Consider the following 57,671-nt stretch of genomic DNA (forward strand, 5'->3'; position numbering starts at 1 on the left):
AAACAAGCCAGTGCATTAATCGGTGTTGCCCCCATGAATCGAGAAAGTGGCCGTTATAAAGGCCATCGGAAAATACAAGGTGGTCGCCCTCAAGTACGAACGGTTCTCTACATGGCGATGATGTCTGCGATACAGTCCAATCCTGTATTTAAAGAAACATATCAACGATTATTGGCGGCAGGAAAACCTAAAAAAGTAGCAATTATTGCCTGTATTAGAAAGATGATTGTGATCTTGAATTCAATGCTAAGAGATGGAGTGATGTGGGAAGCGCCAAAAGTATGAAATTAACTATTGACGCCATAGTCTCTTGTTAGGCAAAACCTACAACTGAACTGAAACCTGCCAAGTAGATGATTTAGCCCTGTTAATAATTTCAGATACAGTAGTCATTAATATTTCAGATGTTTTCTTATTATATAAGGCAACCTGATGCCTATTTCCTAATGCTTCTGCAGCTTTGATTTCGTTCTCAGTTAAGGCAAAGAAAAAGCCAGTAAAATCTTCTTTAACACGGTCTTGATTAGCCGACTTAATTTCAATGAAGACTATTTTCGAAAGCGAACCTTTAATAGATTCAAGGTCATTAAAATCTACAGTAACTCCTTTCGGAATTGACAACGCATCGAAACTCGAACGTTTAATCGAAATACCAGTTTCCTCAAGTGCAGATAGCAAAAGCTTTAATTCATTTCCTTTGGGTCTAGGGATCCAATTGTCATTTGACTCAATGGTTACTAACTCACCATTTGAACCATTCTGATTGGCATACCTAGCTAAATGTTGCTTTTTAGAATTGATAACATCTATCGGGTTCAACTGAACATCCTTGTGTTGCCTAACGCCCCATTCAGGGGCTGATAATAGCTTGCTAAAATTGTGAAGCGAAGCGGAACCGAGCAAGCTGTTAGCAGTCCCGTTACTGTAATGGCTTGTTATGTGCCTTTATTTAATGCGTATATTGCCATTAATAATGTTTTTGAGTTAATAGCTTTTTCCAGTTTCTCGGTATCATCTAGACTAGAAGCTACAGAAATATAACCTTTAAAAATGACATTATCACCAACTTCGACGATCTCTTTACCTTGAGGTTTAATAAAGCTTGTTACCCATATATTTTTAATAGGTGGAGTTTTTAAGTCGAGTAAGTACAAGTTCTTATTGTTTACGACAATATGTTTTAAAACAGTACCACCTAAAGCGGTTGCTTCACCTTCATACTTTGCATTTAGTTCACCATTTTCAAATGGATTATCATTTGCTTCACTCGCATACTTGCCAGCTAAAGCTTGAATCGGGATTAAAAAAAATAGAATTGATAAATACTTGAGCATCGATTTCATCCTTGGCACATAACGCTCCCATAAGCCGAGAGCAATGCTGGCGCATTTGTTGCGCCTTTTATTTTTGCAACGAATGTGACCTTATTGCGAATCAGCCTTTATGGGCTTGTTATATTCGCTTTCGAAGCCCCAACCATCACTTTTCCCGCCATATTTTCTTGCTACTTCAGCAAATGTACTCTCAACATATGTGATGTTTTCATGTGTTGGTTCCATATGAACAGAAACGTATACATCAAAGCCTTTTGATACCTCGTTTGAGTAAATAGCAACTTTGAGGTTTTTATATGAATGGTCAACTTCATACGCCATTTTAACAGCTGAATCTTCATCCTTGAAAAGATGAAAAAAATCAATTTCATATTCTCGATTCAGCTTTACGCCTCGCTCATGCATACTTTGCAACACGTGGCCGTTTTCATCATTTGGGTACCGCATTTCTTTCCCTTGTGCAGTCAAAGATAGTAATAATAAAACAATTAAATATATTGGACGCATAACCTATCTTCCCTGCGAATATAACGCCCCAATAAGGGGCTAAAAATGGTTTGCTAAAATGTGCAGCGAAGCGAAACCGAGCAAACTGTTTTTAGTCCTGCTTGATTGGCTTGTTAGCACTACCTGACTGATGCTATTGCTTTTTCCCATAACTCATTGGCATTATGAACACGAGATAATACGTCTTCAATACCACCTCCTGAGCCATGAGCAATTTCCCATTTTGTAGCAACAGGACGAGTGCCAAATAAAGCTCCACCATCCGCGAGAGAATAACCATCTTTATTTGCTATCCCAAAAGAGTGCGAAAGGCTTGGATGATCTTTTACCCCATCTAGTGATGAAACAGGAATCATTGAAGCAAATAATGTATGACTACCGCCACACTCAGAGTGACCACATTTAAATGTAATTTTGAAATCCGGTTTCCAGTCACCAACAGCGACAGGATTAGTCCACCAATCCCACTCAGCTAAATCAAAGAACGCAGCCCAGATAGCTTCAAGTTGAGTTTTAAATTCTAACCCGTTATAAATATTTGCCATGTTCGATGTGCTCCTTAATTTGAAGTAGTGCTAACGCCCAATTAAGGGGTTGATAATTGTTGGCTAAAATGTGAAGCGAAGCGAAACTGAGCCAACTGTTAGCAGTCCCGCTTTAATTACTTGTTAGGTGTTTTATGCACCGATTCGAAAACAGCAGCTACTTTTTTGTATGATTCAGGGAAGTAACAATAACCTTTACTGTTAATATTTAATTTTTCCGATTTTATATACAGATTGAAACTAGGGCCATCACAAATTAAACCCGCTATGTTTTCAGGGTATTGTTTGTCCCAACCATTAACACCAAGTTTTAATAATTGCTCTATTATAGAGTTTGCTTGTTTTTTAGATAAAGTTAGAGAATAAACATCTGGTACATAAGGAATAACATCCATACCAGTTCCATCCATTTTGTAATGTTCATCAATATGGGTATATTTACCTGATTTTATGTATGTTTGGTGTTTATATAAACCTAAAAAACTACTCTCAGTATAATTAACTGTCAATTCTACAGATTGTACTGATATTGATATAAATATAAAAAGTCCGGATAACAACCTAAACATGAAAAACACCTAACGCCCTGTTAAGGGGCAAATTGTAGTTGGCTAAAATGTGAAGCGAAGCGGAACCAGCCAACTGTTATTTGTCCCGCTTGAACAGCTTGTTATGAGTTTTTATTAATACTGTCTAAAACTCTTTGTGGCTCTAATAAATCACTTTTAGGTAATTTAAAGAACTCGAAAGTATCCTTTAAAATTAAAGCCAAAAAATTAATAGCCTGATCAAAGAACATTAATAATTTCTCATCATCACTCAATGAACCTAAATAAACAGAGTTATCTTTTGAATGAAACTCTATCAATGCTGATAGGTTACCATGAGAGTGAAGAGAAAGTGCTTTGTAATAACCATTAAATAAGTCTTGTAAACCAGCCTTGTTAAATCGCTTTTTAACAGAGGAATATTCACCTTTATTTTTGTAATAATTTGATTTTTCTTTATCTGTTTCTTTATGGAGTTCATGAAGTTGCCAGTATAGAGAATCTGTCATTTCCTTGGTGTGTTCAGATTCTTTTATACATGCTAAAAAATCAGCGTATGACTCTAGTGCAGTGCGCAAAATTACAGGTACGCCTGATACTCTTTGATTATTTAAAAGAATAACAGCATCTAAGCACAGCTCACTTACCCTAGAAGCAAGAAACAAAACATATTTTTGTTGTACTGTTTCATATTTAATTTTAGGTAGTTTATCTTCTCTAATTTTGAGAAGTCCTACCCAATCTTCAACTGATGCCATATTCGGAGAAACTCATAACGCCTCATTAAGAGGCAAAAAATTGTTGGCTAAAATGTTGAACGGAGTGAAAACAGCCAACTGTTTTTTGTCCTTTTGAATGACTTGTTATAAGTTACTTTGCAACGATATGCTTGTATTTATATCGGGTGACGAAAACCATAAATAAGCCAACAACAAATAAAATTGCTCCCGGTGCTGCTTGAACAATATTTGATTCACTTCCAAGTATTTTTAAACTCCAATCCGTTGCTCCATTTACACCTTGAATAAACAGATAAATACCGCCAATTATTGAAGCTAAACCTAACACTAAACCAGCTAAAGAGTAGAGAAATTGATATTTAGCCAAAGTAGCCTGAGTTGTTGGATCAGTTGATTTATTAACTTGAGAACCATTAACTACAAAAGTACGATTATTTTTATTTGGATGGGTCGTCATTAATATTTACTCATTTTCAGATGGTTTACCTAATTCAGCCGATATTTTATCTAAAATAGGCTGTTCTGCTTTAAAAGATATTTTGCCATCTTGAAGAGTTATTTCTGTTTTTGCAAATTCATCACTAGAAAGGAAACTCTGTAATTTTTCTTTTGTTGTTGCAATGATACCTGCTGATAGGTCGAAATTTCCTGATTTTTTAATAGGCATACACCAATCCTTAGTTTGTAACTTATAACGCCTCGCTAAGAGGCAAATAATAGTTGGTTAAAATAAGCGACGAAGGAGCAAAAACCAACTGTTTTTTGTCCTTTTGAGCGCATTGTTATATGCCGCTTTCTTCACACTTCTCGATGAAAATATCGGACAACTCACCTTGCAAAGGTTTGCCCGAATCATCAGTAAGCTTAAGTTCTGATTTTAAATCTGAATAGCCACTACCATCAATAATTGAAAGTAAAGATGCAATTGAATCTTGAGAAACTTGCTTCATCAGCGAAACAATTAACTCACGTTCACCTTGATTACTTTTGTCATAGAAAGCTAACAGTTCTTTCCAGTACGGATCTGTTACCTCATTTCTAGGAACATTTTCCAGCATGTTTTTATAGAAAGTAACATTCTCATTTACTGTGCGAGCCAAGATTTCATCGACTAAATATTTAGGTTTCACAGGACTCCTTAAGGCATATAACGCCTCATTAAGCGGAGCAGCTTGTCTGCTTCCGACTTTAATGACTTGTTAGGTGATAATTTAAGTGAGCGCCAAAACTTAGAAAGTAAAAGACGCTTCTTATTTAAAATTTATTTTTATCTATTTAACGCATAGCTACGTACAAAGGTGTCTTGTTTTATCAAGACAAAGGTATTTCAACTGCTAGGCAGATTTCTTGCTCCATGCTTTCTTTAGACTTGCAATACCAATGCAGATATTACGGAAGTCTTCTGAACTCATATTAGAAATGTAGTCAGTCAGAATATCAAAGTTGATCGTGATTTGTAGTGTCAGATCAACAAGAATATCTAAACTCATATAAGTTTCCTCTTATGATGAGCAGCTTTTTACACCTTTATTACCGCGGGTGTGTGGTCAGAAGTATATTGAGTGCTTGCCCTCCTTATCCTTGGTGGCTGAGATGAAAGTAACTGCGTGAACAGTTACACATTGAAGGGTTAAGTTCTTAGTGTGCAAATTGGTTAAATATGTAAATTAGGTTTATCACCTAACGCCCAATTAAGGGGTTGATAATTGTTGGCTAAAATGTGAAGCGAAGCGAAACTGAGCCAACTGTTAGCAGTCCCGCTTTAATTACTTGTTAGGTGTTTTATGCACCGATTCGAAAACAGCAGCTACTTTTTTGTATGATTCAGGGAAGTAACAATAACCTTTACTGTTAATATTTAATTTTTCCGATTTTATATACAGATTGAAACTAGGGCCATCACAAATTAAACCCGCTATGTTTTCAGGGTATTGTTTGTCCCAACCATTAACACCAAGTTTTAATAATTGCTCTATTATAGAGTTTGCTTGTTTTTTAGATAAAGTTAGAGAATAAACATCTGGTACATAAGGAATAACATCCATACCAGTTCCATCCATTTTGTAATGTTCATCAATATGGGTATATTTACCTGATTTTATGTATGTTTGGTGTTTATATAAACCTAAAAAACTACTCTCAGTATAATTAACTGTCAATTCTACAGATTGTACTGATATTGATATAAATATAAAAAGTCCGGATAACAACCTAAACATGAAAAACACCTAACAGTATATTAATCGGAATTCTTATTAAACCCGACTAAAAGTTGTTTATTAAAGAAGCCAATTTAAAACACAACCTCTAATTAATCAATAAATTGCGATATAAACATTTATCTATTCTCTCTTTTCACGCTGCGGAGAAATTGCCTTGGCTGTAAAAAGAGCGATTTTAACAGACTGGGCGATAAAAGATTAATAACGAGATCAACCAGCTACTAGCCGTTCTCTGTTTTTACACGCTGAAAAAAGATAGAATGAGCAAGCAAAATTTATTAGTTTTTTTGGGGGTTTCATTATAACTGTATAAACAGAGTTAATAGAGGAGGCTGAATAGCGAGAGCAACAGACTAAATCACACTGGCGTATGTATAAGTAATAAACAAAGTAAGAAGCACTCTCCTACTCCATCTCAAGCAACTTCAACAACTCAGCAGGGATTTCTAATACGCGTTGTTCGACAAGTTGCATTTCAGCGGGAGTGAGTTCAGCATAAGCTTTAGGGTAAGGCCAGCCATAGCCCCAACGAAACGGGGTATACCAATAGGGGTGACCGCCAACCCTAACGCCTGTGAGCATTAAGGATGCAATGTGAGGGTGCCCCGCTTTAGCAACACAGAGCAGCAGTTCGCGATCAGAGCGTTGCCGTTGCTTCGCAGTGCCGCCTTGCCAATAGTCAAAGTCGTGTTGAACACAACAGTGTAACCATTGCTCGCTACTGGCGAGTGTACCATCGGGAAAGAGGCTGCAACCATCGGTGGTAAAGGGGGCGAGTTTGGCTTGTTGTGCATTGCTGCTAAACGCAATTATCCACAATAAACTGACTAGCCCCCTGATCATAACTTCCTAACCACCCTTGTTCTTACCGTGCGTGTCTGATTAGCTCATTGCGCGCGCTTGAACCATTTGCGCTTTAATGTCGCGAACCGCTTGGTCTAAGCCAATCATTGAAGCACGTGCGATAATTGAATGGCCGATGTTTAATTCATAAATCTCTGGGATCGCGGCAATAGGTGCAACATTATGGTAATGCAAACCATGACCTGCATTAACCACTAAACCTCGGCTGTGTGCGTAAGCAGCCATGCTTTTAATACGCTCTAATTCTGCATTGCGCTCAGCATCTGTTTCAGCATCCGCGTAACAACCGGTGTGAAGCTCGATATAAGGTGCACCCACGTTAACTGCCGCATCGATTTGCTCTTTATCAGCATCAATAAACAATGACACTTTAATGCCTTTATTTTTTAATTGGGCAATGGCTTCAAGCATCGTATCTAGTTGACCTGCCACATCTAAGCCACCTTCAGTGGTTAGCTCTTCGCGTTTTTCTGGCACTAAACATACGTACTCAGGTTCAACTTCACAGGCAATCGCGATCATTTCATCGGTCACGGCCATTTCAAGATTCATGCGTGTTTGTAACGTTTTTGCTAATGCGTATACATCGCGATCTTGTATATGACGGCGGTCTTCGCGTAAATGAACGGTTATTCCGTCGGCTCCAGCAAGCTCTGCAATCGCAGCGGCGTGAACAGGGTCAGGGTAGTTCGTGCCACGTGCTTGTCTTAACGTTGCTATATGGTCGATATTGACGCCTAGGTAAATTGGGTTCACGTTACATTCCTCTTATTGACTTTTCTTACGAGAAAACAGGGCTCGGCTGTGCAATGGTTTACTGCCCAGTAATGGCGCGAGTGCCTGTCTTGTTAATTGTTTTGCTTGATGACGCGTTATCTTGTCACAAAAATGATTGTTTGCAATATTTAAAATAGTCTCGCCTTGATACGGACCATTAATTAATGCTTTAAGTCCCTGCTCTGGAATAAGGCGATAACCCATATCGACAACAATCGGATAGCCATCGATGTCGTGACTCAGGGAAAAGCCATGTCCTAGCTCAGCTAACAACGTCAGTTCAAATTGACGCAGCGCACTCTCAATGTCTTGTTGCTTTGATAACGCTAACAAGGTGGCATGATAGGTACTATAAATTTGCGGTTGACTCACTTCTTTAGCTAATAAACGTAAAACAAGCTCGTTGAGATACAGACCACTATAAAGAAAATCACGGCTCAGTGGCAAGGCTAATGTAGGAGAGTCGATACGGACTAAAGTTTTGAGGTCACCATGACCACGCCAAGACACTAATAATGGGCGAAATGGCTGCAGGGTGCTTTTATTGATATTGTTTTTGCGTTTAACACCTTTAGCCACAGCCGAGATTCGGCCATGACTTTCGGTGATTAGTTCTACGATGAGGCTCGTTTCACTAAAAGGTCTGGAATGAATTAAATAGGCTGCGCACAGCGGTGAAAGATCACTAGCTTTATGCATTAGCCCAAAGCTTACTCACCATAGCCTAAGCTATTAAGCGCGCGCTCATCATCAGCCCAACCAGACTTCACTTTAACCCACAGTTCAAGGAAGACTTTGTTCTCAAACATCTCTTCCATGTCTTTACGCGCTTCACGACCGATTTGCTTAAGCTTTTCACCTTTCTTACCGATGATCATGCGCTTTTGTCCTTCACGTTCCACTAAAATTAACGCGCTGACATTGAACACACCATTAGGCTGCATGGTAAAGGCTTCGATCTCTACCGTTACTGAGTATGGTATTTCGTCACCAGTGAAACGCATTAGCTTTTCACGGATGATTTCAGAGGCCATAAAGCGTTGTGAGCGATCAGTAATGTAATCTTCAGGGAAGAAGTGATCACTTGGAATTAGCGAGTCACGTGCAAGCTCGATTAACTTCGGGACACCGTCACCGTGTTTAGCAGAGATAGGCATAATATGATCAAAGTCATATTGCGTCCCAAGCCATTGCAGGTGTGGTAATAAGTCAGCGCGCATTTGCACGTTATCTTCTTTATTCACCACGGCAACCACTTTAGTGTTACCACAGCTTTTACGCAGTTTATTAAGGATCATTTCATCGTCGCCGGTCCACTGTGTCCCTTCGACTAAGAAAAATACCATTTCAACATTACCTAATGAACTGGCCGCAGCACGGTTCATTAAACGGTTAATCGCGCGCTTTTCTTCACTGTGTAAACCCGGCGTATCAACATAAATTGTTTGATGCGTCCCTTCGGTATCGATCCCCATCACGCGGTGACGAGTTGTTTGCGGCTTACGCGAGGTAATACTAATCTTCTGCCCTAATATTTTATTTAATAGGGTTGATTTACCGACGTTTGGTCGGCCAACAATGGCAACAAAACCACAATAGGTTTGCTCATCATTTGTTTGCTGCATGGATTGCCTCTAATGCTTTTTTCGCCGCGTCTTGTTCTGCTTTACGACGAGAAGTACCCACACCCTGTGTCGCGTGCTCTGCACCTTCAACAACACATGACATGGTAAATTTTTGGTTGTGTGCTTGGCCTGTCACTTCAATCACTTCATAGGTTGGTAATGGCAAGCGTCGGCCTTGTAACCACTCTTGTAACTGAGTTTTAGGATCTTTCTGACTAACCCCTGGCTCAATAGTATTTAAGCGCGGCTGATACCAGTTAAGAACCAATGTCTTACACGTTGCCATATCACTATCAAGGAATACGGCGGCAATGATGGCTTCAACGGCATCGGCTAAAATAGACTCGCGTCTAAAGCCACCACTTTTAAGCTCACCAGGGCCTAAACGTAGGTAGTCACCCAATTCAAAATCACGTGCGATTTCTGCTAATGTTTGACCGCGCACTAAAGTCGCACGCATGCGGCTTAAGTCACCTTCAGACACTTTTGGAAACTGCTCATACAAGGCTTCGGCAATAAACATGCCCAGTAAAGAATCGCCTAAAAACTCCAAACGCTCATTATGCTCCCCCCCCATACTACGGTGGGTTAACGCTTGCAGAAAAAAGTCTCTATTTTTAAAACTGTACTGAATTTTTCGTTCTAATTTGTCGTACGGAATATTTCTCATTATTATTATCCGATTTTACCTATTCGGTCAGTTCTAATACCAGAAGGAACCCAAGTAGGTAACCAGTCATTTTCACTGCGGTTAAATTCAAAACTGGTCCAGATAAATACTGCTTTACCAACCATGTTTTGCTCAGGGACAAAGCCCCAGAAACGACTATCTAAGCTATTATCGCGATTGTCGCCCATTACAAAATATTGACCTTGAGGAACGATCCATTCCCCTTGGCGTGCACCTGTTTGATTAAAATATTCAGGGCGTCCAGCAAACGCTGGGTTAAATAATATTTGATGATTTACACCTAATAAGTTTTCATGCGCTTCTGTTAGCGGATACGAGTCTTGAATAAAGTCGCCTTGGGAGACAATATCGATACTCACTTCCTCAAACTTATCGCATGGTGTTAACTCGACATTGTTATCAGCGGCACAAGCACGCTTGATATAAAGTCGCTTATTACGGTATAGCACGGTATCTCCGGGTAAACCAATAACACGCTTTATATAATCAACTGTAGGCTGCGGTGGGTATTTAAACACCACCGAGTCACCACGTTGTGGCGCTCCCGTTTCAATGACTTTATTACGCAATACAGGTAACTTAACCCCATATGCATACTTCTCAACTAAGATAAAGTCGCCAACTAACAGCGTAGGCATCATCGAGCCAGAAGGGATTTGAAACGGTTCATAGAAAAATGAACGCAATACTAAGACAAAGCCAATCACAGGAAAAACACCGCGACAGTTTTCAACTAGCGCTGATTCTTGTAATACTTTATCTTTAGCATCTTGCTCAATCGTATCAGCTAATCCCGCAACAACCGCGCGACGTTTAGGCAAAAAGACAAAATGGTCAATCGCCCAAACAATACCTGTACCCAATGTTGCTATGACTAATAGAAGCTCAAAATAGCCCGCCATCAATTACTCTCCAACTTTTAATACCGCTAAGAACGCTTCTTGTGGTAATTCAACATTACCAACAGACTTCATACGTTTCTTACCTGCTTTTTGTTTTTGTAATAGCTTTTTCTTACGGCTCACATCACCACCATAACATTTAGCGGTTACGTCTTTACGTAATGCTTTAATGTTAGTACGCGCTATGATTTGGCTACCAATCGCTGACTGAACAGCGATATCGAACATTTGACGTGGGATAAGCTCTTTCATTTTTTCTACAACCGCACGGCCACGGAACTGAGCGTTATCACGGTGAGTGATCATAGCTAAAGCATCAACGCGCTCGCCGTTTACTAGCATATCAACACGTACCATGTTCGATTCTTGGAAATGCTTGAAGTTGTAATCAAGTGATGCATAACCGCGTGATGTAGATTTCAACCGATCGAAGAAATCAAGGACAACTTCCGCCATCGGTAGTTCGTAGGTCACTGCCACTTGCTTGCCGTGATAAACCAAGTTGGTTTGAACACCACGCTTTTCAATACATAGGGTAATGACCGAGCCTAAATATTCTTGCGGTACTAGGATATTTGCTTCAACGATAGGCTCGCGAATTTCAGCAATATTTTGTACTGGCGGTAAGTCAGATGGGTTATCAACGTTTAACGTTTCACCAGCGGTTGTGACTACTTCGTAGTTTACCGTTGGTGCGGTCGTGATGAGGTCTAAATTATATTCACGCTCTAAACGCTCTTGAATGATTTCCATGTGTAACATACCAAGGAAACCAATACGGAAACCAAAACCTAATGCGCTTGATGTTTCTGGCTCATAATGAAGCGATGCGTCATTTAAGCTTAACTTGCTTAGTGCGTCACGGAAGTTTTCGTAATCATCAGAGCTGATTGGGAATAGACCAGCATAAACTTGTGGTTTCACACGCTTAAAGCCCGGTAACGGTGCTTCAGCAGAGTTACGTGCTAAAGTCAGCGTATCACCAACAGGTGCACCGTGAATCTCTTTGATGCCGGCAATGATGTAACCTACTTCGCCCGCTTTTAATGAACCCGTCTCAGTTTGTTTTGGCGTGAAAATACCGACTTTATCGATGATATGTGTATCACCTGTCGACATTACTTTCATTTTGTCGCCAACTTTAACTTGACCGTGTTTGATACGTACCAAGCTCACAACGCCTTGGTAGTTATCAAACCAAGAATCAATAATAAGGGCTTGTAGCGGACCGTCCATTTCACCTTCAGGTGAAGGAACTTTAGACACGATGTCCTCTAAAACATCTTCAATGCCTAAACCAGTTTTAGCAGAACAACGCACCGCTTCAACAGCATCGATACCCACAAGGTCTTCAATTTCTTCAGAAGCAGAGTCTGGGTCAGCCGATGGTAAATCGATTTTATTTAAGACAGGGACAACTTCCAAGTCCATTTCAATCGCAGTGTAACAGTTCGCCAGTGTTTGCGCTTCTACACCTTGAGCAGCATCGACAACCAACAATGCCCCTTCACAGGCGGCAAGAGAACGAGAAACTTCATAAGTAAAATCAACGTGCCCAGGCGTATCGATGAAATTTAACTGATATGTTTCACCATCGCGGGCTTTGTAGTCTAAGGTAACACTTTGAGATTTGATGGTGATACCACGCTCACGCTCGATATCCATGTTATCAAGTACTTGTGCTTCCATTTCGCGGTCAGATAAACCACCACAGAATTGGATTAAACGGTCAGACAGAGTAGATTTGCCGTGGTCAATATGGGCAATGATTGAGAAATTACGTATATGCTTCATTAAAGAATAGCCAACCTAAAAAAGTAAAAGACACAAAAATTTCGCCAATTCTACCGTAAATAAGCACCTGTGCCAAAGTTAATCGACCTAAGCGTGAAAAAGCTCACTAACAAAAATCCTATTTAGGGCAAGAAACCACAGATATTATTTCAATGTGTGGCTGCTGTCGGTCCATTACTTGTAAATAGTGCCGTGCAGCGCGGTGGCCACAATAGCCACCAATGCCGGCAAGAATAATAGCGATCCATTGTGGCCAGCCTGCTTGCTCAACTAATAAGCTTTGCGCGGATAAACCCACAATGAATAAGAAAAATAAAGGAAAGAAATAAGTGATTGCAGCAATTTTTAGGACATCCCCTTCAACCGTAGCAATAGTGACCCACTGCCCCGGTTGTAAGATCATCAGGGTATTAATACGTAGTTTCTGCGTTTTACCACTAAATGCTTTAGCAACCGTGCCGACACCACAAGACTCTTGGTTAGAGCAACCACTACAACTTGAATTTACTGCAACTTCAACTTCAACTTGCTGTCCGTTAACGCTGGTCACCAACGCTTGCTGCTCTAACATGGTTCTAATTCTCGCTTCGAGTCGAAAACTCGATTATTTGATACGCTTACGGTTTAAGTATAACAGCTCGCGCGATCTTATTCGCGGTTTCATAAGGAATACGTCCAACGACCGTCACTTCACGATCACCTAAGTGTTGATTAGCCATTACGATGCCGCTTTTAGTAAACACTTTTTCGGGCAAGCTAATCTCACCTCGTTTAGCAACATAAACTGATATTTGTGATAAGCCATCACTTAACATTAAATATTCAACAGGTTGGGATGTATTAATCAAACGGTGATTATCAACAGCTTTAATATCAAAACCACTTGGCAACCAACTGAACCCCCAACGAGTTTGCTGTTGTTGTGAAGTTGCAATACTAAAATCGGGCAGCTTAGTATGCTTAAGCTTCATCAGGTTATCGCTTGGTTCACTGGTAATATGTAAACCAACAGCTTGCACTTGCTCAAGCAAGTTATTATTGAGATCAAATAGGTCATATCGTAGCAGTAACGATGTTTCCATATCGAGCCACAATATGTAGTTAAAACGGTGTTTATCTTTAGACTTTAAGCGAATTAGTTGGCTAATTCGCCCTGCGACCCGACCTTTTCCTACTTTGGTGATAGTGTAGTTGCGTTCGATATGTTCAATCTTATTAACAAATATTGCAGGCGATGCGCCGATGATATGAGAAGATTTAACACTATAAGGTTTAATGTCAGGTTCAACATAAGTCACTGTATCGGCAACTCGATAACTATAACTCACTGGGCCACTGAGCGAAGCAACATAAACCACTTGTTCACCATCAATGACGCCATGTTCAAAGGCATAACTTTGAACATGGTTTCGTTCTAGGTGGATCATTGGTAACTTAAAATTGAGCTGCTTATATGCAGCGCTCATGTTATGAAGCCAATCTAGCGGTGCCTTTTCTGTCGCATTCGCTGAAAAAACAAAAAGCAGGGTACTAAGTAACCAATAACGCATTAACCAAACCTACCTATTGTTTTTTATCCGATGGCTCTTTTTCTGACTCTACTTCTTGCGTTTGAGACTTTAAGCGCTGTTGTAGCATGTGATCTTTAACAAAAGCATTCATACGATGTTGCTGCTGTGCACGTTGCTCTTCTTGTTCAATCTTTTTCTGTAAATCGTTGGTTGTTGGTGCTTGAAAGCTTACTGGTGAAGCATAACCACCCGTCGGGATAGTTTGAAGCACAGGGATATCTTTAGACTGTGTCTCTTCATGGTTAAACTGTTGTACACCGATAACCATCGCGGCAGCGACAGAAGCTGCAATACCATATTGCCCTAACTTACCAAAGAACGGAATCACTTCAGCACGAGGCTTTTTCGACACCTCTTCGTTTACAGTGGTTTCTTGCGTTGCTTGAGGTGCAATGACCGTAGGCTCTAATTCAATGGCCGCAGCCACTTTATCAGCGAAATCTAGTTCAAAGGCGGGTGATAATTCATCACGAATCGCATCACCAATTAGATGATAACGTTCAAAATCACCTTGTAAGGCCTCATCACTAGCCAGTTGGTCTAGCAACTCTTTTGATAACTCTTCACCATCTATAAATGAGGATACTGTTTGTCTGTTGTCTGACACTATATACACCTTCTACCGTTGCATTAAGGGGTCGATTTGCTTATCTAAAGCTTCTCGCGCCCTAAAAATCCGCGAACGAACAGTCCCAACAGGACATTCCATTACATTTGCGATATCTTCATAACTCATGCCTTCCAATTCACGTAAGGTAATCGCTGTACGTAAATCTTCAGGTAATTTTTCTAATGTAGAAACTACTACATCTCTTATCTCGTCTGTTAGTAACAGGCGTTCTGGTGAAGCACTCTCTCGTAATTCATCACCGTCATCAAAGTACTCACCATCACTGATATCAATATCAGAGCTTGATGGCCGCCTCTTTTGTGCGACTAAATAGTTCTTCGCTGTATTTACCGCGATGCGGTATAACCAAGTATAAAATGCACTATCACCACGAAAGTTCGGTAATGCGCGGTAGGCCTTGATAAAAGCCTCTTGGGCAACATCAGGAACATCTCCCTGATTTTTAACAAAACGACTAACTAAGTTTAGTACCTTGTGTTGGTATTTTCTAACCAACAAATCGAACGCAGCTTTATTCCCCTGCTGTACTAACTCAACCAACTGTTGATCTGTTTTTGGTTCGCTCATTCAAGCAATATCTCCATCTCTGTATTTCACTGCATGCTCGAAGTAAACGCACAATAATAGACTGGCGTGTTTAGATAAAGTTCAGTAAATGTAATTTTTTTTTACATTTTATTCTTATTGACTACTTATTTCACTAAATTCAAATACTTTTTATTAGGTAAAAAAGTGCATTTTGGCTTATATTATAGGCCATCGCTTATTTAGCTAAAAAGATCATGAAAGACGCTATTGAACATTACTGTGACATCTTAATTATTGGCAGCGGCGCAGCAGGCCTTACTCTGGCGTTACAAGTCGCTCAATTTGCTAAAGTGACCGTATTAAGTAAAGCACAATTAAATGACGGTTCAACATTTTACGCCCAAGGGGGTATCGCTGCCGTCTTTGACAAAAAAGACAGTATCGAATCCCATGTTAATGACACCTTAATTGCAGGCGCAAATTTGTGCGACCGTCATATTGTTGAAATGACAGCACAGCAAGCAAAGTCTTCATTGGAATGGTTGATCGATTGTGGCGCTGATTTTGATCAGGAAATATCAGCCAAAGGTGAACAACGTTATCATTTAACGCAAGAAGGTGGTCACAGCCATCGCCGTATCCTTCATGCTGCTGATGCCACTGGTAAAGAAGTTCAAACCACGCTACAAAATCAAGTGACCAAGCACCCAAACATCACCATTCTTGAGCGTTACAATGCCGTTGATTTAATTACGTCTACTGAGCAAGACAGCAAACGTGTTATTGGTGCTTATGTGTGGAACCGTCAAGATGAACATGTTGAAACGATTTACGCCAACCATATTGCGTTAGCAACAGGCGGTGCCAGTAAAGTGTATCAATACACCAGTAACCCCGATGTTGCCAGTGGTGATGGTATCGCTATGGCGTGGCGCGCAGGTTGTTCAGTGGCTAATTTAGAATTTAACCAATTTCATCCAACGAGTTTGTACCACCCGCAATCCAATAACTTTCTGTTATCTGAAGCCCTGCGTGGTGAAGGTGCGGTATTAAAACGCCCTGATGGTTCACGTTTTATGGATGATTTTGATACTCGTGGTGAGTTAGCACCGCGTGATGTCGTCGCCCGTGCCATTGACTATGAAATGAAGCGATTAGGGGTTGATTGTCTGTATTTAGATATTAGTCATAAAACCGCTGAGTTTATTACCGCGCACTTTCCGACAATCTATCAACATTGTTTATCATTAGGCATCGATATTACTAAAGAACCTATGCCTGTTGTCCCAGCGGCTCATTATACCTGTGGTGGTGTCACTACCAATGATCGCGGCGCAACGGATATTTCTGGCTTATACGCTATTGGTGAAGTTGCCTACACCGGGTTACACGGCGCTAATCGTATGGCAAGTAACTCATTACTCGAGTGTTTAGTATTCGCTAAAGCCGCCGCTGAAGATATTCAAAAGAACTTCATCGCTAACACGCATGACATCACGATTGCTCCGTGGGATGATTCACAAGTGACCGATTCTGATGAAGAAGTTGTTATCCAACATAACTGGCACGAACTACGGCTATTTATGTGGGATTATGTTGGTATCGTCAGAACTGACAAGCGTTTAGCCCGAGCCAAAAGCCGCGTTGAATTGCTTCAATCTGAAATCCATGAGTACTATAAACACTTTAAAGTGTCGAATAACTTACTCGAATTAAGAAATTTAGTGCAAGTAGCTCAGCTAATTATTGATTGTGCAATTGCCCGTAAAGAGAGCATAGGCTTACATTACAACCTTGATTATCCAGAGCCGCTAGAAAAGAGTCAGCCAACAGTCCTAACGCCATCGCATAAATCTGATTGAGCTCGTTTAAATCTGTTGCCGTCTTAAGCGAATAATACGACATAGACGGCGATAACTTGTATCATCCACCATATCCGGCCAGATAAGTATTTTTAACTTATTCGAATCGAGTTCATGTTCACTTATGTAAAGCACACAACACCAAGGAACAATAAAGCTTTGTGCTAATAATTGGCCTTTATTCAGCACAATGGCCTCTGTTGAATCATTCAGGAAGTCAATCTCACCAATATCATTAACTTGGAAGTTAGGCGACATTTGTTTGTTCTTTGCCACAATGAAATAGCTTAATAAGCTCTGTATTGCAAAACCAATAACTGCTGCCTGTGTGGCTAAAAACAGCTGATGGAGAATTAGGAACATAACAGCGTTGATCAGTGTGAACAAAACAAGCTGAAAACGATGAGCAATCACTGACGATTTAACAATGATTAGGTATTTAGAGTAGCGCTGCATTGTGGTCTCAGACAATGAATTCAGCCATTAACTATAGAACAAAAAAAGCCTGAGATTAAAAAAAGCCCCTGCGGGGCTCTGTTGATTACCAACTCGCGGTTAAAGACTAAACTTTAACGCGGTTTACAATATAGGTCATCATTGCTTGTAATGCAGGGTCGGAGCTTTTTTCATGTCCCATCGCCCATGCAAATAAATCAGGATCGTCACACTCTAATAAGCGTTCAAATGTCGCTTTATCATTGTCGTTTAATTCATCCCAAGCATCCTCAACAAATGGCATAAACAACACATCTAGCTCTAACATGCCGCGACGACAAGCCCAACGTAAACGTGGCTTATCTAATGAAGGTTTTACTGTAGTCATAAAAATTTCCCCGAAAAAAGTCAGTTAACTATACTGCTTATGGTGCTTTAATACATGGACATAGATCATGTTCACTGGCTATAGGCCTGAGTATGTGAATAACCTAAAATGCAGCTGACTTATTTAAACTAAATCACGCCGCTACTTTACCGAATGTTGACACAATATTCATCATTAGAAATCATTTTTTACAGAGTTAAATAAAAACTTAAGTCGAACTAGCCATAAAACTAAACTTCAAACACTAAAGGTGAGTCAGGGTCTCCCCTTTATTATTTATGGAAAAAAGAACTAACAGTTATTAGCTAAAAATCGGTAAGATATGACTAAATTTTTACTCGACGCTCAATGAATCAACTCGGCTGATAAAGTCGCTAATTGAATCTATTGACTGTTTAAAAGAGATAACATGAAACAATACTTAGATTTGTGTCAGCGCATCATTGACACAGGAACATGGGTACAAAATAAGCGTACTGGAATCAAATGTTTAACCGTGATCAATGCCGATCTAGAATACGATGTAGCAGCCAATAAGTTCCCAATGATCACTACGCGAAAAAGCTATTATAAGGCCGCTATTGCTGAATTACTTGGCTATTTACGCGGTTATGATAGCGCCGAGCAATTTCGTGCGATTGGTTGTAATACATGGAACGCTAATGCCAACGAAAACGAAGCTTGGCTTAATAACCCTAACCGTAAAGGCGAAGATGACATGGGCAGAGTTTACGGCGTTCAAGGCCGTGCTTGGATGCGCCCAGACGGTAGCACTGTCGATCAGCTAAAGAAAATTATCGACAATCTATCAAACGGCATTGACGATCGTGCTGAAATTTTAAGCTTCTATAACCCAGGCGAGTTCGACTTAGGCTGCCTCCGCCCATGCATGCATACGCATCATTTCTCTTTACTGGGCGACACACTCTACCTCAACAGCGAGCAAAGAAGCTGTGATGTGCCACTAGGGTTAAATTTCAATCAAATACAATGTTTTGTGTTACTGGCATTAGTGGCGCAAATCACTGGTCACAAAGCCGGTAAGGCCTATCACAAAATCGTAAATGCACACATTTATGAAAATCAATTAGAATTGATGCGTGATGTGCAGCTCAAACGTGAGCCATTTGAATCACCACAATTGCGTATCAATCCTAAAATTAAAACCTTGGGTGACATTGAATCATGGGTAACTGTTGATGACTTTGAAGTTATTGGCTACGAATGTCATGAGCCAATTAAATACCCGTTTGCGGTTTAGACAGTCATTGGCATAAAAGTGCATCCACATCAATCGTTACTCATCACTCATTAAAGAGTGGTTCGTGCATAAAAAAGGCTAGCAATACATTGCTAGCCTTTTTCGTTAATACTCATTTAACACTATTGCTAAGTAGCAATTAAAGAAACTTATTTAGCTTCTGAAGTCGCCGCTTGCTGATAGCCTCTAAAAATTAAAAAACCACCCAGTAATAACATTGGGATTGTTAATAATTGTCCCATGCTTAAATTAAATGTTAATAGTCCTAAATGCGCATCTGGCTCACGGAAGAACTCGACGATAAAGCGACAGACACCATAACCCAATAAGAATAAACCACTAACAGCACCTAATGGACGCGGTTTTTTACTGTATAAATAAAGCACAAGGAATAAACAAAAACCTTCCAGCAGTGCTTGATAGAGCTGCGATGGGTGCCTTGCAAGCGGTCCGCCACCGGGGAAAACCATTGCCCAAGGTACATCAGAAGTCCGTCCCCATAACTCACCATTGATAAAGTTGCCAATGCGACCAAAACCTAGCCCTAACGGTACTAGAGGCGCGACAAAATCACCTAATTCTAGTAACTTTTTCTTCGTTGAACGGGCAAATAAAAACAGTGCAGTGATCACACCAATCAGGCCACCGTGGAATGACATACCCCCTTCCCATACTCTAAATAAATACAGCGGATCATTTAGGAAGTAGTCAAAATGGTAAAATAAAACGTAGCCCATACGGCCACCGATAATTACCCCGATAAAGCCATAGAATAATAGATCACTGACTTGTTCTCGGGTCCAGCCAGAGTTAGGTTTATCTGCACGTGCGTTACCTAGCATCATCGCACCCATAAACCCTAATAAATACATGAGGCCATACCAACGTAATGCCACTGGCCCAATACTGAATATCACTGGGTCTATTTGAGGAAAGTGTAAAACTTCTTGCACAAAAGAATCCTTATCCGATTAAAATTTTTGTTCCGACTACAAAGAGTAACACAGCAAAACAGCGCTTTAATACTTTAATCGGCAATCGTTTGGCTACTTTTACACCAAGTGGCGCAGTAAAAAGAGAAACCGAGATGATCCCTACTAATGCAGGTAAATAAATATAGCCCAAACTCCATTTCGGTAAAACAGCATCAGTATGTAACCCTGCCCACAAATAGCCCATAGACCCCATCAACGCAACAAAGAATCCCCCCGCAGCAGACGCGCCAATAGCCTTACGCATATCAAGCTTAACTACCGAGGTTAAATAAGGGACCAGCAACACTCCACCGCCAATGCCAAGTAAACTAGCGATACCACCGATAAAGACACTTACAACACTCAACTGCACTTTCGCAGGTTTAACATCAGTCGACAGATCCTGCTGATTGTTTTTAGAACCAACCCACATCTGAAGTGACATTAACAAAACAAAGCAGGCAAAAAATAACTTTAAGATCTCACTAGGAATCAAATCGGCAGAATAGCCGCCAACCAGAGCGCCAAAGCCAATGCCAACGATTAAGACCGAAACAAAGTGGTAAGGAATATTGTCCGCGCGATGATGGGCGAGTAAGGTTGAGATAGAAGTCAGTAAAATAGCAGCGAGTGAGGTGCCTAAAACCATTGGCATCAATACGGGGTCAGTAACTCCGGCAAGAGGTAATAACGCAAGTAATACAGGGACAATTACAAGCCCGCCACCGATTCCAAGCATACCTGCGAGAAAGCCAACCACAGCACCAAGAGATAGGCAAAGCAATAAAATTTGTAACGCGATATCCAAGACGGTAGTCCTATTCGATCCAATGCGCCTATTCTACTGTAAGCGCTCAGGATTAACTACAGACCAAAGATTAAAACGGGTTAAAAATTAACTTCTGAAAATACTGTCTTTTTTTGAGATTGGCATACAGTGCCCAACTAGTTCTTTCATTGCTTTGCGGTAGACTTCTCGCTTAAATGAAATTACCTGGCGGACAGGATACCAATAGCTAACCCAACGCCAATCATCAAATTCTGGGTGGTTTGAATGAAGTAAATTAATACTGCTCTCTGGACTCACTAGTTTTAATAAAAACCAACGCTGCTTTTGGCCAATACACACTGGTTGGCTATCATGGCGAATCATTCGATTAGGGAGCTTATAATGCAGCCATGATCGGGTTGAACCAAGAATTTTGACGTCATTAGGTTTTAAACCAACTTCTTCATACAATTCTCGATACATTGCTTCTTCTGGAGATTCGCCTTGATCAATCCCTCCTTGAGGGAATTGCCAGGAATGCTGGCGATAACGGCGAGCCCACATTACTTGGCCATGACCATTACATATAATAATACCTACATTAGGGCGATAACCATCAGCATCTATCATGGTTTTCCTTAGTCATGCACAATACGCATGAACAATTGTTTCTATACTGACTACCTTATAACAGACAATCAATTAAATTGATACAAACTTCATCCCAAATGAATAACTAATACCCAAGCCTCCTATTTATTAACAATTACAGCCAATCCCAACGATCGTTATTAACTATTTCTGTGGATATCATTGTGAAGATCGCACTTGAAAGCTTATTTATCCAACAGGCATTACATTAGCAATCCCTAAAAATCAAACTTATCACCAACTAGCACATACAAACAAAAAATTTAAAATCAATAAGATAAATAGATACCCACAAGTTACCCCGATCTATCAACATTAATATTTATCTTATTAGAAATACTTTTTTATCCCCTTTAATAGCCAGTACAAAATTTAACCACATACATATTGTATCCACAAGGATTGTATTAATTTTGCATAAATGTGACTTTTTTTAATCAAAAAAGCGATTTTTTTATATTTTATTACCAAAACAAGTTATATAAACTAAGTTATCCAATGATTCTGTGGATATCTATGTGAACTATCCACGTTTAGTTGATTATTTAACTCACCAAAGCTTATTCTCGCATCAACCACTATAATTAATTAACCTCAAACCATTGATAAAAATAGACTTTAAGATATTATCAACAATAACCACCAACCTTGGTATGAAAAGTAACCAATAGGCATGAAAGGACTCTCCTTTAACTAACCAACAAAACTAGTTCAACATACACTCGAATTAATACATACTGCTTTGTATATAACGATACAAAGACTACCCAACCATGATATTACCTCCAATGAGTGAACAAGAACTTTTAGCTAAAGCCGATGCAATTGCTGGACTTTCATTAGCGCAGCTCGCCATGCAAATGGGACTAGACGTTCCAGAGAGCTTGCGACGAAACAAAGGTTGGATAGGTAATTTATTAGAAGTTGCGCTGGGTGCTAGTGCAGGATCAAAGCCAGAGCAAGATTTTCCACACCTTGGCGTTGAGCTAAAAACAATTCCAATTAATCGCTTTGGTAAACCACTGGAAACAACTTTTGTGTGTATCACACCATTAATCGGTATTACTGGTATCCAATGGCAGCAGAGCAATATACGTAATAAGCTAGCGAAAGTATTGTGGGTTCCTATTCTTTCAGAAAAAGAACTCGCGATCGGTGAACGACAGATAGGTACACCTTTTTTATGGCAGCCCTCAGCCGAACAAGAGTCATTATTACAACAAGACTGGGAAGAAATTATGGAGTTAATTACTCTGGGTAAAATAGAACAAATCAGTGCCAAGACAGGACAAGTAATGCAGCTTAGGCCTAAAGGCGCTAATTCTAAAGCATTGACCGATGCAATTGGTGAAGATGGCAGTAAAATAAAAACGCTGCCACGGGGTTTCTATTTAAAGATTCCCTTCACCCAACAGATTTTGCAGCAACAGTTTAATTTGTAACAATCACTTCCTCTGCGTTAAATCGAATTCCTATACAAAAGCTTTTCTGGATAGCCCTTCCCGTCGTACCGGCATGTTGTTAGCCGGTATCTTGCTGTACGACTAATTCAGCATCAAGCCTTACACCAAGTGCATAACCAAAAGCACTTTAGGGTAATCCTCCCCGTCGTACCGGCATGTTGTTAGCCGGTATCTTGCTGTGCGGCTAATTCAGCATCAAGCCTTACACCAAGTGCATAAACAAAAGCATTTCAAGTCATCACTATAATTCATTTCATTTAGCGACTATATTTTAAACGATTCATGAATAATGTTGAATTGCTGAACAAGTTAACGTAAAGTTCAAATACACCAATCAAACACTAGTTTGAATAATAAAAATAAAACCTCACTACATGAGGAGCAGCTCAACTGATGGTAACTTCACATTAGTGCTTTTAGACTTAGGTTCTTAACCCAATAACAACCTAGGTGAATTGTTCAATAGCGCTTTGATATCAACCATCAAGTTAATAGCTTATTAATCACATTGATATTGGTCATATCAATAGAAGAATTGGAGCAATCATGTCAGCACAGCAAAATACGCCACAACAGCATTTCCCCCATATGCTAAGCCCACTAGATTTGGGCTTTACCACGTTAAAAAACCGTGTACTAATGGGGTCAATGCATACCGGACTTGAGGAAGAAAAAGGTGGCTTTGCCAAGCTCGCGGCATTTTACGCTGAACGCGCTAAAGGCGGTGTTGGGCTAATCGTCACAGGCGGTATTGCTCCTAATTTTCGAGGTCGAATAGCTCCTCATGGCTCACAACTTAGCTTTTCATGGCAAACAGCAAAACACAAACTAGTCACTGATGCGGTACATCAAGCTGGCAGTAAAATTTGTCTGCAAATTCTCCATACTGGTCGCTATGCTTATCACCCTTTTAATGTAAGCGCGTCAAATATTAAAGCACCGATTAACCCATTTAAGCCTCGTCAAATGAGCGAACGTCAAATCAAGAAAACGATAAAAGACTTTGCTTCAACCTGTTATCTAGCGCAGAAAGCAGGCTATGACGGTGTTGAGATCATGGGCTCTGAAGGTTATTTAATTAATCAATTTTTATGTGCCCGAACCAATCAACGTCAGGATAAATGGGGCGGCAGCTATCAGAACCGCATGCGTTTAGCATTAGAGATTGTCCAGGCTTCGAGAAAGAAAGTCGGTACAGACTTCATCATTATCTTTCGCTTGTCTATGCTTGATTTGGTCGAGCAAGGCAGCACTTGGGATGAGGTTGTTGAGCTAGCAAAAGCACTTGAACAGGCCGGTGTTACTATCATTAATACAGGTATTGGCTGGCATGAAGCAAGGATCCCTACGATTGCCACATCAGTTCCTCGTGCAGCTTTTAGCTGGGTTACCGCAAAAATGAAAAAAGAAGTATCGGTGCCTTTAATTACGACCAACCGTATTAACACACCAGAAGTGGCAGAAGAGATCCTCAGTCGTGGTGATGCTGACATGGTATCCATGGCAAGGCCTATGCTAGCAGATGCCGAATTTGTTAATAAGGCTGCTCGTGGTGAAAGTGAAGCAATTAACACCTGTATAGCCTGCAACCAAGCCTGCCTCGATCATGTCTTTAAACAAAAACGGGCGAGTTGTTTGGTTAACCCTCGCGCTTGTTATGAAACAGAATTAAATTTTGAAAAAGCCCACAAAGCAAAAAAGCTCGCGGTAATTGGTGGCGGTATGGCGGGGATGGCATTTGCCATTTATGCTGCACAACGTGGCCATCAAGTCAGCTTATTTGAAGCGAAAGATCAATTAGGTGGTCAATTTAACTTAGCTAAAAATGTCCCGGGAAAAGAAGAGTTTGTTGACTCATTACGCTATTTCAGCTCTGAATTAGAAAGACAAAACATTGATGTGCACCTCAACAGCCCTCAGTCGGTAGACAGTTTAAAGAAAGCCAGTTTTGATGAAATTGTTTTAGCCACTGGGGTAACTCCACGTATTCCGAGTATCGAAGGTATTAATCACCCGATGGTGTTCAATTACCAACAGGTGCTAAATGGTGAAGCTAAGATTGGCCAACGCGTTGCAGTATTAGGCGCAGGCGGTATCGGCTACGACGTTAGTGAGTTTTTAACAGAAGCAGGTGAGTCACATACCGTAAACTTAGATTTATGGCTAAAAGAATGGGGAATTGATACTGAAATAGCTCATCCGGGTGGTATTGAAGGTGTTAAACAAGTACAGCCAGAGTCAGCACGACAAGTTTTTTTATTGCAACGTAAAGCGGAACGCTTTGGTAAAAGCTTGCAACCGACCACGGGTTGGATACATCGCGCAGCATTAAAGAAGCGTACTGTTGAAATGATTGGTGGTATCGACTACATCAAAGTTGATGATGATGGCTTACACATCAATGATAATGGAGAAACTAAAGTGTTAGCTGTTGATAATGTCGTGATTTGTACTGGCCAAGAGTCACAGCGAGAGCTCGTCGATGGACTCAAAGAGTCCGGCATTCCAGTACATCTCATCGGTGGTGCTGATTTTGCCGGTGAGTTAGACGCCAAACGTGCTATCCGTCAAGGGGCGGAATTAGCAGCGACCATTTAGCCTCTCAGTTCGTAGCGCTAGCTCTTCACTGCTAGCGCTGTTCTTGCAACTTTACCAAGCTACCAAACCAAGCCTCATTACCAACATAGTTCAGAGACTAACAGGTGATAACCGCCCCCTCACGATCTTCATGAAAGCCATCGTTATCGCTATCAACCGACGCTCTTGCACGACCAGGTCGATTAATAATTATGGCGCGATTATAGAATTGTTCACTCCCTGCTAAACATACGCGAAACGTACCATTATAATAATTTGTCCAGCCACGAGCTGAGTACTGTAAAAAATTACGGCTACGAAATGACCGCCATGTCACTCTAAGGTTCGGATCCTCAATATGATTAAACCGGAGTATTCGATCATTCCCATTGATCTTGCGATCTCGATTATGGTCAACAAATAATAGCTGCCCTAAATGCCAATCACGACCACACCTAATGCCATCACTTGATGCACAAAGCGTGACATAAGCATTATTTTTGATAGCCATTTGTCGGGCGAAATAACTTAGTCCAATAAGCCTATTGACGGTACTTGTAATGAGATTACGCTTTAACAACCCACCAAACGCGGGAATAGCACCGAGCAATAAAATACTCATAATGCTTAGTACAATCAATAATTCAAATAAGGTCGTTCCACGGTTTAACTGTTTCATCATTTACTCCATTAAATGTATATTCATCAGCAGAAAAAAATTATAGTTAAAATTTTTTATTTCACCGTTTAATTTGTAACGATATTTCAAGTGATTTAGTTCACATAACACCTGCCATATTGCAGATAGGCGCATTGGAATTTTTAAAACGTGATAGGCTTAGGTCAGAATTTTTATGGATATTAGAAATGAAACTAAAAGTATTAATAATCATATCGTTGCTTATGCTATCCGTGAGCACAATTGCGCAAGCGAAACGCATTGAAACTACAACCATTATGGCATTGCAAGGCTCTGGAGAATTCTCTCCTTTCACTAAGCCCAAGCAAAAAATATATCAGTCAGCACAGCAGTTTAAGGTTTCTGGTGTCATCACTCATGTCCAGCCACAAGCGCTAGGAGAAGACTTACCACAAGGTTTCTTTTTGCAGGATGTATACGGGGACAATAATCCACTAACTTCCGACGCTATTTTTGTCGTGAGTAACAATAAAAATATTAAAAAAGGTCAAGTTGTTTCTGTCACAGGTCATGTTGCTGAACACTATGGTTGGACTCAGTTTAAAGCGAGAAAAATTAACCATACTAACACCTCAAAAACACTTAATGCTGTGCCATTAGTCGCCCTAAGTAGTGATAAAAATTTTAGCCAGACCCTTGAACGCTATGAAGGTATGCTAGTCAACATCACTGAACAATCCGACCTATTTGTCAGCCGTAGTCTTAGTTTTGATCGCCAAGCACGCCGTGTGAATATGTCACTTGCCCATCAAGGTATCACTTACCAGCCAACGCAGCACTTTGCTCCGGGCTCTTCTGACTCTCATCATTTAAATAAAAAGAATCAACAGCGTCAGCTGATAATCGAGTCACACCAGTCTCAGCCTAAAGGCGTTGTGTCTTGGTACCTCGACTTTGCAAAATCAAACAGTCAAGGCAGCACGGACCACTATATCCGTATTAGTGATCAGGCGGTGAATTTAACTGGGGTTGTTGGTTATTCTTACAAGCAGTTCCGCCTTTATGTAACTAAGCAAGCCACTAAAGCCAGCTTCAAACACCTTAAACCACGTACCTCAGCCCCTGTAATCAAGCCGGCGACATTAAAAGTGGCCACGTTTAATGTCCTCAACTATTTCAACTCCCCTTTTGGTGGCGACAAAAATCCGAGAGAGCAAAGTCGTGGGGCACACTCTTTAGCTGAATTTAATCAACAAGCTCAAAAAATTGTTGCCGCGATAACCGCCCTTGATGCCGATATTATTGGTTTATTAGAAATAGAAAATAATGGCTATGGAAAAAACTCAGCTATTGTTGATTTAGTTACCCGCATTAATGCGACCCTACCACCAGCCAAACACTACCGTTTTGTTCAGCACCAACAGCAACAGTTTATCGGCACCGGTGCTATCACCAGCCAGCTAATTTACCGTCCTCAGGTGGTAACAAAACAACAGAGTCGTATCATTGAAATGCCTCAACAACACGCTCCGCGCTCAGGTAAAGAGTCGGGTAAAAACTTCATGCGTGATGCTTTGACCGTGACCTTTAATACGTTAACGACTCAACGACAGTTAACAGTCTCGGTTAATCATTTTAAATCAAAAGGTTCAGCCTGTTGGGAAGATGCTGCTTTACAACACTTTAAAGATCCTGATTTACAAGCCTCTTGTGAACACTTTCGCGTATCTGCAGCCTATCACCTAGGGAAGTCACTAGAAAAAATAAGCGGCCATAAGCTAATCATTGGTGATTTAAATGCATACGCACAAGAAGATCCTTTGGCGATATTAACCAAACGTAAAAGTACCTCTTCGCCACGTAAAATTACAGCGGCGAGAGACACCTATATTGGCGGGAATAAGAAAAGTGGAAAACCATTGCATGGAATAAAAGGGAAAGTGATAGAACAATCCTTTGGTTACCTCAACACCGTAGCAATGTTTCATCCGCAAGCCTATGGCTACTCTTTTTCAAATCACGTTGGTACGCTAGATTATATTTTGGCGTCACCATCATTACAGTCATTTATTGTTGATGCTACTGAATGGAATATTAATGCGGCAGAATCTTCATTACTAGAATATGCAAGAAAACATACTGGTAATAGGACTAAATTTAATGACCCATATCGTTCATCGGATCACGACCCTGTCATCATTTCATTAAATTTATAACATAGTGTTAGACGAGTGGGCCCAACACGGATTAAAGCCCGCTCGGAAATGTTAATTCAAACGTACTCCCTTTACCGAGTTCACTCTTGCATTTCACTTCACCATTAAACGTTTGTGTTGTTAGATTATAGACTATGTACATCCCTAACCCACTTCCCCCACAACCTCGTCTCGTTGTAAAAAATGGTTCGAAGATCATGTCACAGGTATCTTGACTCATACCTGCGCCATCATCGCTATATATTAATGAAATAACTTCATCTTCTTTCGCTAGATTAATGGTTATTTGTCCTTGCTTCTCACCATCAAAAGCATGGATCAAAGAGTTCATGACAAGATTGGTCACAATTTGCGATAGCGCACCTGGATTAATATTAACCTCAATTGTACTATCCCCTTCCACTGTCACATCAACATGAGAACGGCGTGTTTCAGGGTGTAAACTCATCACAATACTTTCAATATAATCGAGCAGGTTAAAATCACGAATTGTCTCACTTGATACATCAACCGCGACTAACTTAAAGTTTCTGATCATCTCAGAAGCTCTCTCTAAGTTAGTTAGAATAATATCAATCGACTGGTTGGATGATTTAATATATTTATCAAAATCTTGCCTAGAAAGTGTTGAGCTCATGACTGCACTACTGAACTCTTTTGACTCTTCGTGTAAATATGACGTTGCTGTAACGCAAACCCCAATGGGCGTATTAAGTTCATGAGCAACACCTGCAACAAGACGCCCTAACGAAGCCATTTTTTCAGATTCTACTAATTGATTTTGAGTTTCTAAAAGATTATTCAATGAAAGCTGTAATTCTTGAGTACGTTCTTTGACTAAATCTTCAAGGTTATCTTTATGTTGACGTAGCTCATCTTCGGCTTTCTTTTTAACCTTATAAGCTTCATCTAGTTCAATTTTCTCTTTATAGAGTTCAAGAAAGACCTCAACTTTGCTGCGCACAATTTTATCGTTAATCGGCTTAACTAAATAATCCACTGCACCACTGGCATAGCCTTTAAACTCAAAGGCTTCATCTCTGGCAAAGGCTGTAATAAAAATCACAGGAATGTGGGAAGTTTTAGGATGGTCTAATAACAACGAGGCAGTTTCAAAACCGTCCATTCCCGGCATTTGTACGTCCATAAGAATAAGAAAAAAGTCTTCTCGATGTGCTACAGCTAATGCCTGTTGCCCTGAAAATGCTTTCACAAACTCGATATCTAAGCTTTCTAATGTTCGCTCATAAACACGGTGATTATTTGGTTCATCATCGACAATGAGTAGTTTTGGTTTTGTGCTATTCATTCCACTCCCCCCTCAGCTAATGCTGTAAGCAATTGGCCGATTTGTAATAATGGTAAAACATAATCAACTTTTGTTTCAGCAATCGCAGCATCAGGCATATAGCGCTCTTGTGCTGTCTCTGGTTGTTGGACAATAGTAAGACCGCCGAGTTGCTTAATTTCTTTAAGCCCTTGAGTACCATCGCTGTTAGCACCGGTCAACACAACACCAATTAATTGTTCACCAAAACAACGGGCCGCGGAGTAAAACAGTACATCCACCGAAGGAATGGCATAACTTACGGGCGGGTCGACGTTAAGACTAAAATGTCTATTTCGTTCTATCAACAAATGATAGTTAGCCGGGGCCAAATAAATGAAACCCGCTTGAGCCAACTCGCCTACTTCAGCTTCTTTTACCTGCAAGTTAGATAACCTCCCTAGGTGTTCAATCAAAAAATTATCGCTATCAGAGGCACGATGTTGGACAATAATCACAGGCATCGGAAAGTCATTTGGTAGTTTCGGGAGTAATGTGGTGAGCGCATTAAGCCCTCCCGCTGAAACCCCGATAACAACGGCATCATACTTTTGCGAGCTTGCGGTAAATTCGTTGTTCATAACTAACACACTCAAACTCATCCTGAACTTTAGATAATGCCAATGTTTCTTTATCGCCCAATACCAAATAGCCGCGATGAACGAGACTGTTAGCAAAGAGCGTTAAAACTTGATCTTGTAGGTGCTGATCGAAATAGATCAGCACATTGCGACACACGATCAAATTCATTTGTGCAAACACCTGATCCTTCACGAGGTTATGATTGGCAAAGGTAATAGATGCATTAAATATATCATTAATTTTTGCATACTCATATTTTGCCTGATAATAATCAGCCAACGATCCTTTTCCACCAGCTTCATGATAGTTCGCGGTAAACTCCTGCATCTTTTCTACTGGGTAAATGCCCTGTTGAGCAACTTCTAAAGAACGATTGTTATAATCCGTTGCATAGATGCGTGTACGTTTTAACAAGCCTTCCTCATGAAGCATAATTGCCATCGAATATACTTCTTCACCTGTTGCACATCCCGCATGCCAAATATTCACTCTTGAATAAGTTCTTAATTGTTTAAACACTACCTCTCTAATCACTCTAAACACATGAGGATCACGAAACATATCTGTTACTGTAATCGACATGTCTTTTAAGAATAGTTCAAAAAATGCGGGCTCATGTAGAACTTTAGTAATCATCTCACTGGGTGAACTTAGATCTGATAACGCTAACCTGTTTTCAACTCGACGTTCTAAGGAAGCGCGAGAGTAATGTCTAAAGTCATAGCCGTAACGAAAGAAAATGGCTTCCAATAACAGATCAACTTCAAACACCCATAACTCATTTTTACTCGGCATGGTTCTCCTTAATTGTTTTAAACAACCACACTCGCATTATCGATAGCAGCTTGGTCAACTCGATAGGCTTGGTAAGATATTCTGAGGCACCAGCATTGAGCGAGCGTTCACGATCTTCAGGCATAGTTTTCGCGGTTAAGGCTATGATTGGAGTCGTGACATACTGCGGTAACTGCCTAATCTTTTCTGTCGCCTCATACCCATCCATTACAGGCATCATAGTATCCATTAGAATCAACTCAACATCATCAATCCGTTTTAATAAATCCAGAGCTTCTTGACCATGGTTAGCCATTTCAACATCAAGGCCTAGTTCGATTAGCTGTTTTGATAGTGCATAGATATTACGCATATCATCATCCACTAATAATATTTTCCGCCCTTTGAGCATCAAATCATCATCATGAACCATTCTTACTTGCTGCTGGTGTGTATCAGCTTTACTTTTTTCTAGGTCGTGTAGAAATAGAGATACATCATCGAGTAAGCGTTCAGGTGAGCCAACTCCTTTAATGACCACTGTTGATGAGTATTTATTTAATTCTGCTTGCTCCTGATCGTTGATATCGCGGGCGGTATAAATAATAACAGGAGGGATGTGACCATGTTGCTGTTGATTGATCGTTTTAAGTACATCAAAGCCACTCATATCAGGGAGTCCAATATCAAGAATAACGCAATCGTAATTACCGGTGGCGACTTCTTCGCATCCTTGTTGACCCGTCCCAACAGTCGTTACGTCAATTGCACTACTCTCTAATAATCGCTTGATGGCACTTTGATTGTTTTTATCGTCCTCAACACTCAACACGTGCTTCAATTTGTCAGCATCTAATTGCGAAATGTTACTTAATACTTGATTGAGTTGTTCAGATGAGACAGGTTTTGTTTCTAAGCCTATCGCCCCTAAACGCAGCATTTGACTTGCATTTTCTTCATGCGCTGACATGATTTCAACAGGAATATGTTTGGTCGAAGGGTTGGCCTTCAGTTGCTCCAATACTTGATAGCCGTCAATATCAGGTAAACTTATATCAAGAATAATGCCATTGGGTTGATAGGCTTGTGCTAAATAGATGCCCGTTCTTCCGTCGCCAGCAACTAAGCTTTTATAGCCATGTTCTCTAGCATAATCACGCAACACTTTAGCAAAGTGTTTGTCGTCATCGATAATTAATAATGTTTTAGAATCACTGGTTAAGTCATCACGATCATCAGGAATAAAAATTAAAAATGGTTGCCTCGCCCCCACTGAATCTTCGTTAGTAAACATTTGTGGAGGAGGTGTCTCTAATAAATCTTTAGTGGATTGCTGACCGTGATTTCTAGCGCTGTACTCATCCTGATAATAGCTTCGATGCTCTTCTCCCTCTTTAGCATCACTTGGAATAACCAATGGTAGATAAATGCTAAAGGTACTGCCTTGATTAATTTGACTGACAACATCAACCTCACCACCAAGCAGTTCGGTTAACTCTTTGACTATCGTCAGCCCAAGTCCCGTACCGCCATATTTCCTGCTAGTTGACCCGTCTTGCTGCTGGAAAGCTTCAAAAATATCAGCCAATTTATTCGCTTCAATTCCAATACCGCTATCAATGACTCTAAGTGCAATGACAGGCTGTGATTCTTGCTCTAATCGACCAAGTGCATCTTGTGGTTTAGCAAAGTCGATATCGAGGATGACATCACCATATTCAGTAAATTTCATCGCGTTAGACAACAAATTACGAATGACCTGTTCAAGTCGTTGACCATCAGTAATGATATTATCTGGGACGCTTGATGCCACATTGATAGTAAAGTTTAAACTACGACTTTGCGCGATTGGATCAAACATCTTATGTAAGCTTCGGCCAAAGGCTGAGATTGCAACACTTTCCCGGTGAATGGTTAACTTGCCGGCTTCTACTTTTGAAAGATCTAAAATATCATTAATTAGCGTAAGTAAATGGTTTCCCCCCTCAAAAATAACTTTAGCGTCTTCGACTTCAACACTGTCTAAATTATTATTTTTGTTATCAACTAGCCCTTTAGCAAGTAATAACAGACTATTAAGTGGGGTTCGTAGTTCATGACTCATGTTTGCCAAGAACTCCGATTTATACTTACTCGCCTGTGAGAGCTGTTCTGCCTTGCTAGCTAGGTCTTGCTTCGACGCTTCGATCGCTTGCTTTTGCTTTGTCAAAAACTCTTTTTGTTCAGCCAGCTCTTCGTTTGATACGCGTAACTCTTCACTTTGCTGTTTAAGCTCCTCTTCTGAAACTTTAAGCCGTTGGGTTTGCTCTGTTAAGTTCTGATTAGCCTCACTTAACTCTTGTTGTTGTTGCTGTAATTGCTCTGTAAGCGCTTGACTGTCAGACAATAACTTTTTGTTGCGTCGCTGGTTTTGCAGGTTATTAATAATAACCCCTAATGACTGACTGACTTGCCCTATAATTTTTAAATTGTTATCACTATAGTGCTCAAATGAGGCTAGCTCAATGACTCCGATTAAACACCCCTCGAATAAAATCGGTTCGAGTAATAAATTGAGCGGCGTTAACTCACCCAACGAGGAATTAATTTGAATGTAATCATCTGGCACCTGCGCTAGTAAAATACTCTTTTTCTCTTTAGCGCACTGGCCAACTAACCCTTCACCAATGATGATTTGTGACGCTATATTTTTACGTGCTTTGAACGCATAACTGCCAAAGAGGATAAGGTTATCCTCTGTGCGTTCAGGGCGTATATAAAATGTGCCGTGTCCTGATTGAGACATTTCAGCAAGCTTAGCAATGATATTGTCACATAGTCGTTCAAGGTCGGTTTCCCCTTGAGTTATATCTGTCACACTACTGACCGCATTTTTAAATTCATTTTGGGCAACAAGATTATCGTTTAATGATTGTAGATCAACTTCAAACTGTTTCTCTTGGGTTAAATCCCGTATAAAAGCCGTTAAGATAATTTCATTGCCATTATTTACCTCACCTATGGAAACCATCATTGGGAAGGTTGTACCGTCTTTACGCAGCCCGACCCACTCATGGCTAAAACTATTGAGTTGGCTGTGTGGTGAGCCCATGTATTGCGCAATTAGATCTTGTTCGCCTGACTCCCCTCCTTGAGCGATAAGAGCATTAATATGCTGATTAATGAGTAGTTCAGGCGGATAAAAAAACAAACGTTCGGTGGCTGAATTTACTGTTAAAATTCGCCCGTGCTCATCAACAGAAATGATCGCGTCTATGGCTGTTTCCATAATTGCTTGGGTGTTTTTATTACTTCTCTCGATTTGTTCAACACGCGCGACCATGTGTTTTTTCATCTGAAATAGTGCATTGCCAAGACGGTCTTGATCATTTTGTTTGTCGATTTCTATTTCATAATTGCCAGCAGCTATTTCATCTGCTTGATTAGCGATGGTATTGAGCGTCGAGATCATAGTATTGATGGAGACCGATAAATCACCCACTTCATCACGGGTCATTAATGCGGCTCGCGTTGAAAGGTCACCTTTAGAGATCTTCGAGGTTAGGTCACGTAAAGCGAGTATCGGACCTGTTAGCATTCGAGTCATAACATAAGAAATAGCCAGACCTAGCACCAGAGAAGTAAAAATGAATAAACCGATATTACGCAATGCTTGTTGCTCATGATGCGTGACTGCAATAATCGATTGCTGTGTAAAGCCTTCAACGGCTGCGATTAACTCCCTGACTTTATTTTTTATTAGCTGCTGTTCCGTGCGTATCTTTTCCAGCTGTTGCTGATACGTTAATTCATTCCATTGTGCTTGGCTGATGCCATCAAAAAAACGCCCTACATGATCGGTATACAGACGAAGATCTTGACCAATACTTTCAATGGTTCGAAGGCTCAGAGTAAGTTCGTGCTTCTCTTCACCTTGAGAGACCTGTTGCAATAAACTAGACAGTATTGATACCTGCTCCACTAACTCCTTATTCACCTCTTTGGCGAGATTCATAAACGCTTTACTCGACTCATAGAATTGAGGTGTTGTTTGGCTATGGCCCTCCATCTCTTGCGCGTAACGTAGCGATTGATTGAATATTAACGTTTGCTCCAATTGGCTTTTTTCGATCTGTTTAAGTAAACGGATTAAGGGCATATCAATATCTGAAATCTCAGAGACCTCAATACTAATCAAATTAATTTGGTTTAACGCATAACTGCCTACCCCAATCATTAAGCAAAGATTGAAGATAGCAATACCAAGAAATTTAAAGCTTAAAGGAAAGCGCCAGCTACCCATATTTAATTCTCACTCATTTGCGATCATTGAGTTATCAAATATAAGTATATGAAGAAATTTTAAAAAGAGGGACTGTTTATGAAAATACTCGATAGCCAACAAACAATTTAGTTTACTGTGCCAGTGCATTCATTGGCATGGCGCTTAGAGCTTGACTCGTCATCCTTGGCGTTTCCAGCTAAGGGCTGTAGGTATGATAAAAATAAATAGCCCTGAGTTTTTCAGGGCTTATCATTTGGCCATTAATCACGCAATTCTGCGATTTGTTCGGTATCTAGATGGCGAATGTCCTTACCTTTAATAAAGTAAATCACATATTCAGCGATATTTTGCACGCGATCGCCAACACGCTCTAATGAACGGGCAGCCCACATCACTTCCATCACGCTAGGGATCGCTCGAGGATCTTCCATCATGTAAGTCATTAATTCACGCATTAGACTTTCATACTGAGCGTCAATTAAAACATCCTTACCGTGTACTTCAAAGGCACAATCTAAATCCATGCGCGCAAAACAATCAAGCACATCATGTAATAGCGCGATGCAGTGGCGACCTAAATTTTCAAGACTCACTAATAGGTGTCCTTGCTTGCTCGCATTTTTTTCTAAAGCAACATTAGCTAGCTGCTTAGCACTATCGCCAATGCGCTCTAAGTCAGCAACGGTTTTTGAAATCGCGAAGATTAAGCGTAAATCCCCTGCTGCTGGCTGACGTTTTGCAATAATACGAGTACATTCTTCATCGATTAATACTTCGTAAGAATTCACCTTACGATCGTTATTAATCACTTGTTCGGCCAATGATTGGTTCAAGGTACTAATCGCCTCAATAGCATCGGTTAATTGCTTTTCGACCAAACCACCCATCATTAATACACGATTACGTATGTTATCCAGTTCACTATTAAACTGACCCGAGATGTGACGACGTAAATTTAAGTTATCCATTAATGTAGCTCCTCAGTGTTAGCCGTAACGACCCGTAATGTAGTCTTCAGTTTGTTTTTTGCTTGGTGTAGTAAACAACGTATTAGTATCGTTATATTCAATTAATTCGCCCATATACATAAAAGCAGTATTATCTGATACACGCGCCGCTTGTTGCATATTATGGGTAACGATCACCACGGTAAACTTCTGTTTAAGCTCAGTGATCAGCTCTTCAATCACCAACGTAGAAATTGGGTCAAGTGCCGAGGTTGGCTCATCTAATAGTAAGACTTCTGGCTCAATAGCAATGGCACGAGCAATGACTAAACGTTGCTGCTGACCACCAGATAATCCCAATGCGTTATCGTGTAAACGGTCTTTTACCTCATCCCACAGCGCAGCACCACGTAATGATTCCTCTACTGCTTGATCTAAGCGGCGACGGTCTTTTACCCCTTGTAGGCGCAGGCCGTAAACCACATTTTCATAAATTGATTTCGGGAAAGGATTCGGGCGCTGAAATACCATACCGACTTTGCGGCGCAAGGTAGCGACATCGACATGGCGATCAAAAATATTTTGCTGCTCTAGTAAAATATTTCCTTCGATACGACAGTTATCAATTAAATCATTCATCCGATTAAGGCTGCGCAGTAGTGTTGATTTACCACAACCCGACGGGCCGATAAACGCGGTCACTTGTCCTTTAGGAATACGCATCGATACATCAGATAATGCCTTCTTATCGCCGTAATATAAATCAAGGTTTTCAATGGCAAATGCCGTGTCAGCATCGCTTAAGTTGGCCAAATCCACTCTTGGTTGTTCGTTTGTTAGAGGTTCTAAATTAATCATTTCATTTGTCCTAGTGTGGTTCGCGGCCTAGTGCTCAAGCGAACGGTACTTCTCACGTAAATAGTTTCGAATGCCGATAGCTGTCATGTTTAACCCTATTATCACAGTAACAAGTAAAAATGACGAAGCAAAGACTAATGGTCGTGCCGCTTCAACATTGGGGCTTTGAAAGCCCACATCATAAATATGGAAGCCTAAGTGCATAAACTTACGCTCAACATGGATAAATGGGAAGTTGCCATCAATCGGTAATGCCGGCGCCATTTTTACTACACCCACCAGCATTAACGGAGCTACTTCACCTGCGGCACGGGCCACCGCTAGAATCAATCCGGTCATAATCGCTGGACTGGCCATAGGAATAACTACTTTCCATAATGTTTCTGCCTGCGTTGCCCCTAAAGCTAAGCTGCCTTGACGTAGCGAAATAGGAATACGCGATAGGCCTTCTTCCGTTGAAACAATAACCACAGGCAAGGTTAAAATAGCCAAGGTTAATGCCGACCACAACACACCTGGGCTACCAAAAACTGGCGAAGGTGATGCTTCAGGGTAAAAGAGTTCATCGATGCTGCCACCGAGAATATATACAAAGAAACCTAAGCCAAATACCCCATAAACCACTGATGGTACACCAGCTAAATTAATCACTGCGATACGAATGAATTTGGTTACTGTACCTTTCTTGGCATACTCGTGAAGGTAAATAGCTGCAACAACCCCAAACGGCGTTACGATCACCGCCATAAGTAATACCATAAAAATGGTACCAAAAATGGCTGGGAACACTCCACCCTCTGTATTTGCTTCACGTGGATCATCAACCACAAAGCTCGCCATCGCTGATAACCAATGACCAATCTTAGCAAAGATCCCCATTTGGTTTGGTAAATGCACCGCTAAAATACTGGATAAGCTCAGTTCAACAATCTCACCTCGCATATCGCGCACTTGAACTTTATCACGTTTAGTTTCAGCCCTTAGTTCAAACAAACGTTTCTCATGCACTAAATATTCATTGCCCAACTCTGTACGTTGTTGCTCAATGTCGGCTAGCACAGCTGGCGTTAGTTTATTTTCCAACTCAAGGCGGCGTTGCTCTAAACGTAAACCTTCTAATTGGTAGTTAATGTGATTAATGTTGCCGCTTTGCAGCTCATCTGCCTGCTCGTTTAATAACTCAACTCGCGCTAAACTTTGTTCTAATGCCGCTAATTTTGTTGCGTTATCCCCGGTTTTCAATTGGCCATCAACAACCACGCTGTCGATGTAACCATAGAAGTTTCCGTTTTTATTTCGCTCAAAAATCACTAAATCTGGATGAGCTTGTTGCTTAGTAATGGTATCGGCAAGAATCCAGCGAAAATCTAACTCAACAAACTCACGGTTACCGGTTTTTATCAGGATAGATTCAACTTCTTCAACGTCAGGAGCAATCACTTGACCATTGTCTCGTAAGCGTTGGGCAGGAATGCTATCTCGCTCATAAATCTCACCAATGACTTGCTCGGTGATGCCATTTGGCTGCGTTACATCAAACTGATAAATCGTTGATGGCCAAAAGTATACTAAGCCACGCCACGCGATTAATCCTAGTAAGCCAATTACTGCAATGAGGCTTAGGCTCACTGCACCTGAGGTTAGCCAAATCCACGGCGAACCACTTTTATACCACTGACCCATTTAACTCATACTCCCACATGGAATAGTCACTTTGTTGTGGCTTTCACCACACTGATTAAATATTTTTTTCATCATGTTACACATTATAAAGAACCGTACTTCTCACGCAGGCGTTGACGAACTAACTCAGCAATAGTGTTAAAGAAGAAGGTAAAGATAAACAATACAAAGGCGGCTAAAAACAATACACGATAATGTGTTGAGTCAACTTCTGACTCTGGCATTTCAACGGCAATATTTGCTGATAATGTACGCATACCTTCAAAGATGTTCCAATCCATTATTGGTGTATTACCGGTTGCCATTAATACAATCATGGTTTCACCAACCGCGCGGCCCAGCCCCATCATTACTGCGGAGAAAATACCTGGACTTGCAGTGAGTAATACAACGCCAATCAGTGTCTGCCAGCGTGTTGCACCAAGGGCTAACGACCCATTACTGAGGTGTTGCGGCACACTAAAGATTGCATCTTCAGTGATTGAGAAAATCGTAGGGATAACAGCAAAACCCATCGCAATACCGACAATTAATGCGTTACGTTGGTCAAAATCAATACCCAGCTCATTACTAATGAACATACGTGCGTCACCGCCCATCATGTGCAGTTCAACCACAGGGCTGAGGTTATAACAAAGATAAGATACCGCGATAATCACCGGGATTAATAACAGCGAGCTATACTCTTCATTGAGTAACTGCTTAATTCGCTGAGGCAATAAATAGTGAATATATGCACAGCCAACAATCGCTAAAGGCAAGAGAATAATTAGCATGAAAATAAACGGTAAGTACTCTTCAACAATCGGCGCTAACCATAAGCCCGCTAAGAAGCCTAAGATAACCGTGGGTAATGCTTCCATGGTTTCAACCGTAGGTTTGACAAAACGGCGGATGGCTGCTGGCATAAAGTAAGCGGTGTAAATTGCGCCTGCAATAGCGATTGGTACAGCAAATAACATCGCATACAACGCCGCTTTAATCGTTCCAAATGAAATAGGTACGAGTGATAACTTAGGCTCAAACTCATCACTGGCCGAAGTTGATTGCCATACATAATCAGCTTCTGGATACCCTTCATACCAAACCTCTTGCCACAATGCGCTCCACGTTACTTCTGGATGCTCATTTTCAAGCTGGTAGAAATCAACACTCTGCTCGCTTTGAAACATTAACGCATTATTACGTGGAGAGAACTGTAATAGTTGCGCCTGACGAATCAGCGAATGAGATAATAAGTCAGCTTCACTGGTGGTGTGGAACAAACGGAATTCATTTTTGTCAGTTAACACAGCAAAGGTTTTACGAAATGGTTCAGTTTCAATTTTCTTCACCGCACCATCAACACTAAACTCACGAACTCGCGTCATACGGCGGCCACGATCACTGCGCGTCTCAAACCATTGGGTCACAACGCCGTTGCTGTTACCCACTAAAATTGAACTGCCACCAGAGAGTAAACCGATGTCGGTGACTTGCGCATTAGGCTCATTAATCTCAAGCACCTGACGTGGCGCATCGAACTCATCAGCAAAAAGATCATAAATATACAATTGATTTTCGCTTAGAATAAACAATAGGCGCTGATCAGGTGTTAGCAATATCTTAGTTAGCTTGGCTGGAGTATTGGCAAACTGTTGCGTTTCTCCAGACCACTCAACCTCTTCTGTCATAAAATTTTCTTGCGCTTCTAATAAGCTGTAAACCAGACGGTTATCAGCAGTTAGCGCCACAATAGACATTTGCTCTTCATCTCGTTGATAAACAAGTTGTGTAAGCGCCTGCCCTTGCTCATCGATTTCAAGGCTTTGTTCACCTAAAGGGTAACGAACACCTGGTGATATGCTACGCACACCATCACTAAAACTGAGGCTAAAATCAGGTTGAGAAAGTAAGAATGAACCATCGGATAAACCGAATCCAACATCGTTAAGGCCTCGCGCAACGCTTGATACCTGTTGATTAGCACTAAGGGGTAAAGCAGAGGTGCTTTTAGCTGGGCTTGTTGGCAAAATAGGGTAAAAGGTTAAATCACCTTGTTGATTATAATAATAACCGATTTCATTGAGCTCATCGCTACCAAGAGCAACAACATCGGTAGATGATTCAAGTTGCTGTTGGTGTGACAATGACACGTCAGCATTTCGAAACACGGGCTCGACGACATACAGTAAATAACCAAAGATCATTAACAGTGTCATTAATACCATTAAACCGCCGAACGTGATGCTATAACGGGCGAAACGGTCTTTAAATAAACGTAGCGAACTATTTGAGCTCAGCGTTAACGGCTTATCTAGTGGGAGAGACTCCCTAACTTGAGACATTGGGTAAAATCCTGAATTACCATGAAATTGGCTAGATAATACCTTGTCAATATGACACTAATATTACATCTGTCAGGCGCTCATATTTATTTTAAATATCAATCACGCTTTCTCTGGACAAATAGCTGTGTGAGGTTTATTAATAGATGAGCGTAAAGCTGTAATTATTGAGGGAATATATGAAAAATATCGTAGTAACATTTATCGGCAAAGATAAAGCTGGCTTAGCAGATCAATTAGCGCAACTGATTTATCAACATCAAGGTAACTGGTTAGGTAGCTCAATGAGCCATTTAGCGGGTCAGTTCGCGGGTATCATTCAAGTCGAACTCCCTGAGTTAGAGTTGGCTAAATTTAGTTTAGCTTTGGGCCAACTAGACGATCTCAATACTGTCATTCAAGAAGGCCATAATACTGCTCATGAACTTGAAGCCGAAGACTTGTTAAACATTGCTATTGTCTGTAATGATCGCCAAGGTATCGTGCAAGAAGTCACTAAAGCATTACATTCTGTTGATGCCAATATCGAACAACTAGGCAGTCAGTTAGAAAGCGCACCTAATAGTGGTCACTTACTATTTAGAGCTAACGTTACTGCTCTTCTTCCTGAACATTCATCCATCGAGCAACTCCAAGAAGCGATTGAAAATTTAGGTGATGATGTGATGGTTGACATTGAATACGGCTGTTAATTAGATTCATTGTACAAAAAAGCCGTATTACAGCACTGTAATACGGCTTTTTATTGCTCATGATTAAATGGTGGTTTGATTTCGCCTATCCATATTTTTATTTCAATGCCCACCTAAATTCCAAAAGTTAATTTAAATGCTATAACAACCCGCATTAAAAAAGCACCAAGTAGATATCACGATAAAACGTCAATTGTTTTATTTAGCATCCTCGGCTGATTTTTTTCCTGCACGCCAAACAAGGATAAAAAACATCACCAAATAAATAGGCGTTTCAATAAAAGTGTCATATGTGAGCCACTGTGCTTCGGATAGTTGAGTAGCAACACTATAATTCATCCCTGCCATACACAGACCGATCAGCGCTAAGCCTATGACAAAATATCTATGCTCAATTGGAGTGTTTACGTAGCGCTCAAAACGGGTTCCAAAGTAGCCACCTTTATTAAATATTCCATCAACTATCATCACTGAGGCACTAATTAACCCCATAAATGTACCTTTGAGCTGTACTAAATATTCACTTTGAAAGACAATGGAAAATATCGCTGATATAAGGAGCATTATCGTTCCAAATACGGCAAACCCACCGAGTAAGTCTACTTTAACAAAGCGCTGAGTAATCACGAGTGCTAACCCTAAGAACACCCCCGTAAATGCAGCTATTGTTAAGTCTCCAGTCACTTTAGCAACGATAAAAAATGCCGCGCCAATTCCTATATCAGCAAGAATAGAAGGTTTGTTTTTTTGCCACTGCTCACTTTGTAACTTTGTTTTCTCAATCGATTCTAGAGAATTGTCAGAATCCTCTAAATTTTCAAACTTTTTAGTTGCAAAGTTAATGTCTTTGCCAGGGTGACTTTCGTAAATTAGATCGCTCCCTTCCCTAACTTCGATACCGACACTCAACCAACTAAAGTAGCCTACCGAAACAGTGGCGGCTTTAGTTTTATTGTTTGATTGGCTGCTAGGTTGAAGCTTATGTACAACCACTTTGAAACCACCTTGAAATTGGTGTGTACATTCATCTACGAGTGTTCCATTGCAAAATAGCTGCGACGTATAAGTTGTAAGTGAGCATGAGTATTTAACTTCATAATCGTCACCATCATATTGAAAAGGTCTTTTATAAGTCCATAAGCTTATAGCCATCTTGATTGTTTCCTGTCTATATTTAATTTTTCTACGTTTTTAATGCTGTTAACCAGAAAGAGGACGGGCGTCAGCCAAAAGCAGTCTCATAGCAACACCTATTAAGCATTTAAATACATGCTAACTGATTGGTGCTAATTGTAGACATTCTTTTAAGTCTTAGATAGTAATAGCAATTACACTAATTACCTGAACACTTTTCCCGATGTACACAAATAATAGCGGCATTGGTCTAAGTTTTAATTACCAAGGATAAAATTCGACAGGGATGTGTTGTTAAAAAGCTTCAAGTTTATGCCTAACCAGCATTCGGTTTCATAGGTGTTGTTTCGAGCTCTCTCACATATTAGGGCTATGGCTCAATGACTGTTTTTCTTTAAGGTAAAGATATAATGGAAGCCCAAACGACACTCCGACACACAAGGTGCCCAGTACAGCAAAGTATCGATAGCTTACTTTATTTTTATGACCGTCTACGACAATAAAACCAAGCAAAGCAACGGCTGCCACTAACACATCAAGCCAAGCAAATACGCTAATTGAGTTTGTCGTAGCGTCATTAAATAACAGACTAATATCTAAACCATTGCTAACTAGCCAAGGAACAAAAGCTCCATAAGGTAGTAAAATACCGAGTAAAGTAAGAACCAGATAAAACCGTAGCATTGCGCTTCCCTTACAAAGGTTTTGAGATAATAGCTAACACCGACAAACAGTCAACAGCCTTATCTTTATGAATTAGCTAGCTTGTATGCAAAGTGCATTCAATTCAGCTTTGCCTTTCTTTACACTGCCATAAGTATACGCTTCTAGCTCTTGAACTTGTCTTGAAGAAGCTTCGGTTTGGAGAGGCTTTGCCATATCCATGATAATAAGACGCGTCTTAATTGAGTTACATAAAAGCTCTCTAGCTTTATTTGACTCCTGCTTATCGATTAAATAAATAGCACCTTGCATCTCCTTAGCTCCAGCCCAAAGCTGCCCGACAGAAGGAACAACCCCAGCAGCCATTCCGCCGTAGAGCCCGACCCCGAGACCCGATAGAAAAACGATTACAATAAATATTGAAAAGATTATTTTAGACTTCATGTGCAACTCTCCTTTTGCATATAACAACTTTTAGCGTGGCCACAATTACGAAACTCCTTCGCTAAACATAGCCTTAAGAAGATAACACTCTAGCTTAATAGTTACCTTATTACAATAGCTTACGAAGGAAGAACACCAGCTAATAAAAATAGAGCATTCATACCATTTACCAATAACGCCACATGTAACTAACGAGAATACATAGACACATCAAAAATATTTGATTCAAGATACGTCAGTTTATGGCGCTCCTGTTTCAGGTTTTCTTATTTTGATCTTTTGCCTCTTCACCCTGCATGATAATTCATCTCTTGATCAATGATTGAAATCGATAAGTCATATTTCTATTTTATGTTTTATTTTTCCAACCATTCTAGGAAGTGTGTTGAAGGAGGTTGATAATACTTCAAATCAAATGGCAAGCAGACACAAAAAAGCCCGTCACATGACGAGCTCTTATCTTTAAGGTCTATTGGTCTAGACTCATTAACTTTTGATACCTAACTTCGCTAATTCTTTCTTTGCTATTTTTGCTGAGAGTGGTACATAGCCATCTTTTTCAACAATCTTTTGACCTGATTTAGACAGCACCATTTTGACAAACTCACGTTCCATTGGGGTTAATGGCTTATTCGGATTCTTGTTCACATAAACGTATAAGAAACGAGATAATGGGTAAGAACCATTGAGTGCGTTTTCTTTAGTTGCTTCAACATACTTACCGCCTTTTTTAGAGATAGCCACTGCTTTAACGCTAGATGTTTTATAACCAATCCCTGAGTAACCTAAAGCATTAATTGATGATGCAACTGACTGTACCACCGATGCAGAACCTGGCTGCTCATTTACTTTCGTGTTGAAATCACCTTTACATAGTGCTTTTTTCTTAAAGTAACCATACGTTCCTGACACAGAGTTACGACCGTACAATTGAATGTCTCGGCCAACCCAGCCACCTTGTAGGCCTAAGTCGCCCCAACGATCTATTTCATCACCGCCACACTTATGTGTAACAGAGAAGATGCCATCTACTTGCTTCATTGTTAAACCATCAATTGGGTTATCTTTATGAGCAAAAACAGCAAGCGCATCAATAGCTACTCGCACTGGTGTTGGCTTATAACCAAAACGCTTTTCAAATGCTTCAATCTCACGCGCTTTCATCTTACGACTCATTGGGCCAAACTGTGATGTCCCTTCCGTTAATGCCGGTGGCGCAGTAGATGAACCAGCTGCTTGAATTTGAATGTTTACATTTGGATAGCTACGTTTAAACTCTTCCGCCCAGAACGTCATCATGTTCGCTAATGTGTCAGAGCCTACAGATGACAAGTTTCCCGAAACGCCGTGAGCTTTTGTATAGTCAGGTAAGTTTTTATCCATTGCTGACGTATTTGCCGACACTAATAACCCCATGGTTAAACCTAAAGTGCTAGCTAGTTTTAATAGTTTCATGTACCGCTCCAATTCTTTGGCTTTAATCAGTTGATAAATCTATTTATCAATTAGTTAATTAAGTTAATGTATTTAACATAGGGTTATATTGAATGAACAAGATGACCGTTAGGTGACTTAAAAATGAAGCTTTTATGACACCTCTTTGGTTCGCTTATTATCATTGACTTTTACCAAGCGCTCCGGACGAATAATAAAACTAAAACAGCTTCCCAGCCCTGGAGTACTTTCAATATTTAAATTCGATTGATGGTTCACTAATACATGCTTAACAATAGACAGGCCTAAACCACTACCACCACTTTTACTCGAACGAGATTGATCGATACGATAAAAACGTTCAGTTAATCGAGCAAGATGATTTGCCGCGATCCCCGGGCCATTATCGGTCACCGAAAAGAGTGCTCCACCATCACAACGTTGCCATAGTACTTGAATGAAGCTGCCATCAGGGCAATAGCGAATAGCATTCGTCACTAAGTTAGTACAAGCACTAAAGATTTGTGCCTCATCGCCATAAACATCCACACCTTCATCAACGGCAAACTCGATGACTAAATCACGCTCACCTATGAGACTAAGAGCATCTGTTTTTAACATTTTCAATTGCGCACTCATTGATACTTGTTGCTGAATTGATGCTTGTGCAGCTGACTCGATTTTAGATAGCGATAATAATTGTTCGACCATCGATTGCATTCGACTTGCTTGTAATTTCATCGCCGATGCAGCCATTGCTAAACTAGGATCGCGTTGACCGTCATCAGAGTCATTGATCAATTCTAGATAACCTTGAAGCACGGTTAGCGGTGTTTTGAGCTCGTGAGAAACATTAGCTACGAACTCACGTCGCATTTCTTCGAGCTGGTGAATTCGGGTAACATCGCGAGAGACTAATAAATATTGATCAAGTCCATATTTGATCACACGATTTTCTAATAAAATATCTTCATTAACAGGAGATGGAATAAGCAATACATGTTCAAAATCATGAGCTGCTAAATACTCAGAGAACGCCGGATAACGAATAAGGTTGTCAAGACGTTGTCCCTGATCCGTTGGCCATTGAAAGCCGAATAATAACCTTGCTTGGCTATTACACCACAGAATATTGTTCTCTTGATTATAAACGACAACTCCATCAGGTAACGCGTCCGCACCTTGACGAAACTCACCTAAAGAATGAATTAGCTGACGGCGGCGCTTTCGATTAGCCCGTTGAATTTTTTCCATTCCATAGTAGATATGATCCCAGCTTGAATTATCACTGACATAGTTTTTTTGCGGTGTTTGCCACAACCACACTACTAAGCGATAAAACTGTTTTAAGTTCACTGCCACAATAACCAGCGAGCCTAATAATAACGTTAAGGTCACTTGACCAATGAGTAAACCGACTAGGGTAAGTGCTGCGTATATGGCAGCAAATTTGATGATTATCGAATGTAATAATCGATGATCTAGCATAAATAAATTCCAGCCAATTTAATGGGCATTATTATTATTTTCGCTAAGAGAGCCTTCTCTTAGCGAATGTATTGCGATGGCAATAAAAAGAAACGCTAAACTCGTGTTGAAAAGCGATAACCTGAACCACGGACGGTCTGAACAAATTGTTCATGACCTTGTCCGCTAATTGCTTTACGCAACCTTCTGATATGGACATCAACGGTACGATCTTCAACATACACGTTAGTCCCCCATACTTGATCCAGTAATTGCTCACGGCTGAAAACGCGATCGCAATGAGTCATAAAGAAATGCAGTAACTTAAATTCTGTTGGTCCAACATTTAAAGGCTCTTCACCTAAACTAACACGGTGACTGACAGGATCTAAGGTTAAGCCTTTAACATCGATAACTTCTTCTAAAGCAGTGGGCTTAGCACGACGTAAAACAGCTTTAATGCGTGCGACCAGTTCTTTAGGTGAAAACGGTTTAGTCATATAATCATCGGCGCCAACTTCTAGACCTCTGACTTTATCTTCTTCTTCACCGCGTGCGGTTAACATGATGATTGGGATATCTTTCGTATGCTCATTACGCTTAACGTCTTTCGCCAAACTAATACCGTTTCCCCCGGGAAACATCCAGTCTAATAATAATAAATCTGGGTACGGCTCAACCAGTCGATCTTGAGCAGACTGTAAATCTTCAGCTTCTATAACATTAAAACCTTGTTGTTCTAAAACAAAACATAGCATTTCGCGAATTGCTGCTTCATCTTCAACAACTAGTATCCTTGCACTCATCTTACTCAACCTATGTAGAGGAAATTATTAAGTAATATTATTAATAATAATTATGACAGAAATATGACCAAAACCATTTTATCTGAATTAAGCCAATCTAGGGGAAAAAAATTACACTATCATTTTTTGTCAGGGATAAAAAAGCCGCTGATATACAGCGGCAATTGAGAGAAATCAATATGTAGTAATGTTTAAAATTTATATTCCATGCCCAAGCCTAAATGATCGCTTTCACTGCCATCATCGAACGAGTGAGCGGTGAAAAAGCCAAATACTTTGATATTCTTCGCCAACTTGTAATCAGCACCAAAAGACATGCTATCACCAGACTTTTTATCATCACTATCTTGGAATTGTGCTTTTAGCGTTGTCTTGCCCATTTTGTAAGCCGCACTCACTAAGAAACCATCACCCGAATCAGAACCATCACTTTTTTCAGTATCATTCCAAATTGCACCAAGCTTTACATCGCCTAACTTACCTTGTACGGCAACACGGGTTGCATCACGTCCTGCAATATCAGAGTCCATTGCGACAGCAGCATAAAGGGCCGTTTTCTTTAATTTCTTATCACCATAAACAATCGCAATACTTGAGCCAGCTTTACCGTCAGATTTTTTATTGTCTTCTGCAACTAAAGTCGTTGCTAACTTAAAGCCATTAAAAGACGGAGTCGTGTAATAAATAGAATCACCGACACGGTTATCACCGTTAAAAAAGACCTTTTGATCACCACTTAAATCATTAAACTGATCGATCTTTCCCTGTGAATCTTTTAGCGCAGTTTCGTTACGGCCTAACATCACGGTACCAAAGTCACCTTCTAAACCAATCCACTGACTCCGCGCCTTAAATAAATCGCCCTCATCATCAGCGACATCTACTTGCCATTCAAGTTTATAAATGGCACGTAAACTGTCGTCTATTTTGGTATGCCCACGTAAGCCAATACGGGAAGCATTTGAATTAACATTCGATGTTGACTCTTCGGCATCATCATTTTGTGCAGAAACATTGACTTTGCCATAGACCTCAACGAGGTCACCAGCAAAAGCTGTATTATTGAAGATAAGTGCTGCGCTTAACGCTAATAGTGTCTTATTGAACTTTTTCATCTATCTACCTGCCGATATTATTTGCTTTAGTAATTTTGATGAATTGTGACAACCAAATGTGACATTAATGTGACAAGATTGTGTACAATTTATTACTTATAATATGGCACAAAATTATCTAGCTAATACTTTTATTTCACTTTTTCCATTACCTTGCGCAATTATTTCGACTCTAGTACCCACTCTTTCCACTAATCCTTGAACATGAGATATGATACCAATTTGTCGTCCACTGGCCTGAAGTGAGTCTAAACAACTTAACGCCACTTCCAATGTTTCTGGGTCTAAAGTCCCAAAGCCTTCATCAATAAATAAGGTTTTGATATTCGTTTGCAAGCTAGTTATCGAGCCCAACCCTAGCGCTAAAGCTAATGATGCTAAAAAGGTTTCTCCTCCCGATAAACTATCAACTGAACGAATTTCATCCCCCATATCTTGATCGACAATCTGCAAGTCTAATTCTGCGCTAGGAACCCGTTGTAATACATAACGAGGGGCAAGCTCTTTTAAGTGATAGTTAGCTGAAATAAGCATTTGTTCTAGTGTAAGACTTTGTGCAAAAGTTCTAAACTTTGCACCATCAGCAGAACCAATAAGCTCTTTCATGTCAAGCCACACCTGTGTTAACTCGTGCTGTTGATCAATTTGCTGCTGAATTTCACCATGGCGCACCATGGCATTATTATGTTGCTCTAGTTGACTGCGAAGACCAAACTGCTTTTCATGTAATTGTTTTAATTCCGATTCAATGCCTGCTCTTAACATCTCTCGCTGCTGGTCCGTTGAACAAAGAGGATCAGGCGCAAGATCTTCAAATAAAGCTAACAGTGTTTGCTGTTTTTGTACCAGTAACTGATTTAATTGATTCAGCTTTTGCTGCTTCTCTTGCTGTATCGCGTGTTGTTGATGATTTTCTTGGACAAGTAGTGCATATTGCTGCCTTTGCTCAACTAACCACTGATGATCATAACCCAGTAATGTTAATAATTGCTCTTGAGATACATTAAAACGCTGTAGCCATTGTGACCATTCCAGCTCTAATTCCTGATGTTGTTTATTCAAAGACTCAAGGTGCTGCTGTATTTGCTGTTGTTGGCTTTGCAGCAGAGCTAGTTCATTATGCTGGTGCAACACCGCTTGCTCAGCATTGCCATAAGCGCTAATGAGTTGCTTTAAATGTGACTCAAGCTGATTCTTTTGCACATGTGGATCTTGTCCTTGCGTCACTTGCTCAACATCATCAATACACTGTTGATAGTGAGCCTGTTGTTCCGCAAGCTTATTCTTCAACGGAAGCAACTGCTGTCCTAAATGATGAAGCTGCTCAGTTTGAGCAATATGTGCTTGTTGTAACTCAATGGCCTCATCACTCAGCTGTTTCAGGTAATTACTCTTTTCAATATATTGATCAACATCCATCGACAGTTGTTGCTTAAACAGAGCAACTTGCTGGCTATCATTAAGTAGTTCAAGCCAATTAACATGAGCATACAATTCTGTGAGCCCTTCGACACGGGATGTTAATTGCTGCTCAGCCTGAGTGATATATTGCGCCAAGAGCACATTATCATTTTCAATCGCAGTTAGTTGCTGCGTCGTATTATCCCGCTCTTGATGTAACAGCTCTAATTCATGCTGCAATTTAATTGCTTGTTGCTCTATTTCTCGTGCTTGATTAACCCATAATACCGTTTGTTGTTGTTGCGCCTGCTTAGTTGCTAATTGCTGCTTGCGATCGGCTAAGCGTGCTTCAACTTCTCCTTGCATGACAGGCGTTATAGTCTCTGGCGTTAACTCATTGAGGAGGTTGGTGAACTCTGATATCTCGTTGGTTATTTGGTTTAATTGAAGTGCCTGTTGCTTACCCGTCACATCAAGTGAGGTAAGCTCATCTGCAACACCTTGCACCTGCTCCTTAAGTTGTTTAATTCGCTTAAGTTGCTGCTCTGCAAGTCGCTCACCAAGCTGAAATTCAGTAACAAATGGGTGTTCCTTACTACCACATAAAGCGCAAGGCTCACCTGCCACTAATTGTTGGCGGTGATCTTCCAACGACATTATTTTTTGGGTTTGTGCTAAAGCATACTCAGCTTCTTCTAGCACAGGTAATAACTTATCTTGCTGTTGTTTAGCTTGTTGATATGCAATACGAGATTGCGTTAATTGCTGCTCAACCTCTTGAGCTTGCGCTTGCTTCTGGCTCAACAGCGTTTGATATTGGAGCCCTTGAACAATAATTTGCTGCTTACTCGTCAGCTCTGCAATCTCATGTTGAAGCTGGTTTACCCCCTGTTCTATATCGCTAAGATCATTTTTTTCGAATGATTGAGCATATTCAGACAACTGTTGATTGAGCTGCTCCAATCGCTGTTGCTGCTGGTGATAATTAGCCGTTAAGGTTTCATGTTGTACCTGTAACTGTTTCTCAGATTGCTGGTTAGCCGTTTGCTGTCCCAGATATTGTTGCCGATTAACTAATTGCTGCTGATAGTCACTGATCCCTTGATCGATTAAGTTAAGATTTGAGACAACCCCAGATAGGTGATTATTATCATTACAGTACTGTTGTAAATCTGTAATGATTGCTTGATTCGCCACAGTCTTTTTATTACTGGCAGCAAGCTTATGTTCTACAGCATTTTTTTGTTCAGTAACTAGATTAAGTTGTTGTTGTTGCTCATCGGCTTGCTGCAATACATGCTTAGCCTCAATTGATCGTGTTATAGCAAGTTCAAGTTGAGGTAATTGCTGTTCAAGCTGTATTTTAGCCTGCTCTTTTACTTGGTGTAATTGCTGTAACTCATGCTCTGTCTGTTGGGCATGTTGCTGCTGCTGTATCAGTTGCTGGCTAAGTTGCTGGGCTTGCTGTTGTAATCTCTGCTGTTCAGTACTGTTTTGTTGACGCTGTGATAAGACTAATTTTGCATCTTGGACAGCTTCAACTTGCTCAACAAGGCGAGCATTCTCTTCTTGCGCGTTAAGTGCCTGATTAGCAGATTCAACGCGTTTAGCACTGTCACTTAACTCGCCTTCGAGCTGTTGACGTAAGTTAAGTTGTTGTTCGAGCCAATCTAACTGCTGCTGTTGATGCTGACTTTGTGCCATTCTCTCATTAGTGCTAGCTAACGATTTAATCAGCTGCTGTTGCTCATCTTGAGAGAGTAAACTGACATCACCAATTTTAGACTGCAATAGCTCGAGTTTGTGCTGTTGGGTTTTCGCTTCATTAAACGCAAGCTTAGATAGTTGCGAATAAAGCTGTGTGCCAGTGATCCGCTCAAGTAAGTCTGAGCGCTCTTTTGCTGGCGCTTTTAAAAAGGCCGCGAAGTCGCCTTGCGCTAATAAAACCGATCGCCTGAACTGTTCGTAATTAAGGCCAATTAACTCCTCAATCATCGCTAACACATCTGACTTTTTAGTCGCCATTACTTGCTCAGTTTGGCAGTTTGTTAATGACATCTCTTGTGCTTGTACCCGCCCAGAGACTTGATTCCGAGCACGTTTCACAGACCATTTTGCTTGATAGCGATCGCCATTTTCCAGTTCAAATGTGGTTTGAGCAAACCCATTAGTGCTACCGCGAGTTAAGATATGCCTAACATCATTGCTCTTAAGCCGCTCACTTTCTTGTAATTGTGCATGTCCAATAGCAGGGCCACGCTTACTAGCACTAAAGCGTGGCATCGCATCGAATAAACTCAGACAAATTGCATCAAGTAATGTACTTTTTCCTGACCCCGTATTACCACAAATGGCAAATAAGCCAGCATCCGCTAAGACGCCTCGTGCAAAATCAATCTGAAATGGGGAGCCAAGGCTCGCTAGGTTCTCACCTTCTAACGCAATAATTTTCATTAAGCAATGATTTCCCTAGTCAACTTTATCATGCAAATATGTTTCATATTAATCCTCACCAATCTGTTCACATTGCGACATTAGTTCACTGAAAGCAGCCTGATATGCTTGTGGGGGCGGGGTGTTATATTGCTGATGGTATTTAAGCTCAAACACCTGCTCTGGTTGTAACTGATCAAGAGGCTTGTCTGAAAAAGCAGTAACAGGAGCTTTATCTTGAACATATTGTGTTGTGATTTTCACTAGGCGTACCGCTTTCTCACTCAATACTTGAGCAATCTTCTCTCGCAACATCGCTTGCGGCTTATCGAGAAGCACCATGACTTCCAACAAAGGTTGTCGGTGAGGTTCTAGTGGCTCGAATTCCATTGACGCAAGCGTTGACAAAACCTGCTCTAACGGCTGGGCATAACTAGGCACTTTTAACACGTCAACGCAACGCGGGACAATTAAACCTTGAACATCGGATAATTGACCTTGGGTAAACTCCACCAGCTTAACTTGATGCTTATAATCTTTCTCGGCTAGGGACATCGGGATCGGTGAGCCACTATAAAATACCGCCTGTTGTGCTAATTGCTGTGGTTTATGCAAATGCCCCAAAGCACAGTAATCAAATTGACGACTAAACGACTCCACTGGAAGTGCATGCTGATTACCGCCTAAAATACGTCGCTCTGACATTTCACTTATTTCACTCGAGACTAGATAAGCGTGAGCAGTAGCAATCGACCCTTGGTTAGGCTCATTTAGCTGCGAAATTGTTTGTGCTAATTCACTATAAATTCTTTCAACACCTGCGATTAACTTGTCTTCAGTGCTATCATCGAGCGTTGATAAGTCGAGATCCCCTGGGCGTAGAAACGGTACGGCAGCAACACGCACGGCAATATTCCCCTGAGAATCAGTTAAAGGGATAATTAATTTATCATGATCTAGTTGGTTATCCGCAAGACGCGGTAAAGCACCGATGAGATGAATATCAAAAGCTTTCAATAGATGATCAGGAGCATCAAGTTTGCTCGGGGAGTCATGGTTCCCAGCCACTAATAGCAGGTCAAGCTTAGGCAAGTTTTGTTTCACCTTAGCAAGAAACTGGTATAGCAATCGCCATGCCCAAGCTGGCGGATTGGCACTATCAAAAATATCTCCAGCCACGATAAGCGCATCAATTTTCTGTGTTTTAAGCTGTTCAAACAACCAGTCGAGAAACTGCTGCTGTTCAAATTCTCGTGAGACACCGAGCAACTGATGACCTAAGTGCCAATCGGAGGTATGAATAATGCGCATGAAGATTACCAATACTTTAATTTAAGTCTTTGCTATTTTAATGAGAATCAATTATTTTTAAAGGTAATCAATTTTTATTTTTTTATAAGTAATACTAATTCTTGTTTGGTCACTCCCTTGACTAAACAGTGGAGACAAGGGAAATGGCGACAGTAAGTATTTCAAAGCAACTCCTAACAAAAGTACTGTCCTCTTATATCATTCTGACCTTTATTGTGGCCGCTGTTCAACTCGGCTACACCTACGTCACCGTAAAAAACCAAATTATTGAAGACTTAAAGCAACTAGAGCAAACAATTAATGTCAGCTTAACGCAAGCAGTCTGGGATATTAGTGATATTCAAGTAAGCGCCATTGGCCAAGGTATCGCTGCGATGTCATTGGTTCGAGCAGTTATCATTACTGAAGAAAGCCACCAAGTCATGTATCAAAGTGGTGAGCTTGACGGCTTTGATACTAAAAAGTTTTTAACACCTAGCTCCACGACACTCCAACACAACGATCTTTTTGGCTATAGCACTTCATTGATTTACGACTTTTCTAGCAATTCCTCATTTGGCAGTTCCAACACTATTGGTCATATCGCCATTTTTTCCAGTGATGAATTAGTCTTCCAGAAAGTGGGGGCACAAATGCTGTTCCCTGTCATTGGCGCTGTGTTTAGCATTATTTTATTAAGCTTTTTAATTAAACGTTTATTTAGAAACTTATTAACAACCCCACTAGAAACACTCAGTCACGGTATTGCTAGGATAGACTTAGAGAACTTAGGGCAAGCACGTTTAAACCCGCCGAGTTCTCAACAAGATGAGCTAACCACTTTAGCTAACTCATTTAACTTAATGCTAGTTAAGCTTGAAGAATATAATGCAAGTTTGGAGCAAACCAAGCTTAAGCTGGTTAATGCAAATCAACAACTAGATCGTCAAAATGTCTACCTAGAACAGGAAGTAACTAAGAAAACCGCCAACCTTAGTCAAGCGATAACAGAGTTAGCACAGCAAAAAAATGAACTCGAAGAAAGCGAACAAGAGCTGTTGGCTTCATTAACTCAATTAAAAGAGACCCAAACTCAATTAGTACAATCTGAAAAAATGGCTTCATTAGGTAGCTTAGTAGCCGGAATATCACATGAAATAAACACGCCTGTAGGTATTGGGGTCACTGCGGTTAGCTACTTATCTGAATGTGTCAGAACATTAGATGAGAAAATAAACGATAAAACACTGACACAAAAATATATGACCAAGTTTATTGAGGACGCTAATAGTGGCTGTGCACTGCTTACAACTAACTTAAATAAAGCATCCCAATTAATTCAAAGCTTTAAAGATATTGCGGTTGACCAAACCAGTGAAGCTGTTCGTGATGTTAATATCCATCAATACCTCCATGAAGTGATCACTTCCTTGCAGCCTAAGCTGAAGCGAACCCAACATAAGATTGAAATTGAAGGGGCTGATGACATCGTTATTCACTGTCGAGCAGGCGCCCTATCTCAGGTATTCACTAATATGATCCTGAATTCGTTAATCCATGCTTTTGATAAAGTAGAGCAAGGGGTAATGACCTTCAAACTTAAGCACGACGATGAGCATGTTTTCATTGAATACCACGATAATGGCAGCGGTATTAATCAAGAAAGCCTAGATTTATTATTTGAACCGTTTTTTACCACGAAACGCGGTCAAGGAGGCAGTGGGCTAGGTACTCATATTCTCTATAATATTGTGACACAATCACTACACGGTGAAATTTACGCCACAAGTGAGTTAGGTCATGGGCTTAACTATTTTATTAAGTTCCCGAAACCTAAAGGCATCGTTGAACAAGAGTTAGAGCAACAAGGCAAAGGAATAAATAAAAAAGAAGCTTAGAAAACAGCCTATTTTGAACTCAATAAAATATTAGATTAGTGCATAAAGCCAATAGAAAGTTAAGCACAAAAATTGCTATGCACTAATCTTTTCCTTACACTCTTTACCCATTCTTAAAGAAATATTTATCCAACTAAAAGTGAATTAGCTATGTGGTTTAAAAACCTAATTATTTATCGTCTTTCAAATCCGATTGATTTAACACCAGAGCAACTAGAAACACGCCTTGAAGAATTTGCTTTTCGTCCATGTACAAGCCAAGAGCAAAGCAAATATGGCTGGGCTAAGCCGATGGGCAAGCATGGTCACTCATTGTTACATGTAACCAACGACAATATTTTACTGTGTGCACGCAAAGAAGATAAGATGCTGCCAGCATCAGTAATCAAAGAAGCGCTCGATGAAAAAGTAGAAATGATTGAGCAAGAGACCGCTCGCCCAGTAAAGAAAAAAGAAAAAGATGCGCTAAAAGAAGAGATTGTACATAGCCTACTCCCACGTGCTTTTTCTCGCTTAGGTTCAACCTTTGCTTACATAGCTCCAAAACAAGGGCTAATTGTTGTCGATGCATCGAGTCACAATAAAGCTGAAGATTTACTAGCTCTGTTAAGAAAATCGATTGGTTCATTACAAGTATTACCTGCACAGAGTAAAGTTCCGGTTGACCAAACCATGACTCAATGGCTCACCGATGAATTACCGTTAGCACCATTTAGTTTGCTCGAAGAAGCTGAGCTTAAAAGTCCACTGGAAAATGGGGCTGTATTACGCTGTAAGAATCAAGACTTAATTACCAATGAAATTAAAGCACACATTGATAATGGCATGTTCGTGGTCAAAGCTGCACTTCAATACGCAGAATCACTCACTTTTATCTTAAGTGAAGATTTAACGGTGAAACGGGTTAAATTTACAGATGTGGTCACCGAGCAACAAGAGGATCAAGACAAAGAAGATAAAGCCGCGTGTTTTGATGCAGACTTCGCGATTATGACGGGTGAATTTGAACAATTTATCCCTGCACTGTTTGAAGTGTTAGGTGGCGAAGAGCAAGCTCAATAAGGCTCAATTACAATAAACATTTGTCTCCCTGAAAATCTTTTATTCAGGGTCCCGCCTTTTGTTGGATAGTCACAAAAAAAAGCAGTGCACCGAATTCGATGCACTGCTTTTTTATGAGCCACAATGTAGACTAAGCTTTAGGAAATTTAACCCCTAACCACGCTTTAAAAAATGCTTTTTGTGAACGACTAACCTTCTTTTGTGGACGAATGACAGGGTTCTTATTCATTTTCGCCGCCAATGTTAACGACTTATCAATGAGACGATCACGCCTAAACAAAGATAACGTTAACTCTTGCCCCGGTTGATATTGTGCTAAACGAGTTTTTAATGTTGATTGGTTAACCTTCAACCCATTGATAGCTACAATTTGATCGCCTGTCGTTAACCCGGCTTGCCAAGCTGCTGAATCTTTTAGTACGCGGGTTAAAGTGACCAAGCCATGATTATCAACACTAACAAAACCAGTATCAGCAATCTCCTTACTCTTATTAGGGTAGACTAACTCTAATCCAGCTTTATCGAGCAATGCATCAAAATCCACTGCTAGTGGTG

The 57,671-nt window shown here is 40.5% G+C and carries 55 protein-coding genes (1 of these 55 running past the window's edge); 9 read left to right on the forward strand and 46 right to left on the reverse strand.

Going from position 1 to position 57,671, the window contains the following annotated elements:
- A partial coding sequence (locus Q8W26_RS06885) for a transposase (RefSeq protein WP_305472869.1) occupies positions 1 to 285 on the forward strand: 285 nt, incomplete at its 5' end.
- A 39-nt stretch (positions 286 to 324) separates the two neighbouring features.
- Here the strand turns inward: Q8W26_RS06885 and Q8W26_RS06890 are convergent.
- The 22 genes from Q8W26_RS06890 to rpoE all read right to left on the reverse strand — a co-directional run bounded on the left by Q8W26_RS06890 (position 325) and on the right by rpoE (position 15,318).
- On the reverse strand, positions 325 to 819 hold the full coding sequence (locus Q8W26_RS06890; RefSeq protein ID WP_101215984.1) for a hypothetical protein: 495 nt from the start codon (positions 817 to 819) through the stop codon (positions 325 to 327).
- A 116-nt stretch (positions 820 to 935) separates the two neighbouring features.
- A complete protein-coding gene (locus tag Q8W26_RS06895) occupies positions 936 to 1,334 on the reverse strand; it encodes a hypothetical protein (protein WP_101215983.1) in 399 nt (132 codons plus the stop codon).
- Positions 1,335 to 1,424: 90 nt separating this feature from the next.
- Positions 1,425 to 1,841, reverse strand: a complete 417-nt coding sequence (locus tag Q8W26_RS06900) for a ribonuclease E inhibitor RraB (protein ID WP_101215982.1) — start codon at positions 1,839 to 1,841, stop codon at positions 1,425 to 1,427.
- A 119-nt stretch (positions 1,842 to 1,960) separates the two neighbouring features.
- Complete coding sequence (locus Q8W26_RS06905) at positions 1,961 to 2,386, reverse strand: hypothetical protein (protein ID WP_101215981.1); 426 nt, start codon at positions 2,384 to 2,386, stop codon at positions 1,961 to 1,963.
- Positions 2,387 to 2,502: 116 nt separating this feature from the next.
- The gene (locus Q8W26_RS06910; protein WP_305472873.1) at positions 2,503 to 2,955 is read right to left on the reverse strand and encodes a hypothetical protein; all 453 of its coding nucleotides are present in this window, start codon (positions 2,953 to 2,955) and stop codon (positions 2,503 to 2,505) included.
- Positions 2,956 to 3,056: 101 nt separating this feature from the next.
- On the reverse strand, positions 3,057 to 3,692 hold the full coding sequence (locus Q8W26_RS06915) for a DUF5677 domain-containing protein (RefSeq protein WP_305472874.1): 636 nt from the start codon (positions 3,690 to 3,692) through the stop codon (positions 3,057 to 3,059).
- A gap of 112 nt (positions 3,693 to 3,804) precedes the next feature.
- The gene (locus Q8W26_RS06920) at positions 3,805 to 4,131 is read right to left on the reverse strand and encodes a hypothetical protein (protein ID WP_101215614.1); all 327 of its coding nucleotides are present in this window, start codon (positions 4,129 to 4,131) and stop codon (positions 3,805 to 3,807) included.
- Positions 4,132 to 4,137: 6 nt separating this feature from the next.
- Entirely contained in the window at positions 4,138 to 4,341 is a 204-nt protein-coding gene (locus tag Q8W26_RS06925; protein ID WP_101215615.1) for a hypothetical protein, read from the reverse strand.
- Positions 4,342 to 4,456: 115 nt separating this feature from the next.
- Positions 4,457 to 4,804: a hypothetical protein gene (locus Q8W26_RS06930; RefSeq protein ID WP_101215616.1), complete on the reverse strand. Its 348-nt coding sequence runs from the start codon at positions 4,802 to 4,804 to the stop codon at positions 4,457 to 4,459.
- Between the two features lie 204 nt (positions 4,805 to 5,008).
- Positions 5,009 to 5,164, reverse strand: a complete 156-nt coding sequence (locus Q8W26_RS06935) for a hypothetical protein (RefSeq protein WP_305472878.1) — start codon at positions 5,162 to 5,164, stop codon at positions 5,009 to 5,011.
- 276 nt (positions 5,165 to 5,440) lie between these two features.
- Positions 5,441 to 5,893 carry a hypothetical protein gene (locus Q8W26_RS06940; protein ID WP_305472873.1) on the reverse strand — a complete coding sequence of 151 codons (453 nt, stop codon included), beginning with the start codon at positions 5,891 to 5,893 and terminating at the stop codon, positions 5,441 to 5,443.
- A gap of 408 nt (positions 5,894 to 6,301) precedes the next feature.
- A complete protein-coding gene (locus Q8W26_RS06945) occupies positions 6,302 to 6,739 on the reverse strand; it encodes a hypothetical protein (protein ID WP_101214721.1) in 438 nt (145 codons plus the stop codon).
- A gap of 39 nt (positions 6,740 to 6,778) precedes the next feature.
- Positions 6,779 to 7,516: a pyridoxine 5'-phosphate synthase gene (gene pdxJ / locus Q8W26_RS06950; protein ID WP_101214722.1), complete on the reverse strand. Its 738-nt coding sequence runs from the start codon at positions 7,514 to 7,516 to the stop codon at positions 6,779 to 6,781.
- Positions 7,517 to 7,528: 12 nt separating this feature from the next.
- On the reverse strand, positions 7,529 to 8,236 hold the full coding sequence (gene recO, locus Q8W26_RS06955; protein ID WP_101214723.1) for a DNA repair protein RecO: 708 nt from the start codon (positions 8,234 to 8,236) through the stop codon (positions 7,529 to 7,531).
- Positions 8,237 to 8,247: 11 nt separating this feature from the next.
- Positions 8,248 to 9,162, reverse strand: coding sequence for a GTPase Era (gene era / locus Q8W26_RS06960; protein WP_101214724.1), 915 nt, complete (start codon positions 9,160 to 9,162; stop codon positions 8,248 to 8,250).
- Positions 9,146 to 9,832, reverse strand: a complete 687-nt coding sequence (gene rnc, locus Q8W26_RS06965) for a ribonuclease III (RefSeq protein ID WP_101214725.1) — start codon at positions 9,830 to 9,832, stop codon at positions 9,146 to 9,148. The genes era and rnc overlap by 17 nt, the downstream gene beginning before the upstream one ends.
- Before the next feature lie 5 nt (positions 9,833 to 9,837).
- Positions 9,838 to 10,755 (reverse strand): signal peptidase I, encoded by a 918-nt coding sequence (lepB, locus tag Q8W26_RS06970; protein WP_101214726.1) that lies wholly within the window; start codon positions 10,753 to 10,755, stop codon positions 9,838 to 9,840.
- 3 nt (positions 10,756 to 10,758) lie between these two features.
- On the reverse strand, positions 10,759 to 12,549 hold the full coding sequence (lepA, locus tag Q8W26_RS06975; protein ID WP_101214727.1) for a translation elongation factor 4: 1,791 nt from the start codon (positions 12,547 to 12,549) through the stop codon (positions 10,759 to 10,761).
- A gap of 118 nt (positions 12,550 to 12,667) precedes the next feature.
- Positions 12,668 to 13,120 (reverse strand): SoxR reducing system RseC family protein, encoded by a 453-nt coding sequence (locus tag Q8W26_RS06980; RefSeq protein ID WP_101214728.1) that lies wholly within the window; start codon positions 13,118 to 13,120, stop codon positions 12,668 to 12,670.
- A 46-nt stretch (positions 13,121 to 13,166) separates the two neighbouring features.
- On the reverse strand, positions 13,167 to 14,099 hold the full coding sequence (locus Q8W26_RS06985; RefSeq protein WP_101214729.1) for a MucB/RseB C-terminal domain-containing protein: 933 nt from the start codon (positions 14,097 to 14,099) through the stop codon (positions 13,167 to 13,169).
- A 13-nt stretch (positions 14,100 to 14,112) separates the two neighbouring features.
- Complete coding sequence (locus Q8W26_RS06990; RefSeq protein WP_305472887.1) at positions 14,113 to 14,727, reverse strand: sigma-E factor negative regulatory protein; 615 nt, start codon at positions 14,725 to 14,727, stop codon at positions 14,113 to 14,115.
- A gap of 12 nt (positions 14,728 to 14,739) precedes the next feature.
- Positions 14,740 to 15,318, reverse strand: a complete 579-nt coding sequence (gene rpoE, locus Q8W26_RS06995; protein ID WP_101214731.1) for an RNA polymerase sigma factor RpoE — start codon at positions 15,316 to 15,318, stop codon at positions 14,740 to 14,742.
- Positions 15,319 to 15,533: 215 nt separating this feature from the next.
- On the opposite strand from rpoE, the gene nadB reads away from it, so the two are divergent.
- The gene (gene nadB / locus Q8W26_RS07000) at positions 15,534 to 17,141 is read left to right on the forward strand and encodes an L-aspartate oxidase (RefSeq protein WP_101214732.1); all 1,608 of its coding nucleotides are present in this window, start codon (positions 15,534 to 15,536) and stop codon (positions 17,139 to 17,141) included.
- A gap of 6 nt (positions 17,142 to 17,147) precedes the next feature.
- Here the strand turns inward: nadB and Q8W26_RS07005 are convergent, their stop codons facing one another.
- Both Q8W26_RS07005 and Q8W26_RS07010 read right to left on the reverse strand, forming a co-directional pair.
- A complete protein-coding gene (locus tag Q8W26_RS07005; protein WP_153071507.1) occupies positions 17,148 to 17,612 on the reverse strand; it encodes a protein YgfX in 465 nt (154 codons plus the stop codon).
- Between the two features lie 91 nt (positions 17,613 to 17,703).
- A complete protein-coding gene (locus Q8W26_RS07010) occupies positions 17,704 to 17,964 on the reverse strand; it encodes a succinate dehydrogenase assembly factor 2 (protein WP_101214734.1) in 261 nt (86 codons plus the stop codon).
- A 409-nt stretch (positions 17,965 to 18,373) separates the two neighbouring features.
- On the opposite strand from Q8W26_RS07010, the gene Q8W26_RS07015 reads away from it, so the two are divergent.
- Positions 18,374 to 19,225, forward strand: coding sequence for a thymidylate synthase (locus Q8W26_RS07015; protein WP_101214735.1), 852 nt, complete (start codon positions 18,374 to 18,376; stop codon positions 19,223 to 19,225).
- Positions 19,226 to 19,374: 149 nt separating this feature from the next.
- Here the strand turns inward: Q8W26_RS07015 and lgt are convergent, their stop codons facing one another.
- The 3 genes from lgt to rppH form a co-directional block, all read right to left on the reverse strand.
- On the reverse strand, positions 19,375 to 20,178 hold the full coding sequence (gene lgt, locus Q8W26_RS07020) for a prolipoprotein diacylglyceryl transferase (RefSeq protein WP_101214736.1): 804 nt from the start codon (positions 20,176 to 20,178) through the stop codon (positions 19,375 to 19,377).
- A 10-nt stretch (positions 20,179 to 20,188) separates the two neighbouring features.
- The gene (locus Q8W26_RS07025; protein ID WP_305472891.1) at positions 20,189 to 21,007 is read right to left on the reverse strand and encodes a sulfite exporter TauE/SafE family protein; all 819 of its coding nucleotides are present in this window, start codon (positions 21,005 to 21,007) and stop codon (positions 20,189 to 20,191) included.
- Between the two features lie 87 nt (positions 21,008 to 21,094).
- Positions 21,095 to 21,598, reverse strand: coding sequence for an RNA pyrophosphohydrolase (gene rppH, locus Q8W26_RS07030; protein WP_101214737.1), 504 nt, complete (start codon positions 21,596 to 21,598; stop codon positions 21,095 to 21,097).
- 794 nt (positions 21,599 to 22,392) lie between these two features.
- Here rppH and mutH point away from each other — a divergent pair.
- Entirely contained in the window at positions 22,393 to 23,061 is a 669-nt protein-coding gene (gene mutH, locus Q8W26_RS07035) for a DNA mismatch repair endonuclease MutH (protein ID WP_101214738.1), read from the forward strand.
- Between the two features lie 567 nt (positions 23,062 to 23,628).
- Entirely contained in the window at positions 23,629 to 25,680 is a 2,052-nt protein-coding gene (locus tag Q8W26_RS07040; protein ID WP_101214739.1) for an FAD-dependent oxidoreductase, read from the forward strand.
- Positions 25,681 to 25,777: 97 nt separating this feature from the next.
- On the opposite strand, the gene Q8W26_RS07045 is transcribed toward Q8W26_RS07040, so the two are convergent.
- A complete protein-coding gene (locus Q8W26_RS07045) occupies positions 25,778 to 26,341 on the reverse strand; it encodes a GspH/FimT family pseudopilin (RefSeq protein WP_101214740.1) in 564 nt (187 codons plus the stop codon).
- 185 nt (positions 26,342 to 26,526) lie between these two features.
- Here Q8W26_RS07045 and Q8W26_RS07050 point away from each other — a divergent pair, with 185 nt between their 5' ends.
- Entirely contained in the window at positions 26,527 to 28,515 is a 1,989-nt protein-coding gene (locus tag Q8W26_RS07050) for an ExeM/NucH family extracellular endonuclease (RefSeq protein ID WP_101214741.1), read from the forward strand.
- 31 nt (positions 28,516 to 28,546) lie between these two features.
- Here Q8W26_RS07050 and Q8W26_RS07055 read toward each other — a convergent pair whose 3' ends face one another.
- The 8 genes from Q8W26_RS07055 to Q8W26_RS07090 all read right to left on the reverse strand — a co-directional run bounded on the left by Q8W26_RS07055 (position 28,547) and on the right by Q8W26_RS07090 (position 41,277).
- The gene (locus tag Q8W26_RS07055) at positions 28,547 to 29,824 is read right to left on the reverse strand and encodes a hybrid sensor histidine kinase/response regulator (RefSeq protein ID WP_101214742.1); all 1,278 of its coding nucleotides are present in this window, start codon (positions 29,822 to 29,824) and stop codon (positions 28,547 to 28,549) included.
- A complete protein-coding gene (locus Q8W26_RS07060; protein WP_101214743.1) occupies positions 29,821 to 30,423 on the reverse strand; it encodes a chemotaxis protein CheB in 603 nt (200 codons plus the stop codon). The genes Q8W26_RS07055 and Q8W26_RS07060 overlap by 4 nt, the downstream gene beginning before the upstream one ends.
- The gene (locus Q8W26_RS07065) at positions 30,386 to 31,219 is read right to left on the reverse strand and encodes a protein-glutamate O-methyltransferase CheR (RefSeq protein WP_101214744.1); all 834 of its coding nucleotides are present in this window, start codon (positions 31,217 to 31,219) and stop codon (positions 30,386 to 30,388) included. The genes Q8W26_RS07060 and Q8W26_RS07065 overlap by 38 nt, the downstream gene beginning before the upstream one ends.
- A complete protein-coding gene (locus tag Q8W26_RS07070; protein ID WP_101214745.1) occupies positions 31,209 to 35,480 on the reverse strand; it encodes a response regulator in 4,272 nt (1,423 codons plus the stop codon). The genes Q8W26_RS07065 and Q8W26_RS07070 overlap by 11 nt, the downstream gene beginning before the upstream one ends.
- Positions 35,481 to 35,722: 242 nt before the next feature.
- Positions 35,723 to 36,430, reverse strand: coding sequence for a phosphate signaling complex protein PhoU (gene phoU, locus Q8W26_RS07075; RefSeq protein ID WP_101214746.1), 708 nt, complete (start codon positions 36,428 to 36,430; stop codon positions 35,723 to 35,725).
- Positions 36,431 to 36,448: 18 nt separating this feature from the next.
- Complete coding sequence (gene pstB / locus Q8W26_RS07080; RefSeq protein WP_101214747.1) at positions 36,449 to 37,267, reverse strand: phosphate ABC transporter ATP-binding protein PstB; 819 nt, start codon at positions 37,265 to 37,267, stop codon at positions 36,449 to 36,451.
- A 27-nt stretch (positions 37,268 to 37,294) separates the two neighbouring features.
- Complete coding sequence (gene pstA / locus Q8W26_RS07085; protein ID WP_101214748.1) at positions 37,295 to 38,950, reverse strand: phosphate ABC transporter permease PstA; 1,656 nt, start codon at positions 38,948 to 38,950, stop codon at positions 37,295 to 37,297.
- Between the two features lie 83 nt (positions 38,951 to 39,033).
- Complete coding sequence (locus Q8W26_RS07090; protein ID WP_101214749.1) at positions 39,034 to 41,277, reverse strand: ABC transporter permease subunit; 2,244 nt, start codon at positions 41,275 to 41,277, stop codon at positions 39,034 to 39,036.
- 179 nt (positions 41,278 to 41,456) lie between these two features.
- Between Q8W26_RS07090 and Q8W26_RS07095 the strand changes: the two genes are divergently transcribed.
- Positions 41,457 to 41,969 (forward strand): glycine cleavage system protein R, encoded by a 513-nt coding sequence (locus tag Q8W26_RS07095; RefSeq protein ID WP_101214750.1) that lies wholly within the window; start codon positions 41,457 to 41,459, stop codon positions 41,967 to 41,969.
- A 198-nt stretch (positions 41,970 to 42,167) separates the two neighbouring features.
- Here the strand turns inward: Q8W26_RS07095 and Q8W26_RS07100 are convergent, their stop codons facing one another.
- From Q8W26_RS07100 to Q8W26_RS07140, 9 genes are all read right to left on the reverse strand, one after another.
- Positions 42,168 to 43,121, reverse strand: coding sequence for a hypothetical protein (locus Q8W26_RS07100; protein WP_101214751.1), 954 nt, complete (start codon positions 43,119 to 43,121; stop codon positions 42,168 to 42,170).
- A gap of 339 nt (positions 43,122 to 43,460) precedes the next feature.
- Entirely contained in the window at positions 43,461 to 43,787 is a 327-nt protein-coding gene (locus Q8W26_RS07105) for a DUF2834 domain-containing protein (protein WP_101214752.1), read from the reverse strand.
- Positions 43,788 to 43,859: 72 nt separating this feature from the next.
- A complete protein-coding gene (locus Q8W26_RS07110; RefSeq protein WP_101214753.1) occupies positions 43,860 to 44,210 on the reverse strand; it encodes a hypothetical protein in 351 nt (116 codons plus the stop codon).
- Positions 44,211 to 44,696: 486 nt separating this feature from the next.
- Positions 44,697 to 45,665 carry a PstS family phosphate ABC transporter substrate-binding protein gene (locus Q8W26_RS07115; protein WP_305472900.1) on the reverse strand — a complete coding sequence of 323 codons (969 nt, stop codon included), beginning with the start codon at positions 45,663 to 45,665 and terminating at the stop codon, positions 44,697 to 44,699.
- Positions 45,666 to 45,797: 132 nt separating this feature from the next.
- Positions 45,798 to 47,132: a phosphate regulon sensor histidine kinase PhoR gene (phoR, locus tag Q8W26_RS07120; RefSeq protein ID WP_101214755.1), complete on the reverse strand. Its 1,335-nt coding sequence runs from the start codon at positions 47,130 to 47,132 to the stop codon at positions 45,798 to 45,800.
- 95 nt (positions 47,133 to 47,227) lie between these two features.
- Entirely contained in the window at positions 47,228 to 47,917 is a 690-nt protein-coding gene (phoB, locus tag Q8W26_RS07125; RefSeq protein ID WP_101214756.1) for a phosphate regulon transcriptional regulator PhoB, read from the reverse strand.
- Between the two features lie 191 nt (positions 47,918 to 48,108).
- The gene (locus Q8W26_RS07130) at positions 48,109 to 49,032 is read right to left on the reverse strand and encodes a porin (RefSeq protein ID WP_101214757.1); all 924 of its coding nucleotides are present in this window, start codon (positions 49,030 to 49,032) and stop codon (positions 48,109 to 48,111) included.
- 114 nt (positions 49,033 to 49,146) lie between these two features.
- Positions 49,147 to 52,887, reverse strand: a complete 3,741-nt coding sequence (locus tag Q8W26_RS07135) for an AAA family ATPase (protein WP_101214758.1) — start codon at positions 52,885 to 52,887, stop codon at positions 49,147 to 49,149.
- A 48-nt stretch (positions 52,888 to 52,935) separates the two neighbouring features.
- A complete protein-coding gene (locus Q8W26_RS07140) occupies positions 52,936 to 54,177 on the reverse strand; it encodes an exonuclease SbcCD subunit D C-terminal domain-containing protein (protein WP_101214759.1) in 1,242 nt (413 codons plus the stop codon).
- Positions 54,178 to 54,320: 143 nt separating this feature from the next.
- On the opposite strand from Q8W26_RS07140, the gene Q8W26_RS07145 reads away from it, so the two are divergent.
- On the forward strand, positions 54,321 to 56,054 hold the full coding sequence (locus tag Q8W26_RS07145; RefSeq protein WP_101214760.1) for an ATP-binding protein: 1,734 nt from the start codon (positions 54,321 to 54,323) through the stop codon (positions 56,052 to 56,054).
- A gap of 150 nt (positions 56,055 to 56,204) precedes the next feature.
- A complete protein-coding gene (gene rdgC / locus Q8W26_RS07150; protein WP_101214761.1) occupies positions 56,205 to 57,116 on the forward strand; it encodes a recombination-associated protein RdgC in 912 nt (303 codons plus the stop codon).
- A gap of 130 nt (positions 57,117 to 57,246) precedes the next feature.
- Here rdgC and Q8W26_RS07155 read toward each other — a convergent pair whose 3' ends face one another.
- Positions 57,247 to 57,671, reverse strand: the 3' portion of a protein-coding gene (locus tag Q8W26_RS07155; RefSeq protein ID WP_101214799.1) for a M61 family metallopeptidase. It continues 1,357 nt past the right edge of the window; the window shows 425 of its 1,782 coding nt (coding positions 1,358–1,782); its start codon lies off the right edge, out of view; the stop codon is at positions 57,247 to 57,249.

The organism is Psychrobium sp. 1_MG-2023 (assembly GCF_030689115.1).
Taxonomy (GTDB): Bacteria; Pseudomonadota; Gammaproteobacteria; order Enterobacterales; family Psychrobiaceae; genus Psychrobium.

Excerpts from the sequence above, each read along its gene's own strand:
- Q8W26_RS06895 (WP_101215983.1), bottom strand. The coding sequence starts at position 1,334 with ATGCTCAAGTATTTATCAATTCTATTTTTTTTAATCCCGATTCAAGCT.
- Q8W26_RS06900 (WP_101215982.1), bottom strand. The coding sequence starts at position 1,841 with ATGCGTCCAATATATTTAATTGTTTTATTATTACTATCTTTGACTGCA.
- Q8W26_RS06905 (WP_101215981.1), bottom strand. The coding sequence starts at position 2,386 with ATGGCAAATATTTATAACGGGTTAGAATTTAAAACTCAACTTGAAGCT.
- Q8W26_RS06910 (WP_305472873.1), bottom strand. The coding sequence starts at position 2,955 with ATGTTTAGGTTGTTATCCGGACTTTTTATATTTATATCAATATCAGTA.
- Q8W26_RS06915 (WP_305472874.1), bottom strand. The coding sequence starts at position 3,692 with ATGGCATCAGTTGAAGATTGGGTAGGACTTCTCAAAATTAGAGAAGAT.
- Q8W26_RS06920 (WP_101215614.1), bottom strand. The coding sequence starts at position 4,131 with ATGACGACCCATCCAAATAAAAATAATCGTACTTTTGTAGTTAATGGT.
- Q8W26_RS06925 (WP_101215615.1), bottom strand. The coding sequence starts at position 4,341 with ATGCCTATTAAAAAATCAGGAAATTTCGACCTATCAGCAGGTATCATT.
- Q8W26_RS06935 (WP_305472878.1), bottom strand. The coding sequence starts at position 5,164 with ATGAGTTTAGATATTCTTGTTGATCTGACACTACAAATCACGATCAAC.
- Q8W26_RS06940 (WP_305472873.1), bottom strand. The coding sequence starts at position 5,893 with ATGTTTAGGTTGTTATCCGGACTTTTTATATTTATATCAATATCAGTA.
- Q8W26_RS06945 (WP_101214721.1), bottom strand. The coding sequence starts at position 6,739 with ATGATCAGGGGGCTAGTCAGTTTATTGTGGATAATTGCGTTTAGCAGC.
- recO (WP_101214723.1), bottom strand. The coding sequence starts at position 8,236 with ATGCATAAAGCTAGTGATCTTTCACCGCTGTGCGCAGCCTATTTAATT.
- era (WP_101214724.1), bottom strand. The coding sequence starts at position 9,162 with ATGCAGCAAACAAATGATGAGCAAACCTATTGTGGTTTTGTTGCCATT.
- rnc (WP_101214725.1), bottom strand. The coding sequence starts at position 9,832 with ATGAGAAATATTCCGTACGACAAATTAGAACGAAAAATTCAGTACAGT.
- lepB (WP_101214726.1), bottom strand. The coding sequence starts at position 10,755 with ATGGCGGGCTATTTTGAGCTTCTATTAGTCATAGCAACATTGGGTACA.
- lepA (WP_101214727.1), bottom strand. The coding sequence starts at position 12,549 with ATGAAGCATATACGTAATTTCTCAATCATTGCCCATATTGACCACGGC.
- Q8W26_RS06980 (WP_101214728.1), bottom strand. The coding sequence starts at position 13,120 with ATGTTAGAGCAGCAAGCGTTGGTGACCAGCGTTAACGGACAGCAAGTT.
- Q8W26_RS06985 (WP_101214729.1), bottom strand. The coding sequence starts at position 14,099 with ATGCGTTATTGGTTACTTAGTACCCTGCTTTTTGTTTTTTCAGCGAAT.
- rpoE (WP_101214731.1), bottom strand. The coding sequence starts at position 15,318 with ATGAGCGAACCAAAAACAGATCAACAGTTGGTTGAGTTAGTACAGCAG.
- nadB (WP_101214732.1), top strand. The coding sequence starts at position 15,534 with ATGAAAGACGCTATTGAACATTACTGTGACATCTTAATTATTGGCAGC.
- Q8W26_RS07010 (WP_101214734.1), bottom strand. The coding sequence starts at position 17,964 with ATGACTACAGTAAAACCTTCATTAGATAAGCCACGTTTACGTTGGGCT.
- Q8W26_RS07015 (WP_101214735.1), top strand. The coding sequence starts at position 18,374 with ATGAAACAATACTTAGATTTGTGTCAGCGCATCATTGACACAGGAACA.
- rppH (WP_101214737.1), bottom strand. The coding sequence starts at position 21,598 with ATGATAGATGCTGATGGTTATCGCCCTAATGTAGGTATTATTATATGT.
- mutH (WP_101214738.1), top strand. The coding sequence starts at position 22,393 with ATGATATTACCTCCAATGAGTGAACAAGAACTTTTAGCTAAAGCCGAT.
- Q8W26_RS07040 (WP_101214739.1), top strand. The coding sequence starts at position 23,629 with ATGTCAGCACAGCAAAATACGCCACAACAGCATTTCCCCCATATGCTA.
- Q8W26_RS07045 (WP_101214740.1), bottom strand. The coding sequence starts at position 26,341 with ATGATGAAACAGTTAAACCGTGGAACGACCTTATTTGAATTATTGATT.
- Q8W26_RS07050 (WP_101214741.1), top strand. The coding sequence starts at position 26,527 with ATGAAACTAAAAGTATTAATAATCATATCGTTGCTTATGCTATCCGTG.
- Q8W26_RS07055 (WP_101214742.1), bottom strand. The coding sequence starts at position 29,824 with ATGAATAGCACAAAACCAAAACTACTCATTGTCGATGATGAACCAAAT.
- Q8W26_RS07060 (WP_101214743.1), bottom strand. The coding sequence starts at position 30,423 with ATGAACAACGAATTTACCGCAAGCTCGCAAAAGTATGATGCCGTTGTT.
- Q8W26_RS07065 (WP_101214744.1), bottom strand. The coding sequence starts at position 31,219 with ATGCCGAGTAAAAATGAGTTATGGGTGTTTGAAGTTGATCTGTTATTG.
- Q8W26_RS07070 (WP_101214745.1), bottom strand. The coding sequence starts at position 35,480 with ATGGGTAGCTGGCGCTTTCCTTTAAGCTTTAAATTTCTTGGTATTGCT.
- phoU (WP_101214746.1), bottom strand. The coding sequence starts at position 36,430 with ATGGATAACTTAAATTTACGTCGTCACATCTCGGGTCAGTTTAATAGT.
- pstB (WP_101214747.1), bottom strand. The coding sequence starts at position 37,267 with ATGATTAATTTAGAACCTCTAACAAACGAACAACCAAGAGTGGATTTG.
- pstA (WP_101214748.1), bottom strand. The coding sequence starts at position 38,950 with ATGGGTCAGTGGTATAAAAGTGGTTCGCCGTGGATTTGGCTAACCTCA.
- Q8W26_RS07090 (WP_101214749.1), bottom strand. The coding sequence starts at position 41,277 with ATGTCTCAAGTTAGGGAGTCTCTCCCACTAGATAAGCCGTTAACGCTG.
- Q8W26_RS07095 (WP_101214750.1), top strand. The coding sequence starts at position 41,457 with ATGAAAAATATCGTAGTAACATTTATCGGCAAAGATAAAGCTGGCTTA.
- Q8W26_RS07100 (WP_101214751.1), bottom strand. The coding sequence starts at position 43,121 with ATGGCTATAAGCTTATGGACTTATAAAAGACCTTTTCAATATGATGGT.
- Q8W26_RS07105 (WP_101214752.1), bottom strand. The coding sequence starts at position 43,787 with ATGCTACGGTTTTATCTGGTTCTTACTTTACTCGGTATTTTACTACCT.
- Q8W26_RS07110 (WP_101214753.1), bottom strand. The coding sequence starts at position 44,210 with ATGAAGTCTAAAATAATCTTTTCAATATTTATTGTAATCGTTTTTCTA.
- Q8W26_RS07115 (WP_305472900.1), bottom strand. The coding sequence starts at position 45,665 with ATGAAACTATTAAAACTAGCTAGCACTTTAGGTTTAACCATGGGGTTA.
- phoR (WP_101214755.1), bottom strand. The coding sequence starts at position 47,132 with ATGCTAGATCATCGATTATTACATTCGATAATCATCAAATTTGCTGCC.
- phoB (WP_101214756.1), bottom strand. The coding sequence starts at position 47,917 with ATGAGTGCAAGGATACTAGTTGTTGAAGATGAAGCAGCAATTCGCGAA.
- Q8W26_RS07130 (WP_101214757.1), bottom strand. The coding sequence starts at position 49,032 with ATGAAAAAGTTCAATAAGACACTATTAGCGTTAAGCGCAGCACTTATC.
- Q8W26_RS07135 (WP_101214758.1), bottom strand. The coding sequence starts at position 52,887 with ATGAAAATTATTGCGTTAGAAGGTGAGAACCTAGCGAGCCTTGGCTCC.
- Q8W26_RS07140 (WP_101214759.1), bottom strand. The coding sequence starts at position 54,177 with ATGCGCATTATTCATACCTCCGATTGGCACTTAGGTCATCAGTTGCTC.
- Q8W26_RS07145 (WP_101214760.1), top strand. The coding sequence starts at position 54,321 with ATGGCGACAGTAAGTATTTCAAAGCAACTCCTAACAAAAGTACTGTCC.
- rdgC (WP_101214761.1), top strand. The coding sequence starts at position 56,205 with ATGTGGTTTAAAAACCTAATTATTTATCGTCTTTCAAATCCGATTGAT.